This is a genomic window from Rhizobium sp. BK196 (assembly GCF_014193255.1).
In the GTDB taxonomy this organism is placed as follows: Bacteria; Pseudomonadota; Alphaproteobacteria; order Rhizobiales; family Rhizobiaceae; genus Rhizobium.
In genome coordinates, this window is record NZ_JACHZB010000007.1 from 172,535 (window position 1) to 230,205 (window position 57,671).

At 59.9% G+C, this 57,671-nt stretch carries 49 protein-coding genes and 1 tRNA gene (2 of these 50 running past the window's edge); 18 read left to right on the top strand and 32 right to left on the bottom strand.

Annotated elements, in window-relative coordinates; genetic code table 11:
* The 9 genes from FHT78_RS22030 to FHT78_RS22070 all read right to left on the bottom strand — a co-directional run.
* A protein-coding gene (locus FHT78_RS22030; protein ID WP_183748631.1) for a glycogen/starch/alpha-glucan phosphorylase crosses the window boundary here: on the bottom strand, positions 1–1,571 show its 5' portion. 892 nt of this gene lie to the left of the window's left edge; 1,571 of the gene's 2,463 nt are visible here — the first part of the coding sequence; the start codon lies at positions 1,569–1,571; the stop codon falls past the left edge of the window.
* Between the two features lie 278 nt (positions 1,572–1,849).
* A complete protein-coding gene (locus tag FHT78_RS22035; RefSeq protein WP_183748862.1) occupies positions 1,850–3,034 on the bottom strand; it encodes a TadE/TadG family type IV pilus assembly protein in 1,185 nt (394 codons plus the stop codon).
* 113 nt (positions 3,035–3,147) lie between these two features.
* Entirely contained in the window at positions 3,148–4,035 is an 888-nt protein-coding gene (locus FHT78_RS22040) for a transglutaminase family protein (RefSeq protein WP_183748633.1), read from the bottom strand.
* A complete protein-coding gene (locus FHT78_RS22045; RefSeq protein WP_183748635.1) occupies positions 4,032–6,449 on the bottom strand; it encodes a circularly permuted type 2 ATP-grasp protein in 2,418 nt (805 codons plus the stop codon). Before FHT78_RS22045 ends, FHT78_RS22040 begins: the two co-directional genes overlap by 4 nt.
* 14 nt (positions 6,450–6,463) lie before the next feature.
* The gene (locus tag FHT78_RS22050; RefSeq protein WP_183748637.1) at positions 6,464–9,784 is read right to left on the bottom strand and encodes a transglutaminase family protein; all 3,321 of its coding nucleotides are present in this window, start codon (positions 9,782–9,784) and stop codon (positions 6,464–6,466) included.
* A 107-nt stretch (positions 9,785–9,891) separates the two neighbouring features.
* Positions 9,892–11,274, bottom strand: coding sequence for a sensor histidine kinase (locus FHT78_RS22055; RefSeq protein ID WP_183748639.1), 1,383 nt, complete (start codon positions 11,272–11,274; stop codon positions 9,892–9,894).
* Complete coding sequence (locus FHT78_RS22060; RefSeq protein WP_183748641.1) at positions 11,271–11,948, bottom strand: response regulator transcription factor; 678 nt, start codon at positions 11,946–11,948, stop codon at positions 11,271–11,273. Before FHT78_RS22060 ends, FHT78_RS22055 begins: the two co-directional genes overlap by 4 nt.
* A gap of 157 nt (positions 11,949–12,105) precedes the next feature.
* A complete protein-coding gene (locus FHT78_RS22065; RefSeq protein WP_183748643.1) occupies positions 12,106–12,576 on the bottom strand; it encodes a cupin domain-containing protein in 471 nt (156 codons plus the stop codon).
* Positions 12,573–13,157, bottom strand: coding sequence for a TetR/AcrR family transcriptional regulator (locus tag FHT78_RS22070; protein ID WP_183748645.1), 585 nt, complete (start codon positions 13,155–13,157; stop codon positions 12,573–12,575). Before FHT78_RS22070 ends, FHT78_RS22065 begins: the two co-directional genes overlap by 4 nt.
* 173 nt (positions 13,158–13,330) lie before the next feature.
* On the opposite strand from FHT78_RS22070, the gene FHT78_RS22075 reads away from it, so the two are divergent.
* The 6 genes from FHT78_RS22075 to FHT78_RS22100 all read left to right on the top strand — a co-directional run bounded on the left by FHT78_RS22075 (position 13,331) and on the right by FHT78_RS22100 (position 18,900).
* Positions 13,331–13,843, top strand: coding sequence for a GNAT family N-acetyltransferase (locus FHT78_RS22075; protein WP_183748647.1), 513 nt, complete (start codon positions 13,331–13,333; stop codon positions 13,841–13,843).
* 43 nt (positions 13,844–13,886) lie between these two features.
* Positions 13,887–14,951 (top strand): ABC transporter substrate-binding protein, encoded by a 1,065-nt coding sequence (locus FHT78_RS22080; protein ID WP_246715397.1) that lies wholly within the window; start codon positions 13,887–13,889, stop codon positions 14,949–14,951.
* A gap of 454 nt (positions 14,952–15,405) precedes the next feature.
* Positions 15,406–16,350: a tripartite tricarboxylate transporter substrate binding protein gene (locus FHT78_RS22085; RefSeq protein WP_183748649.1), complete on the top strand. Its 945-nt coding sequence runs from the start codon at positions 15,406–15,408 to the stop codon at positions 16,348–16,350.
* Complete coding sequence (locus tag FHT78_RS22090; RefSeq protein WP_183748651.1) at positions 16,347–16,838, top strand: tripartite tricarboxylate transporter TctB family protein; 492 nt, start codon at positions 16,347–16,349, stop codon at positions 16,836–16,838. The genes FHT78_RS22085 and FHT78_RS22090 overlap by 4 nt, the downstream gene beginning before the upstream one ends.
* 92 nt (positions 16,839–16,930) lie before the next feature.
* Positions 16,931–18,448 carry a tripartite tricarboxylate transporter permease gene (locus tag FHT78_RS22095; RefSeq protein ID WP_183748653.1) on the top strand — a complete coding sequence of 506 codons (1,518 nt, stop codon included), beginning with the start codon at positions 16,931–16,933 and terminating at the stop codon, positions 18,446–18,448.
* Between the two features lie 281 nt (positions 18,449–18,729).
* On the top strand, positions 18,730–18,900 hold the full coding sequence (locus FHT78_RS22100) for a hypothetical protein (protein WP_183748654.1): 171 nt from the start codon (positions 18,730–18,732) through the stop codon (positions 18,898–18,900).
* A gap of 107 nt (positions 18,901–19,007) precedes the next feature.
* Here the strand turns inward: FHT78_RS22100 and FHT78_RS22105 are convergent, their stop codons facing one another.
* On the bottom strand, positions 19,008–20,102 hold the full coding sequence (locus FHT78_RS22105) for a DUF475 domain-containing protein (RefSeq protein WP_183748656.1): 1,095 nt from the start codon (positions 20,100–20,102) through the stop codon (positions 19,008–19,010).
* A gap of 367 nt (positions 20,103–20,469) precedes the next feature.
* Here FHT78_RS22105 and FHT78_RS22110 point away from each other — a divergent pair, with 367 nt between their 5' ends.
* The 3 genes from FHT78_RS22110 (at position 20,470) to FHT78_RS22120 (ending at position 21,795) form a co-directional block, all read left to right on the top strand.
* Positions 20,470–20,709 (top strand): hypothetical protein, encoded by a 240-nt coding sequence (locus tag FHT78_RS22110; RefSeq protein ID WP_183748658.1) that lies wholly within the window; start codon positions 20,470–20,472, stop codon positions 20,707–20,709.
* 38 nt (positions 20,710–20,747) lie between these two features.
* Positions 20,748–20,924 carry a hypothetical protein gene (locus FHT78_RS22115; RefSeq protein WP_183748660.1) on the top strand — a complete coding sequence of 59 codons (177 nt, stop codon included), beginning with the start codon at positions 20,748–20,750 and terminating at the stop codon, positions 20,922–20,924.
* Positions 20,925–21,078: 154 nt separating this feature from the next.
* Positions 21,079–21,795, top strand: a complete 717-nt coding sequence (locus FHT78_RS22120; protein WP_183748662.1) for a hypothetical protein — start codon at positions 21,079–21,081, stop codon at positions 21,793–21,795.
* A gap of 21 nt (positions 21,796–21,816) precedes the next feature.
* Here the strand turns inward: FHT78_RS22120 and FHT78_RS22125 are convergent, their stop codons facing one another.
* From FHT78_RS22125 to cpdR1, 4 genes are all read right to left on the bottom strand, one after another.
* A complete protein-coding gene (locus FHT78_RS22125) occupies positions 21,817–22,305 on the bottom strand; it encodes a hypothetical protein (RefSeq protein WP_183748664.1) in 489 nt (162 codons plus the stop codon).
* A gap of 108 nt (positions 22,306–22,413) precedes the next feature.
* A complete protein-coding gene (locus FHT78_RS22130; protein ID WP_183748665.1) occupies positions 22,414–22,830 on the bottom strand; it encodes a hypothetical protein in 417 nt (138 codons plus the stop codon).
* Positions 22,831–22,944: 114 nt separating this feature from the next.
* Positions 22,945–23,019, bottom strand: a tRNA-Val gene (locus FHT78_RS22135).
* An 84-nt stretch (positions 23,020–23,103) separates the two neighbouring features.
* Positions 23,104–23,466, bottom strand: a complete 363-nt coding sequence (cpdR1, locus tag FHT78_RS22140) for a response regulator CpdR1 (protein WP_003542883.1) — start codon at positions 23,464–23,466, stop codon at positions 23,104–23,106.
* Between the two features lie 191 nt (positions 23,467–23,657).
* Between cpdR1 and FHT78_RS22145 the strand changes: the two genes are divergently transcribed.
* Both FHT78_RS22145 and hisN read left to right on the top strand, forming a co-directional pair.
* Complete coding sequence (locus FHT78_RS22145) at positions 23,658–24,539, top strand: N-formylglutamate amidohydrolase (protein WP_183748667.1); 882 nt, start codon at positions 23,658–23,660, stop codon at positions 24,537–24,539.
* Between the two features lie 247 nt (positions 24,540–24,786).
* Positions 24,787–25,560 (top strand): histidinol-phosphatase, encoded by a 774-nt coding sequence (hisN, locus tag FHT78_RS22150; RefSeq protein WP_183748669.1) that lies wholly within the window; start codon positions 24,787–24,789, stop codon positions 25,558–25,560.
* Between the two features lie 96 nt (positions 25,561–25,656).
* Here hisN and FHT78_RS22155 read toward each other — a convergent pair whose 3' ends face one another.
* Positions 25,657–26,628: an alpha/beta hydrolase gene (locus tag FHT78_RS22155; RefSeq protein ID WP_183748671.1), complete on the bottom strand. Its 972-nt coding sequence runs from the start codon at positions 26,626–26,628 to the stop codon at positions 25,657–25,659.
* Positions 26,629–27,243: 615 nt separating this feature from the next.
* On the opposite strand from FHT78_RS22155, the gene FHT78_RS22160 reads away from it, so the two are divergent.
* Entirely contained in the window at positions 27,244–27,714 is a 471-nt protein-coding gene (locus tag FHT78_RS22160) for an Hsp20 family protein (RefSeq protein ID WP_183748673.1), read from the top strand.
* Between the two features lie 75 nt (positions 27,715–27,789).
* Here the strand turns inward: FHT78_RS22160 and FHT78_RS22165 are convergent, their stop codons facing one another.
* A complete protein-coding gene (locus FHT78_RS22165) occupies positions 27,790–28,794 on the bottom strand; it encodes a bile acid:sodium symporter family protein (RefSeq protein WP_183748675.1) in 1,005 nt (334 codons plus the stop codon).
* A gap of 94 nt (positions 28,795–28,888) precedes the next feature.
* Here FHT78_RS22165 and FHT78_RS22170 point away from each other — a divergent pair, with 94 nt between their 5' ends.
* On the top strand, positions 28,889–29,743 hold the full coding sequence (locus tag FHT78_RS22170) for a LysR family transcriptional regulator (protein ID WP_183748677.1): 855 nt from the start codon (positions 28,889–28,891) through the stop codon (positions 29,741–29,743).
* A gap of 61 nt (positions 29,744–29,804) precedes the next feature.
* Here the strand turns inward: FHT78_RS22170 and FHT78_RS22175 are convergent, their stop codons facing one another.
* Positions 29,805–30,233, bottom strand: a complete 429-nt coding sequence (locus FHT78_RS22175) for a BA14K family protein (RefSeq protein WP_183748679.1) — start codon at positions 30,231–30,233, stop codon at positions 29,805–29,807.
* Between the two features lie 134 nt (positions 30,234–30,367).
* Positions 30,368–31,420, bottom strand: coding sequence for a low specificity L-threonine aldolase (locus FHT78_RS22180; RefSeq protein ID WP_183748681.1), 1,053 nt, complete (start codon positions 31,418–31,420; stop codon positions 30,368–30,370).
* 544 nt (positions 31,421–31,964) lie between these two features.
* Here FHT78_RS22180 and gltB point away from each other — a divergent pair.
* The gene (gene gltB / locus FHT78_RS22185) at positions 31,965–36,689 is read left to right on the top strand and encodes a glutamate synthase large subunit (protein ID WP_183748682.1); all 4,725 of its coding nucleotides are present in this window, start codon (positions 31,965–31,967) and stop codon (positions 36,687–36,689) included.
* Positions 36,690–36,911: 222 nt separating this feature from the next.
* The gene (locus FHT78_RS22190) at positions 36,912–38,366 is read left to right on the top strand and encodes a glutamate synthase subunit beta (RefSeq protein WP_183748864.1); all 1,455 of its coding nucleotides are present in this window, start codon (positions 36,912–36,914) and stop codon (positions 38,364–38,366) included.
* Positions 38,367–38,686: 320 nt separating this feature from the next.
* Here the strand turns inward: FHT78_RS22190 and FHT78_RS22195 are convergent, their stop codons facing one another.
* Positions 38,687–39,895, bottom strand: coding sequence for a DUF459 domain-containing protein (locus FHT78_RS22195; RefSeq protein WP_183748684.1), 1,209 nt, complete (start codon positions 39,893–39,895; stop codon positions 38,687–38,689).
* Between the two features lie 189 nt (positions 39,896–40,084).
* Entirely contained in the window at positions 40,085–41,308 is a 1,224-nt protein-coding gene (locus tag FHT78_RS22200) for a lytic murein transglycosylase (RefSeq protein WP_183748686.1), read from the bottom strand.
* A 204-nt stretch (positions 41,309–41,512) separates the two neighbouring features.
* On the opposite strand from FHT78_RS22200, the gene galU reads away from it, so the two are divergent.
* The gene (gene galU / locus FHT78_RS22205) at positions 41,513–42,400 is read left to right on the top strand and encodes a UTP--glucose-1-phosphate uridylyltransferase GalU (RefSeq protein ID WP_183748688.1); all 888 of its coding nucleotides are present in this window, start codon (positions 41,513–41,515) and stop codon (positions 42,398–42,400) included.
* A gap of 6 nt (positions 42,401–42,406) precedes the next feature.
* Here the strand turns inward: galU and FHT78_RS22210 are convergent, their stop codons facing one another.
* Positions 42,407–43,948, bottom strand: a complete 1,542-nt coding sequence (locus tag FHT78_RS22210) for an outer membrane beta-barrel protein (protein WP_183748690.1) — start codon at positions 43,946–43,948, stop codon at positions 42,407–42,409.
* 143 nt (positions 43,949–44,091) lie between these two features.
* On the opposite strand from FHT78_RS22210, the gene FHT78_RS22215 reads away from it, so the two are divergent.
* Positions 44,092–45,087, top strand: a complete 996-nt coding sequence (locus FHT78_RS22215; RefSeq protein WP_183748692.1) for a KpsF/GutQ family sugar-phosphate isomerase — start codon at positions 44,092–44,094, stop codon at positions 45,085–45,087.
* Here FHT78_RS22215 and FHT78_RS22220 read toward each other — a convergent pair whose 3' ends face one another.
* The 11 genes from FHT78_RS22220 to FHT78_RS22270 form a co-directional block, all read right to left on the bottom strand.
* The gene (locus FHT78_RS22220; protein ID WP_183748694.1) at positions 45,088–45,543 is read right to left on the bottom strand and encodes an NfeD family protein; all 456 of its coding nucleotides are present in this window, start codon (positions 45,541–45,543) and stop codon (positions 45,088–45,090) included. It abuts the gene before it with no gap.
* A gap of 3 nt (positions 45,544–45,546) precedes the next feature.
* Positions 45,547–46,569 carry an SPFH domain-containing protein gene (locus FHT78_RS22225; protein ID WP_183748695.1) on the bottom strand — a complete coding sequence of 341 codons (1,023 nt, stop codon included), beginning with the start codon at positions 46,567–46,569 and terminating at the stop codon, positions 45,547–45,549.
* An 83-nt stretch (positions 46,570–46,652) separates the two neighbouring features.
* Positions 46,653–46,916 carry a hypothetical protein gene (locus FHT78_RS22230; RefSeq protein WP_183748697.1) on the bottom strand — a complete coding sequence of 88 codons (264 nt, stop codon included), beginning with the start codon at positions 46,914–46,916 and terminating at the stop codon, positions 46,653–46,655.
* Positions 46,917–47,076: 160 nt separating this feature from the next.
* Entirely contained in the window at positions 47,077–48,108 is a 1,032-nt protein-coding gene (hemH, locus tag FHT78_RS22235; RefSeq protein ID WP_183748699.1) for a ferrochelatase, read from the bottom strand.
* A gap of 126 nt (positions 48,109–48,234) precedes the next feature.
* Positions 48,235–50,154: a bifunctional metallophosphatase/5'-nucleotidase gene (locus tag FHT78_RS22240; RefSeq protein WP_183748701.1), complete on the bottom strand. Its 1,920-nt coding sequence runs from the start codon at positions 50,152–50,154 to the stop codon at positions 48,235–48,237.
* 264 nt (positions 50,155–50,418) lie between these two features.
* Entirely contained in the window at positions 50,419–50,787 is a 369-nt protein-coding gene (omp10, locus tag FHT78_RS22245; protein WP_183748703.1) for an outer membrane lipoprotein Omp10, read from the bottom strand.
* 173 nt (positions 50,788–50,960) lie between these two features.
* A complete protein-coding gene (locus FHT78_RS22250) occupies positions 50,961–52,406 on the bottom strand; it encodes a homospermidine synthase (RefSeq protein WP_183748705.1) in 1,446 nt (481 codons plus the stop codon).
* 201 nt (positions 52,407–52,607) lie between these two features.
* A complete protein-coding gene (locus FHT78_RS22255) occupies positions 52,608–52,892 on the bottom strand; it encodes a YciI family protein (protein WP_183748707.1) in 285 nt (94 codons plus the stop codon).
* Positions 52,893–52,894: 2 nt separating this feature from the next.
* The gene (locus FHT78_RS22260; RefSeq protein ID WP_183748721.1) at positions 52,895–53,524 is read right to left on the bottom strand and encodes an aminotransferase class IV family protein; all 630 of its coding nucleotides are present in this window, start codon (positions 53,522–53,524) and stop codon (positions 52,895–52,897) included.
* Entirely contained in the window at positions 53,521–54,681 is a 1,161-nt protein-coding gene (locus FHT78_RS22265) for an aminodeoxychorismate synthase component I (RefSeq protein ID WP_183748723.1), read from the bottom strand. Before FHT78_RS22265 ends, FHT78_RS22260 begins: the two co-directional genes overlap by 4 nt.
* Positions 54,682–54,714: 33 nt before the next feature.
* Positions 54,715–56,568: a M3 family oligoendopeptidase gene (locus FHT78_RS22270; RefSeq protein WP_183748725.1), complete on the bottom strand. Its 1,854-nt coding sequence runs from the start codon at positions 56,566–56,568 to the stop codon at positions 54,715–54,717.
* 208 nt (positions 56,569–56,776) lie between these two features.
* Between FHT78_RS22270 and FHT78_RS22275 the strand changes: the two genes are divergently transcribed.
* Positions 56,777–57,671: the 5' portion of a sigma-54 dependent transcriptional regulator gene (locus FHT78_RS22275; protein ID WP_183748727.1), read on the top strand. 650 nt of this gene lie beyond the right edge of the window; the window shows 895 of its 1,545 coding nt (coding positions 1–895); its start codon is at positions 56,777–56,779; its stop codon lies beyond the right edge, outside the window.

A 57,671-nucleotide genomic window follows, 5' to 3' on the forward strand; every position in this document is an offset into this window, starting at 1 on the left:
TGCTGGAAGCTCGGGTCGGTGGCGAATTTGTCGAGCGCCCGCAGCTTTTCGGCGTCGTCGAGGAATTCATCGCCAATCGCTTCGCGCACCAGGCCGGTCAGGCCGGGGTTGCATTGCTGCAGCCAGCGACGCGGCGTAATGCCGTTGGTCTTGTTGTTGATGCGATCAGGATAGAGCTTGTGCAGGTCCGCAAAGACTGTGACCTTCATCAGGTCGGTGTGTAAAGCCGAGACGCCGTTGATCGAATGCGAGCCGACGAAGGCGAGGTTGCCCATGCGAACGCGACGGTCACCGCTTTCATCGATCAGCGAGATCGAACGGATTTCCGTGTCGGAGAAATTCCGCGTCTTGCGCGCCTCGATCAGGATCTTGGCGTTGATCGCATAGATGATCTGCATATGGCGCGGCAGCAGACGCTCGAAGAGCGGAACCGGCCAGCTTTCCAGCGCTTCGGGAAGAAGCGTGTGGTTGGTGTAGGAGAAGGTGCGGCGGGTGATATCCCAGGCCGTATCGAAATCCAGGCCATGCACGTCGCAGAGCAGACGCGTAAGTTCGGCAACGGAAACGGCTGGGTGGGTATCGTTGAGCTGGATCGCCACCTTGTCCGGCAGGGATGTGAAGTCGTCATATTGTTGCAGGTGACGGCGCAGGATGTCCTGCAGCGAGGCGGACGAGAAGAAATATTCCTGGCGCAGGCGCAGTTCCTGGCCGGCAGGCGTTGCGTCGGCCGGGTAGAGAACGCGGGTCAGGCTTTCGGCCCTGTTGCTTTCGCGCAGCGCGCCGATATGGTCGCCGGCATTGAAGGCGTCGAGCAGGATCGGGTCGATCGGCTGGGCCGACCAGAGGCGCAGCGTATTGACGCGCTTGCCGCGCCAGCCGACGACAGGAGTATCGAAAGCCGCGGCAATGACTCGCTCGGCCGGTTTCCAGACGTAACGCGGTTGCTCGTCATGGCCACCGATGACCTCGATCGAGCCGCCGAAACCGATTTCGTAGGCGCTTTCGCGGCGTTCGAATTCCCAGGGGTTGCCGTGCGCAAGCCAGTTTTCCGGCAGTTCGACCTGCCAGCCATCCGCCATCTGCTGGCGGAAGAGGCCGTGGACGTAGCGAATGCCGTAGCCGTACGCCGGGACATCCACAGTTGCCATCGACTCCATGAAACAGGCGGCGAGACGACCGAGACCGCCGTTGCCGAGGGCAGCATCCGGTTCGAGGCCGGCGATGACGTTGATATCGACGCCGAGCGAAGCAAGTGCGTCCCTTACCTCTTCCATCAGGCCGAGGTTGGAGACGGCATCGCGCATCAGGCGGCCGATCAGGAATTCGAGCGACATATAGTAGACGCGCTTGGCACCGGTTTCATAGACCTTGCGGGTGGATTCCATCCACTTGTCGATGATGCGGTCACGCACTACGAGAATGGTTGCCGTCAGCCAGTCGTGCGGCTTGGCGACCTTGGCATCCTTGCCGATGCGGTAGGTCAGACGCTCGATGATTTCCTCCGCGAGGATTTCTGGTCGGGAACTGCGCGGAGCTGGTGAGAGAATGATCGGCTTCGAAACAGTATTCATGGTCAGGTCTCACCAATTTTGATTTGGTTACAGTATCTTACGCCTGCTTCAATCGATTTGTCGCTCAAGCTGACAGGGCAGTTTATGCACCGTTATCACGCACTTGCAACAAGGGAATTGGACAAACGAAAAATTTGCGGAACCTTCACATTCGAGCGGCTTAAGGGACTTGATTTCAATCGGTTTTCCCGATCTGATGAGCGGAGTAACGTTCAAACGAAAAGCCGCCCTGGTTTGTTCCGAGAGCGGCTTTTTGATTGTGAGAACGGGGGCTTTGATTACTGCGTCAGCAGGGTTTTGTCGGCCGCCGCGTTCTGCCCAATGGCCTGGAAGGCGGCAATAAGGTCGTTCATACTTTCTGCCTGGAAGTAGTAGGTAGGGCCACTGGCGCACGTGCTCAGGAGGTTTTTTCCCGCTTCGGGGGCCATGAATGCGATCGAATAGATTTTGATCCCATCCTTTTTGGCATTGGCGCAGGTGGCCAGCGTCTTTGTGTCGGACGCAGAATTGTTGTTTTCACCGTCCGTCATGAAGACGATATATTTCGTTAGCTTGTTGTTGCCGGCATCAGCCTGAATTTTCGACTCCGAGCCTCCGCCTGTCGAATTCAGGCCATTATAGGCTTTCTCCATCGGCACTGACGATTCCGTGTTGCCGCCTGCCGACATCGTATTGATGACTTCGGTCCTCGTCTTGGAAGTGCCCCAGTTGAAGCTATTAGAGTCCTGGATGCTGCCGCTCCAGGCGATTGCGTTGGTGCGAACGTATTTGGATTGCGGGTCGGCCTTGTCCAACTGATCGAGAAGGAGGTTGGCAGCCGTCTTCAATGCCTCAATTTTCTTAATATAGCACGGGCTCTTCGTACCGATCGACTGACCGCTGGTATTGTATTGCTTGCAACTCGTTGTCGGCACAATCTTGGTGCCGGTATTTGCGAGCATCGAGCCGGATTCGTCGAGAACGAGCGTCATGGAAACCGCGCTACGCTCCTGGCTGATCCCGCCGGTTGAGGTGCCTGCCGCCGCTATATTGGACGTTTTGAATCCTAGCACGTTCATGAATGGTGTCAGGCTCAGCGGATAGGACGCATTGACCGAGATCTTGTAGCTTTTGCCGCCTGACGAGGTTGTCGTGTTGATGCTCACGGCCGTCGATGTTTCCAAAGCACTGATAGTTGCCGCATCGACATGGTTTGCCATCTGGCCGATCACGAAATCCTTGGCGAGGGTCTTTGCCTGATCGTCGGTGGTGACTTTGCCGGCAGAAAGTGCGGACGCTGCTGCAAGAGCTCCGGCGTCGGCTGCTTCTTGAAGCTGGCGCTGCGAAGCCATGATGTTCATGGTATCAATCGCGAAGCCTGCGGCACCGATGAGCACCGGCAGCAATATTGCCGTCATCATACCGAAATTGCCGCCACGGTCGCGCCGCAGCCGATCAAGAAGCGAATGCAAGGTGTTCATCATGTCCACCGGTTCAAAGGAGCCCTATTTGGCTCTTGATGGACCAGATGACTCTAATGGGTGCTAAAGCCAGTATTTAAAATTGTAGGCAGTGGCTGTTTTTTCCCATTTCGGGATTATTTGAGTGGAATTACGTCCACTGCCTGCACGGAACGCTGGCTGCCGTAGCTCTTGAGCACACCGATAACGGGTGCGACATCGGCGTAGTCGCGGCCGTATGCGACGACGATATGGTCGGTTCCAGCAGGGATATTGTTGGTCGGATCGAGTTCGATCCAGCCGACCGTCTCGCCGCACCAGATGCGGACCCAGGCATGCATGGCATCAGCCCCTTCCAGCCGCTCCTTGCCCGGCGGCGGGATGGTGCGCAGGAAGCCGGAGACGTAGCCGGCGGGAATGCCGAGGCTGCGCAGCGCGAGGATCATCACATGGGTGAAGTCCTGGCAGACGCCGCGTTTCAGCTTGAAGGCTTCGAACGGCGTCGTATCGACGGTCGTGGCTTCCGGATCGTAGGTGAAATCCTTGTTGATGCGGGCGCAAAGCGCATAGGCGATCTGCATGACTGTCAGCGAGGGTTGGACACAGGTCTTTGCATATTCGCTGATCGCCTTGGTTTCCGTCAGGCGCGGACTGTCGCCAAGGAAATGGTGGGGCGATCCAGAATCGAGCGACCAGATTCCGGCAACTTCCTCCGGCAGGTCGGCCAGCAACGGCGAGAAGTCCGCCGACACGACCTGGCTTTCGACCTGCACGCGGGCCTGCATGCGGATGTCGAGCGTTTCATGCGGCGAGCGCAGCAGGAAGGATGTTGCCGGATGCTGGAAGAAATCGACAAAATGCGACTGTTCGTCCGGCTGCGGCGAAATGCTGATCGAGCCTGCGACAAGCCGCTGGCGGTTTGCCAGCGAGAGCGGCATGAGGCGCATGATATGGCGCGCACCTGACGCCGGCGTGTCGTAGGCATAGCCCATATGCAAAGTGAGATCGTAGAGCACGGCCGTCATCCGAGATAGGTCTGCGCCAGAAGGTCGGAGAGCTGTTCCAGTTCACGCTCCAGCCGGTGATAGACCTCACCGCTCATCGTCTCCGGAGTCATGACGGCGAGGCCCGAATGCAGGCGCATCGCCTCGCGGTAGAAGGGCGACATCTGGCCGTTCATGAAGGCGTTCGGAAGCTGCTCGACCTCCCGATGGATCTCGTTCATCTGGAAGAGGATCGAGCGCGGATTGAGAGGATCGAGCGCCAGGAGATCGGTGACGGTCAGCCGCGCGGTGTTGACGTTGTAGCGGCGGCGGTGGGTCATGACGCTGTCGCCGATCTCGAGCAGCATGTCGAGCGCGCCGTCGGGCGCTTCCGGGCCGGACATATGGCCGAGAAGCCGCGTCATGTGCAGACCGCGCTCGATGTATCGGCCAAGCGAGAGAAAGCGCCAGCCTGTGAAGCGGTACATGTTTTCATGCACGAGACCGGCAAAGCCCGCGAGCTTGCGCAACAGGATGGTCATCGCATGGCTGGCATCGTCACCGGCGGTGATAGTCGAGTGGAAGCGGCGGGCGGTCTTGGCAAGATCGTTCAGCGCCAGCCATCCGTCCGGCGAGAAGCGATCTCGGATATTGCTCGCCGAATAGACGGCGCTGTCAATATTGCGCAGCAGCGATTCCGGCACCGGCTCGGCGGTGTCGATATCGACGGCGGCAAGATAATTGGTGACGTCGGCAAGCAGCGGCTGGTTCGGGTCGGCTGCCTCGGCGTAGCGTGCGTGCCAGGCGCGCAGGATGCGCAGCGCTCCTTCGGCGCGTTCGATATAGCGGCCCAGCCAGAAGAGGTTGTCGGCTGCGCGGCTCGGCAGGCTGCCCGGCATGTTGCGGGTGAAGCTGCCTTCGGCCGGCAGAAGAGTGTGGCGCTCGACCGGCTTGTCGCTGACGATCCAGACATCGGCCGCTGCGCCACCGGATTGCATAGCGATGGCGGCGACATCGTCTCCGGAACCGATGCGGGCAAAGCCGCCGGGCATGATCTGCCAGCCGTTGGCGGTACGGGCGGCGAATACGCGCAACGACATCGGCCGCGGCGTCAGCTTGCCGTTGACCCAGGCGGGTGTAGTCGAGAGCGTGACGACTTCCTGACCGACGAGCTTTGCACCGTCGCTTGTCAGCCAGTCTGCAATCGAATTCTTTGCGGTGGCGCGTAGCGACGAGCCGAGGACGGATTCGCCGCTGTCATCGAAGAAGGGCGCGCGGGAATAGGCCGGGCCGATCACCATCTTCTCGATATTGGCAGCCACGTGGTCACGCTCGTCCTTCTGGCCGCACCACCACGTGGCAATGGACGGCAGGCGCAGATCTTCGCCCAGCAGCTGGCGACAGACGGCGGGCATGAAGGCGAGCAGGGCGCGCGTTTCCAAAACGCCGGTGCCGAGCGCGTTCACGATGGTGACGGTTTCGGCGCGCAACGACTCTACAAGGCCGGGCGTGCCGATATGCGAGTTCTGATTTAATTCCAGCGGATCGGCATAGGCAGAATCGAGACGTCGCCACAGCACGCCAATCGGCTTCAGACCGGCGACGGTGCGCACCATGACGCGGCCGTTGACGACAGTCAGATCTTCGCCTTCCAGCAGCATGAAGCCGAGGTAGCGGGCAATATAGGCGTGTTCATAATAGGTTTCGTTGGCCGGGCCGGGGGTCAGAACCGCGATGCGGTCGTCGCCCGAATGTTTCATCGTCTGCAGCGCGTCTCGGAAGGCGCCGAAGAAGGAAGCGAGGCGGTGAACCGGCGTTTCGGCGTAAATATCGGAAAAGGCGCGGGTGGTCGCCACGCGATTTTCCAGTGCGAAGCCGGCGCCCGAAGGCGCCTGCGTGCGGTCGGCAAGTACCCACCAATTACCGTCAGGGCCACGGCCGATCTCAAAGGCGCAGAAATGCAGATAGTGCCCGGTTGCCGGTTTTACGCCGACCAGAGGTCGCTGGAATTCCGGATTGGCAGCAATGAGGGCGGGCGGAACGATGCCCTCCTCGACGAGCCTGTTGTCGCCGTAGATATCGGCAACCATCGCTTCGAGGAGATTGGCACGCTGCACGAGACCTGCGGAAAGAGCTTGCCATTCACGCTCGTCGATCAGCACCGGAATGTGGGAGAGCGGCCAGGCACGCTCGCCACTGCCCTTGGCGCCGTAAGCCCTATAAAAAACGCCGGCGTCGCGCAGGTAGCGGTCGGCGCGGGCGAACCGCTCGGCCAGATCTTTTTCCGGCATGATGTTCAGATGGGCGAGGAAGCGCTGCCAGACCGGGCGGATGGTGCCGTTATTGTCCACCATCTCGTCGGCGATGCCGGGCAAGGGCTCATAGTCGAAGACCGCATCCCCGCCGGCCGGTTCTTCGATTTCGTCCCTCAGTTCCAGTGCAGGCTTCTTGCCCATCAGACCCAGTTTCTTCAAATTCCGGCGGGCCGCCTCAGATCCAGCGTGAGCGGGAATTCAGGCGAGACCGCCTCGGCGCGCGGAATATAACCGCCCGCCGTGTGTCCCCACGGTTCGAAGCGGGCGAGTCGGCGCGCTTCCGCCTCGTTGCCATTGACCGGGAAGGTGTCATAGTTCCGCCCGCCCGGATGGGCAACGTGATAGATGCAGCCGCCAATAGAACGTTTCGACCATGTATCATAAATGTCAAAAGTCAAAGGCGTATTCACCGGCAGTACCGGATGTAAACCGGAAGCTGGCTGCCAGGCTTTGAAACGCACGCCGGCGATGGAAACGCCTGATGTGCCTGTCGGCGTCAAAGGCACGATCCGACCGTTGCAAGTGACGGTATAGCGCGAGGCATTGCCGGTTTCGAGGCGGACCTGCAGGCGCTCGACCGACGAATCGACATAACGCACCGTGCCGCCGATCGCGCCTTGCTCACCCATGACATGCCAGGGTTCCAGCGCTTGCCGCAGTTCCAGTTTTGAGCCTTCGTATTCGACTTCGCCGCAGAAGGGGAAGCGGAATTCGAGCTGTGCCTTGAACCATTCGGGGCTCAGGTCGAAGCCGTTTTCGCTGAGGTCCGCGAGTACATCGAGGAAATCCTGCCAGACATAATGCGGGAGCATGAAACGGTCATGCAGCGAGGTGCCCCAGCGGACGAACTTGCCATCGGCCGGCCTCATCCAGAAGCGGGCAATCAGCGCACGCACCAGCAATTGCTGGGCGAGCGACATGCGGGCATTCGGCGGCATTTCGAAGCCACGGAACTCGACGAGGCCGAGGCGACCGGTTGGCCCATCTGGAGAGAAGAGCTTGTCGATGCAGATTTCGGCCCGGTGCGTATTGCCGGTCACGTCGATCAAGAGGTTGCGGAACAGGCGGTCGACCAGCCAGGGCAGGGGCTGCAGGCCGCGACCGGGCGCCGGAATCTGCGCGAGCGCGATTTCCAATTCGTAGAGGCTGTCGTGGCGTGCTTCGTCGATACGCGGCGCCTGGCTGGTCGGGCCGATGAAAAGGCCGGAGAAGAGATAGGAGAGGGATGGATGGCGCTGCCAGTGCAGCACCAGGCTCTTCAGGAGATCGGGACGGCGCAGGAAAGGGCTGTTGTTCGGATTGCTGCCGCCAACGACGACATGGTTGCCGCCGCCGGTGCCGGTGTGTCGGCCGTCGATCATGAATTTGTCGGCGCCGAGGCGGCTCTCCCGCGCTTCCTCGTAGATGGCGGTGGTGATGTCGACCGTTTCCTTCCATGTCGAGGAAGGATGAATATTGACCTCGATGACGCCAGGGTCGGGTGCCACGCGGATGACGTTGATGCGCTCATCCTGCGGCGGTGCATAGCCTTCGATATGGACGGCAAGGCCGAGAGCGGCGGCGGCGCGTTCGGTCGAGGCGATGAGATCGAGATAATCTTCGAGCGTCTCTGTTGGCGGCATGAACACGCAGAGGCGACCGTCGCGGGGCTCGACGGAAATTGCGGTGCGGACGTAACCGCCGATCTCGTTGGCGGACTGAGGCATGGTCGGCTGCTGACCGGTGAAGGGCTGGAAGTGCGCAGCCTGCAGCGGACGCCCGCTGTCCTGACCAAAATCCGGCAGTTCGGGCCGCTGCACGAAGGGATCCAGCGGGTTGATGTAGGGATATTGCGAGGGTGGGATATAGGCGAGCGAATTGAGCGGCAGGCGGTAGCCGACCGGGCTATCGCCTGGGACGAGGAAAATGCGGCCGCGCCGCGTCGACCATTTCTCACTCATCCAGTTGCGGCCGTTGGCGCGCGCATTCCAAGCCTGAACGGGCAGAACATAGCCGGTGGGGCGGGTCAAGCCGCGATCGAAGACGCGGGCGATGCGTGTACGTTCCTCGGCATCCTTCAACTTTGAATTCGATGGGTCTACGTTTTCCGGAAGGTTTGCTTCCTTGACCAGCCATTCGGCCGGATCTTCGAAGGCGGGGGCGACATAATCAGATGAAATGTCCAGTTCGCCTGCGATCGCAGTCAGCAGCCGGCCGGCATCGTCCTCGGTGACCTGATAGTTGCGGCCTTCAGTGGCAACGAGATTGTCATTCGACCAGATCGGCAGGCCATCCTTGCGCCAGTAGAGCGAGAAGGTCCAGCGCGGCAGGCTTTCGCCCGGATACCACTTGCCTTGGCCATAGTGCAGGAAGCCATTTGGAGCAAAACGGGCGCGCAGCCGGCGGATCAAGGCGTCCGCCTTTTCGCGCTTCGTCGGGCCGACGGCTTCGGTGTTCCATTCATCAGACTGGAAATCGTCGATGGAGACAAAGGTCGGTTCGCCACCCATAGTGAGGCGCACGTCTTCGGCTTCGAGGATGCGGTCGACCTTTTCGCCAAGTTCGTTGAGTTGGTCCCAGGCGTCGTCGGAAAAGGGTTTGGTGATGCGCGGATGTTCGGCGACGCGGGCAACCTTCATGTCGAAGGCGAATTCAGTCTCGGCTTCGCCGAAATAGCCGCCTGATATCGGCGCGGCGTTGCGGTAATGCGGCGTAGCCGCAAGCGGGATATGGCTTTCACCTGTCAAAAGGCCTGAGGTCGGGTCGAGGCCGATCCAGCCGGCACCGGGAAGATAGACTTCCGCCCAGGCATGGAGGTCGGTGAAATCATATTCCGTACCAGAGGGCCCATCGAGCGCCTTGAGGTCCGGGGTAAGCTGGATGAGATAACCGGAGACGAAGCGCGCGGCGAGGCCGAGGTGCCGCAATATCTGGACGAGCAGCCAGCTCGTGTCGCGGCAAGAGCCCTTGGCAGTTTCGAGCGTCTCCTCCGGTGTCTGGACGCCGGCCTCCATGCGGATCACATAGCCGATCTGCTGCTGTAAGCGCATGTTAAGGCCGACGACCATATCGACGGTCTTCTGCACTGAGCGGTCGAGCGTTTCGAGGAAGGCCTTCAGACGCGGGCCGGGCTCATCCGGCTTCATGTATATCGACAGGTCTTCACGGATCGTTTCTGGATAGTCGAAAGGCCACATCGTCGATTCCTCTTCGACGAAGAAGTCGAAGGGATTGTAAACTGTCATGTCGGCGACGAGATCGACCTCGATCTTGAATTCGGTCACCGGGTCGGGGAAGACGAAGCGGGCGAGGTAGTTGCCGTATGGATCCTGCTGCAGGTTTACGAAATGGTTCGACGGCGTAACCTTCAGCGAATGGCTCAGCACCCGCGTCTTCGAATGCGAGGCAGGCTTCAGGCGGATAATCTGTGGGCCGAGGCGGACCGGTTTGTCATATTGATAATGGGTCAGATGATAGATGCTGGCTTTGATCGACATATTGCTCTTTTGTCCGCGCGCCGTTGATCGGCTTAGCTGTTCCCAAAGCCAGTGTGTGCAATGCAGCGAAAGAATGCAAGGCAGAAAGGTTAACGCGGGGATGACGTTCAGGCGGCTCTGTTGAAGGTCACCGACGCCTTCAAGCCCCTGCCGCCGCGGCCGGGGATGAGTGTCAGTCTAGCGTTGAAAAGATGGGCGATTTCCTCAACGATCGGCAGGCCGAGACCAGCGCCGGGCGCACCGGATTCACTGCCGCGCGAGAAACGCTTTCTGACCGCTTCGAGCTTTTCGGGTGGAATGCCCGGGCCGTTGTCCTCGACCTCCAGCCGCACCGTCTCGGCATCTTCAAGGATCCGCACGGTCACTTCTGCGCCCTGGCCGGCATAGGCAATGGCGTTGCCGGCAAGATTGCGCAGCATTTCGCCGATCAGCAGCGGTTCGGCGCGGATCATGGCAGGGCCTTCACCCTCGAAGCCGAGATCGATGCCGGCTTCGGCAGCACGCGGGATCTGCTCGCCGGTTATCTCCTGGGCGATGGCGGCAAGATCGATGGCCGAGGCCGTCAGTGCTTCCTTGGCGGTGGCGGCATCGATCTTGGCCATGAGCAGAAGCTGCGCAAGGATGCGCTCGGCATGGGCAACGGCTTGATCGCCCTTGAGGGCAGCGTGCTGTGCCTCATCCAGGGAGCCGGCGCGGGCGGATAGGGCAAGCTGCGTGCGGATGATGGTAAGCGGGGTGCGCAGCTGATGGCTGGCATTGCCGGTGAAATTGCGCAGCGCATCGAGAGCCGATTGCAGGCGCACCATGAAGGAGTTGACAGTATCGACGAGCGGCTGCACCTCGCTCGGCACGGATTGCTCGATCGGGTGCAGGTCGTCGGGGCTGCGTTCGCCGATGGCATCGCCGAGCTTGTAGAGCGGCCGCAGCGCCACTGTAACGGAAATCCAGACGATGACGGCCGCGCCGGCAATCATTAGCGCAAGACGCAGCGCTGAGCGGACGAGAATTGCCCGCGCCAGGTGACGGCGGGCAATGGTGGTTTCGGCGACGGTGACGACAAAGGGCACGGAGCGGATGCCGGTCGAGGCGGAGCGCCTCAATGTCGCGACACGGATCGGCTCGCCGCGGAAGATGTCGTCAGCAAAGGCAGCCGTATCGCCCTGCGTTTCCTTCAGTACGGGAAGCGCCTGGTAACCGGTGATGAAATCTCCGGGTGGGCCGTCAACCCGGTAAAAGACACGATCCTGTGCCGCCGAAGTCAGCATTTCCAGCGCGACATAGGGAATATCGACCTCAAGTGTGCCATCTTCGGCAACGACGACACGTTCGGCAATGGCGAGCGCGGAACCTGCGAGCACGCGGTCGGAAACGATATTCGAGGTCTGCACGGCCTCGCGCCAGGTATCGGCGAGTGCCAGCGTGCCGATAACGGCAGTCGAGACGAGCAGCCAGAAAAGCAACCGGCGCCGGAGCGAATAGGCTGCCGTCATGGGGCCTCGGGCAGTTTATCGAGATAATAGCCGATGCCGCGGGCAGTCTTGACTGTCAGGCCATGCGGCGAAAGCCTCTTTCTCAGGCGGCTGACATATTGCTCGATGGCATTGGCCGATATGTCGTCATCGAAAGCGGTCAGCGACTGCATGATTGCCTCCTTGGCGACGACCTTGCCGGCACGCATGAAGAGGATTTCGAGCAGGCCGAGTTCGCGGGCGGGAATATCGAGCGGCGTGGCGCCTGCAGAAAAGGCGCGGGAATTGAGATCGAGCGAGATCGATCCGAAACTGATGGTCGAGGAATGCAATCCCGCCTGGCGGCGCAGCAGCACGCGGACGCGCGCCTCGAATTCGGCAATGTCGAAAGGTTTGATGAGATAGTCGTCGGCGCCGAGATCCAGCCCTTTCACACGTTCTTCCGGCGAGCCGCGGGCCGTCAGGATGAGGACGGCAGCCCGGCTGCCGCGGGCGCGCATGGCGCGCAGCACATCGAGCCCATCCATCTCGGGCAAGTTCAGATCGAGGATGATCAGATCGAAATTTTCCGCTGCGATCACCGCATTGGCCGAAGCTCCGTCATGGACGACATCGACGGCATGACCCGTGCCGCGCAAGATCGCCGACAGGCCATCGGCCAGCGCGATATTGTCTTCGGTAAGCAGGATGCGCAACGGATCTTTTCCTCGATTTTTCGGGGAGTTTATCAGGGATGGCAACCGGCTGTCACAGCGATTCTGGGACTTGGTGAACGGAAGATCCCAAGGCGTATCCACTCCCCTCGACTCGTCTGGCGAGGAGAGTGGCGCTCCGTTCACACAAGAAGGTTGATCAGGCTGCCTGAAGAATGTTGATGCCGTGGCTGGCGGTCAGGCTCATGATGCGGCCGATCGCTTCCGGCGTCGGTTGCCCTTTCGGAGCTTCGTTCGATGCGGCGGCTTCGAAGAAGGCGATCATCTCGTCATCGACGATTGACATCATGACGGCCTGGACCGGGCTGGCATTCTGGTAGGCATGCGGTGCGTGGGCTGGAATGGTCACGACATCGCCGGCGACAGCATCGGTTTCGACTGGCTTTCCGTCAACCATGCTCCAGATGCGCACCGTGCCTTCCAGGATGCGGAAGATTTCCGGCGAGGCATGGGTGTGCGGCGGCGTACCGCTGCCGGGGGGAATGATGACATCGACGACATTGAAGGCCGTGCCTTCGAGCTTGCCGCGCTTGCGGACCTGGTCGCCCATGACCCAGAAGGTATTGGCGGCGGCCAGCGGATGGACTTTTGCTGAGCTGTTGGTATTCATTTCGGTTCTTTCGTCCTGTTTAGCCCGTCTCTCCTTGCCGCATCGAGCAGGGCTTCTATTGCCCATGCGGCGGCCTTGCCGGCTTCCTCGCCGGAGAAGCCCCAATAATCTTTCATCGTTTGCCAGGCGGTGGCACTGAACAGCAGTTGCACGGCGGCCTCCAGCTGCCTTGCGCGTTCCGGCACTAAGTCTTTCGAAACTTCTGCCAGGCTCTTGCGGAAGGCGGCCTGCCGTTCCTCATTGGCCTGGAGGCGCATCTGCCGGCCGGCACCGCTCGCATGCGATGCGCGCACGATGCCTTCGATACCGTCGAGCGACGCGAAAAGCGCCGGCGGCAGCTCAGTCAGATCTTTTTCGCTTTGCGGCCAGAAACGGACGCCGAGCGAGGCATTCGCGTCGTTCCAGAAAGCCTCCAGCAGCGCCTCCTTGGTGGGGAAGTGCCGAAAGATCGTCCGGCGGTTGACGCCGGAGACGGTAGCGAGTTCGTCAAAGCTCAGAGCATTATCAGGATCCTGTTCGAACATGGTGCGCACACCCGCCAGGATACGTTCCCGGGTGGCCTGTGCCTGCTCAGCCCTCAATGGACTTTCATATTTTGTCACTAGTTGTGTATTCATGTCACTAATAATGACATCAGACTTTGATTTGTCAATGGCTCTCTTCGACCTGGACCACTTTCAACGCTCCGCGATGCCAATGGCGAGATGCAGGTCGTTATGGTAAGGTCGAGAGGCTGCGTGGGGAGACTTTGCAGATGGGGGACCTGTCAGTCGAGCTTGCCGAAACTCCGGAAGAGATTGATGCTGTGCGGCATCTCAGTCGCGCCTTCAGGCAGTGGCTCTACGACAATTATCCAGCCGAACGGCGACAGATCGAACTTTACTATAACCCCGAAAAGTTCGAGGCATTGCTCGCGGAACTGCCCCGCATTCATGCAAGGCCGAAAGGCTCGATGTTCCTGGCGCGTCTCGATGGAGAAAGCGTCGGCTGCGTGATGCAGCATGAGATTGCGCCCGGCATTTCGGAGATGAAGCGTCTCTTCGTTTCCGAGAAGGCGCGTGGCAGCGGCGCGGCGCTTGCGCTCTGCGAAGCTTCGCTGGCCCGAGCGAAAGAAGACGGCTACGGCGTGATGCGGCTCGACACCGGCTATCGGCAGATCGCGGCGCAGAAACTCTACCGTCGGCTGGGTTTCCGCGAGCGGGATGCCTATTATGCGGTCCCTGAGGATCTCAAGCCAATTTTGGTTTTCTTCGAGCGCGAGCTTTGATGCTTTGCTTGTTTCACTCTGTCTGCTCAGGCATTCTCTCTTCATGAGGAGCCTTTTCATTCTGTTTTTGTGTCTGGCGCCCTGTCTTGCAGCCGCGGAGCCGATCTTCTATCCGGCGCAATCGGGCAATGCCGATGCGCCGGTGCTGACCGTCTATTCCTCGCTCGACGAACCGCTCGCGCAGCCGATGATCCGTGGCTTTCAGGAGGCCAATCCGGATGTGGCGGTGAAATATGAGGATATGCTGACCGGCGATATCTACGATCGGATCGTCCGCGAGACGGATGCCGGCCATAAGACGGCGGACTTTGCCTTCTCTTCCGCCATGGACCTGCAGGTGAAGCTTTCTAACGACGGCTATGCGCAAGTCAGCAATCTGCCGATGAGCGCTCAGTGGCCGAAATGGGCAAACTGGCGCAACACGGCCTATGCGCTAACCTTCGAACCCGCGGTCTTCGTCTATCACAAGCCGAGTTTTGTCCATGAAACGGTGCCGAGTTCGCGTGCGGAATTCGTCGATTATCTGAAGCGCAAGGGCAACGAAGTCTATGGACGGATCGGCACCTATGACATCGAGCGTTCCGGCGTCGGCTTTCTTTTCATGGCGCGAGACCAGGAACAGTTCGGCGACATCTGGTCGGTGATCGGCGCGATGGGGGCTGCAGGCGTCAAACTCTATTCCACGAGTTCGGCAATCCTTGAGCGCGTGGCTGATGGGCGCTTCGTGCTCGGTTACAATATCCTTGGCTCATACGCAGCCGATTGGGCCTCGCGTCACCCCGATGTCGGCATCGTGCTGCCGAAGGATTATACCGTCGTGATGTCTCGCATCGGCCTTGTGCCGCAGGCTGCGGCCGAGCCGGAACTCGGAAGGCGTTACCTCGCCTTCTTCATGTCGAAGGAAGGCCAGACGATCATGGCTCGCGAGCTGCAGATCCCGGCCGTCAGCCCGGAAGTGGCTGGTGAAAACACCGCCAATACGTTGCAGGAACTGCTCGGCGCACAGTTGCGCCCCGTGCCAGTCAGCCCCGGCTTGATGGTCTATCTCGATCAGGTGAAGAGGGCTCGGCTGATTGCCCACTGGAATGAAGTGCTGCGCACGCAGTAAAAGCTCACATCCAGCAATTGCGAGGCCTGCATAGGATGCATAGGCATTTTCCTACGCTCTCCAGAAAATGTCAAATTCATTAGCTGTCATATATGTGGCTGACATCTCTCACGTAGGGGAGGGAACAACCCATGCATCTTAGGCATCCTATGCGGTCCCGGTAAGTGGTTCCGGACTGTGTTCGGTACGGACAATGCAGCAACCGGCGGACTGGTTCGACCGGATTGCGGCAAAAAAGTGTCTTGCCACACTGGATATCCCGCCGATGTCAGCTAAATGACAGCTTCATATGATGGCTTGGGCTACTTCTTCTCCGTGGAGGCGGAGAGTTGAAGAATTCCGGGAGGACTTCCGCTCGCTATCAGGACAATTGCGTCCACCGATCGGTGATCTCTCCTCATTTTCAAATAAAGAGCACTGGCGGTTCGCTCAGCCGCAGCACGGAGGACACATCGTGAAGCATACTTTCATCGCAACCCTTTTGGCAGCAGCCATCGCACTTCCGGCCTACGCGGCCGATTACACCATCATCGCTCCGGCAGCGCCGGGTGGCGGCTGGGACCAGACAGCCCGCTCGCTGCAGACGGTGCTGCAGCAGGAAGGCATTTCCAAGAGCGTTCAGGTTCAGAACGTACCGGGCGCCGGCGGCTCTATCGGTCTCGCACAGTTCAGCAGCCAGAGCGCCGGCAATCCGAACGCCTTGATCGTCGGCGGCTATGTCATGGTCGGCGCTCTCTTAACAAACAAGTCGGCCGTTACGCTCAAGGACGTCACCCCGATCGCTCGTCTGACCGGAGAATATGAAGCCATCGTCGTTCCGGCTTCGTCCGACATCAAGACGCTTGCCGATCTGGTTACCAAGCTGAAGGCCGATCCCGGCGCCGTTTCCTGGGGCGGTGGTTCTGCCGGCGGCACGGACCATATTACCGCCGGCTTGATTGCCAAGGCGTCCGGCGTCGATCCGACGAAGATCAACTACGTTGCCTTCTCGGGTGGTGGCGAAGCGCTCGCTGCTATCCTTGGTGGCCAGGTTACGGCCGGTATTTCGAGCTACAGCGAGTTCGAATCGCAGGTCAAGGCCGGTACGCTTCGCCTGCTTGCCGTTTCCAGCGATGCGCGCATCCCCGGCGTCGATGCACCGACCCTCAAGGAAGCAGGCACTGATGTTTCCATCCAGAACTGGCGCATGGTCGCTGCTGCTCCAGGACTGACCGACGAAGAGGTCGCCTCGATCGCCGCCGACTTCGACAAGGTGCACAAGTCTGCGGCATGGCAGGAAATCCTGAAGACCAAAGGCTGGGCCGACACCTACCTCGCAGGCGACGCCTTCAAGGCGCAGCTCGAAAAGGATATCTCTGCCACCGAAGGCATTCTCAAAGAGATCGGTCTCGTCCAATGAGCGAAGCCGATCACGCATCGGTAACGAAGCGCCGCCCCGATTGGGCGGCGCTGATCATTGCCGTTTTCCTCATTGCCTTGGCCGGCGTCGTATTCTGGGATGCCACGCATCTGAAGACGATCGCGCAATATGACCGCATCGGTCCGTCTACCGTTCCGAAGGCCATCGCCCTCGGCCTCTTCTGTCTTGGCATCTGGACGGTATTCGAAAGCTGGCGCGGAGAATTTCCGGAACGTGAGCATCAGGAAGTGGCGCCCGTCATCTGGATCGTCGCAGGCCTTGCCGGGCAGATGCTGCTCTTGCGCACCGCCGGCTTCTCGATTGCGACCGGTGTGCTCTTTGCGCTGACCGCACGCGGTTTCGGCAAGCGCCAGATCTGGATCTCGCTGCCCGTAGGCATCGTGCTGAGCTTCATCGTCTGGGCGATCTTCTCGCAGCTCCTGCAGCTCATGCTGCCGGCCGGGCCGCTCGAACATCTGTTCTTCTGACAGCGCTCGCCTCGCATCGGGCGCTCTCGGTTTTTTGCTTTTTTCGCGGACGGTCCTAGTGCCCCTCAGGAGCCGCCGCTTGGGACAAAGACATGAGCACATTCGAATTCCTCTGGCAGGGCATTCTGGTTGCCGCGCAACCGATCAACCTGCTCTACGCCCTCATCGGCGTGACCCTTGGTACCGCCGTCGGCGTGCTGCCAGGCATCGGCCCGGCGCTCACCGTAGCGCTCCTCCTGCCTGCCACCTACAAGCTCGATCCAGGCGGCTCGCTCATCATGTTCGCCGGCATCTATTACGGTGGCATGTATGGCGGCTCGACCACGTCGATCCTCCTGAACACGCCGGGTGAAAGCTCCTCGATCGTCACCGCGCTCGAGGGCAACAAGATGGCCCGTGCGGGCCGTGGTGGACCAGCACTGGCGACAGCGGCCATCGGTTCCTTCGTCGCCGGCCTCATCGCGACGCTCGGCCTTGCCTTCGTCGCGCCCTACATCGTGAAGCTCGCCCTTATCTTCGGCCCACGCGAATATTTCGCGCTGATGGTGCTTGCCTTCGTCACCGTCTCCTCGGCCTTCGGGGATTCGGCGCTGCGTGGTCTTACCTCGCTCTTTATCGGCTTTGCCCTCGCTATGGTCGGCATCGACCAGCAGACGGGCCAGGCGCGCCTTTCCTTCGGCATCCCCGACCTGCTTGATGGTATCGAGGTGACGACGCTTGCAGTGGCCATGTTCGCGATCGGAGAGACGCTTTATATCGCCGCTCAGGGCAACCGCGGCGAGGACAAGGTGGAAGCGGTGCGTGGCTCGCTCTGGATGAATGCGCAGGACTGGGCGCGCTCGTGGAAGCCATGGCTGCGGGGCACGATCATCGGTTTCCCGATCGGTGCGATGCCGGCTGGTGGCGCGGAAATCGGCACGTTCCTCTCCTACGCAACGGAAAAGCGCCTGTCGAAGAACCCCGAGGAATTCGGGCAAGGCGCTATCGAAGGCGTTGCCGGCCCTGAAGCCGCCAACAATGCCTCGGCCGCCGGCACGCTGGTGCCACTGCTGACGCTCGGCCTGCCGACGTCTGCGACGGCGGCGATCATGCTCGCCGGCTTCCAGCAATATGGCCTGCAGCCGGGGCCGCTGCTGTTTGCAACCAATCCGCAGCTCGTTTGGGGTCTCATCGCCAGCCTGCTTATCGCCAATGCGATGCTTCTGGTGCTGAACCTGCCGATGATCGGCCTCTGGGTTCGCCTGCTGACGGTGCCAAAGCCGTGGCTCTATGCCGGCATCCTTCTGTTTGCCACGCTCGGTACGATCGGCGCCAACCCGTCGGTCTTCGAGCTAGGCATGCTGCTCGCTTTCGGCCTGCTCGGTTACATGATGCGGATCTTCGGTTATCCGATCGCGCCTGCCGTCGTCGGCCTCATTCTCGGGCCACTGGCCGAGCAGCAGCTTCGTCGTGCTCTGTCGATCAGCCAGGGCGATGTGACGACGCTCGTCATGTCGCCGATCGCCTGCGGCCTGCTGATCGTTGCTGCCGCTGCCTTCCTCATTCCGCTGATCCTGAGATTGCGTGGCCGTGGCCAGGTTCTCTCTCAGCTGGCGGCAAATGAAGACTAAAAGAAAAAGACCAACCTGACCCCTAATTCAGGCCGGCCGTGGCGACATGGCCGGCCGTTTCTTTGGCATTTGTCATTTTTGTATTCGAGACTGAACGGCGGTTTTTTCAAGCTGTTGAATTCAAATGTTAAAATTTGACATCCTGCGGTTTCCCTCAAGCATTTTTCTTCGCCGGCAAAAGAAATATGCGCTTCTTGCATAGCAGCGGTGATTTCCTGCGCATTGTAGGTGCATGCAGATTTTCCCACCTAGGAAGGGTCAATCAAAGAGAGGAAAAGAAGATGTCCGCTATCAGAAAGTCGATCCAAAATGGTTTCCTGGCACGCGCCTTTGCAGCGCTCGGTGCCGCAAACGCAGTCAGCGCCTCTGTTGAAGGCGGTCGCAAGCCGCGCGCCCGTGACCTGCAGGAACTGGGTATCGATCCGGTAAGCTTCGGCCGTGTCATCCGTTAAGAAGCATCCGACCCATATTTTGAATGAATGAGCCCGCAACCGTTGGTCGCGGGCCTTGTTTTTTGTGTATGCGAGCCGCAGCCCCAGACCGCGCGGCTTTTTGACTATCAGGCGTGCAGGCGCTCCCGCTCGGGAACATGCGCTTCCTTCTGCCGCTCCTGCCTGTTGTAGCGGATCGAGGACCAGAGCGAGATACCGATCAGGGCAGCACCACCAAGGCCGGTGATGACCTCGGGAATGTGCGTCAAGGTCTGCACATACATAATCACCGAGAGGATCAGGATCGCGTAGAAGGCGCCATGTTCCAGATAGCGGTATTCGGCGAGCGTTCCTTTTTCCACCAGCATGATCGTCATGGAGCGCACATACATGGCGCCGATGCCAAGGCCGATGGCGATGATGAAGAGATTCTGAGTCAGCGCGAAGGCGCCGATGACGCCGTCGAAGGAGAAGCTGGCATCCAACACTTCCAGATAGATGAAGGCACCGAGGCCACCCTTTGCCGCCTCGCTCATCGCGCGCTGCGACGCATCGAGGATGCCACCGATGACTTCCACCACCAGGAAGGTCAACAGACCGTAGATGGCGCAGTAGACGAAGGTCGTCGCGTCCTCTCCTTCCAGGAGATAGGAGAAGAGCAGGATCAGCAGGAGCACGAAGGCGATCTCGATGCCCTTGATCGTTGCCGAGCGAGCCATCAATCGCTCCAGCGAACCGATCCAGTGAACTTCCTTTTCGTGGTTGAAGAAGTAGGTGAGGCCGACCATCATCAGGAACGTGCCGCCGAAAGCTGCGATCGGCAGATGCGCATCATTCATGATGCGGGCATATTCGGCCGGTTCACGTGCCGCAAGCACGAGCGCCTCCCATGGACCGATCTTTGCCGCGATGGCGACGATTGCCAGCGGGAAGACGATGCGCATGCCGAAGACGGCAATGACGATGCCCCAGGTCAGGAAGCGATGCTGCCAGACGGGGGTCATTTCTTTCAGCTTGTTGGCATTCACGATGGCGTTGTCGAAGGAAAGCGAGATCTCCAGCACGGCGAGCACCGTGCAGATGAAGAAGACGGTGGCCATGCCACCCAGCGTGCCGGTCGACTGCCAGCCGAGAACGGCGCCGAGCGCGAGGCCGAGCGCCGTGACGATGAAGGCCCAGCGGAAGTAGCCGAGCGAGGATTTGTGGGACTGAGGCTGGTTCATGGCTGCACCCCACAGCCGCAAACCGGTTCGAAGGACAGGGTAAGAGCAGAAAAACGCATACCACAATGGGCATGCGCGATTGGCATGATGAGCTTTTTCATCGATGAAAAATCCGCCGGCTAATTTGCAGGCGGTACCGACATCACGAGAGCGCCGTAAAAACTCTCGCCAGAGGGGCCCGGCACCAGGTTCCCCCGCAGCCGATGTCTGGAGGCCGCGGGTGTCTCACTAGGTAGTGAAGTTGCTGCGCCAGTCAAGAAGCGCCGTCAGGCAAGGTTGCCGATTTCTTTGGAACCATACTGGCGCTCACCCGTTCAGTCCTAGCTGAGCCGATGAAACACTCAGATACTTCTGAAGGAGGGCGACGATGCATAATTCGACCCATGTTCCCGATAGGCGCACGGAAGCGTCAGACCGTATGAAGCGGGCCAAACCAAACCGTATGCAGAGGGCGCAGGTTCTGCCCCCGCATCAGGTGGACCTGACGCTGACCCCGGGCGCGATCCACGACATTCATGTGCCGGCACATATGACCGGCGGCGATCTTTCCAAGGGCGGGCTCGATATCAAGAGCGACGATGCAAACGTCGCAAAGCCCGTGCGCTGAAAACCAGTTCCGCAACCGACGAGACAGGTGAAATACGAATGAGGATCAATCTTGTGCCGCGCGATATCTTCATCCAGCACGAATATGAGTGGCAGGCCGTGCGCGAGGCGGCCGAACGCCGGATCGATATAGGCAAGCGCGAGACGCCGTCCATCCAGCCAGGCGGGCAAACCGCAAAGCCGGCTGCGGCACCTTCGCCCGCGCAAGGCTGCTGAACACAGGGAACAGTTGAATGAGACGCCTGGCCATGCGCCGGGCGTTTCGTTCCGACCAGTTCTGGTTCGGGAAAGCGATCCACGGCCATGTCTTGCCAACCTTTCCGAAAGGATTGGGCAGCGATAATCCGGCCCGTTCAAGGGAATCGGATCGATGGCCAAGACAGCAACACGCGGACGCCGCAAGGCACCGGCAAAAAGGAAGGGCAGCGCGTCCTCCGGCGGCGCGATGCCCTGGATGGTGATCGGCATCGCTGCGGTGGGCGCCATTGCCGCCTATGACAACTGGAAGAGCATCAGCCCGATGCTTGGCAAGGCACCTGCCGCAGTCATCCGCGCGGCGGCTGAAGCCAAGCCTCAAGCGCCCAAGGAAGCGCCGAAACAGGTTGCCGTCGCAGCACCAGCCGCCAAGCCGCGGCAGACAAACGACCCGGTGCCACCTGCGGCGATCCCCTCGGCGCCGGTGCCGACGGCAAAGATCGTGCCGGCCTCTATCTCCCCCGTTGCCCCGCCCTCTCCGGAAACGGCTAAAGCGGCCTTTGGATATTGCGGGCAGGGCGAGCATATCAATTGCGTCGGCGATGCCGGCACCTTCTGGTACAAGGGTGAGAAGATCGTCATCGCTGATATGGTGAGCCCGGATGTCGACCGCGCGCGCTGTGAAGACGAACGGAAGATCGCCTTTGCCGCCAAATCCCGGCTGCTCGCGCTGCTGAATGCCGGTCCGTTCAACATGAATGCCGCCGGCAAGCCGGATGACCGTGGTGCGCCGCGAGTCATTTCGCGTGACGGGCGCTCTTTCGGTACGCGTCTTATCGACGAGGGCCTGGCGAGGAAGCCGGGCTCTGCCTCAGGCTCCTGGTGCGCCTGACGCCGTCAGTCCAACGATCTCTTATTTTCCACCGTTTTTCCGTGCCGGCGCCTTGCCGCTAGTGCGGAAGCTGCCTGTGAAGGCCGAATCCTTGCTTTCCGCCGTGCATTCGATGGCAGTCGGCTTGCCGGCATAGGGATTGCCGAAGGTGCAGAAGCCTGCAACCTTCACCTCGCCCGTCATCTTGTTGCCGACACCTGTGGTGACGAGGCTGAGCGGCAAGCGGGCATTGCCATTGGATGCGGGCTTGATGCCCTTCCCATCGCCCTGGAAGCCCAGCAGCTTGCCATCAGACGTGAAGATGAAGGTGACGGTGCCGTTGATCAGCGTCACACTTGCCAGCTCTCCCTTGCAGCCCTTCGTTGCGTCGAACTTGGCGACGACCAGCTTCTGGCACTTGCCGCCAAGCGCGATGACGCCGGGCGCACCCGGAAAATTGTCATCCGCCTGTGCTGCAGCACCAAAAGTGAGGGTGGAGAAGGCGGCGATGGCAAGCGCAGATAATTTCATTTCGATTTGAACCCCATGTCCTGGCGAGGCGAATCAACACCTCAGGCTCCATTATCGCGCATGGCATGGCTCTGTGTCCGAATTTGGTTTCGGCGATCGCTTATCCTGTTAGCAGGGATACATGTGCTTGAGCGATGTGAGTAGGACATAGGGATACACCTGGAACGTTTCCTCGCCGATATCTGGGTGCAGTTCCAGATATTTCTTCACAACGGCAACATATTCGGTGTTTGAAATCGCGCGGTTTTGCGGTGGGCAGTATAGCGGCGGTTGGCCTGCATCTTTGAGTTCGTCGTTCACAAACAAAAGTGTCAGTCCGGCTGCGCCGATCAGCATTTCGACGACGCTTGTCTGCTTGCTTTCCATCAGCGTGCGGAACTTCATATCTTCCTTTGCGGAAGCCGGGCTCCAGCTCAGCACCAATAGCAATATCAGTCCAGAAGTGATTTTCATGTGCACCCCCAATGAGGGAAAGCGAAACAACATTGCAACCTGTTGGTCAAGCCTGACTTCGGTGAAGTCCACATGACTTCGGGTAGGTACGTCACGTAACTCTGAGGGGGGTATACGAGGCATATCGCCAAAACTAAAAAGGCCTTTCGATTTCTCGAAAGGCCTTTGCTTTACAGCGAATTAGGATGGTGGGCGTGACAAGGATCGAACTTGTGACCCCTACGATGTCAACGTAGTGCTCTCCCGCTGAGCTACACGCCCATCCGATGTCGGCGCATAGATCACAAAACCTCCGGAGCCGTCAATAGGCTTTTTTGAAGTTTTGTGACGAGCCGCCAAGACGCCTTACGCGGCAAGCATCTTGTTGACCTCGTCGACGAGATCGCGCAGGTGGAACGGCTTGGAAAGGACCTTCGCATCCTTCGGAGCCTTCGAATCAGGGTTCAGAGCAACGGCTGCGAAGCCGGTGATGAACATCACCTTCAGGTCAGGATCGAGCTCAGTCGCGCGCCGCGCCAGTTCGATGCCATCCATTTCCGGCATGACGATATCGGTCAAGAGCAGGGAGAACGGCTCCTCACGCAGGCGGTCATAAGCGCTAGCGCCGTTGTCGTAGGAAAGGACCTTGTATCCGGCCTTTTCGAGCGCCTTCACGAGGAAGCGGCGCATGTCGTTGTCGTCTTCGGCGAGAAGTATCTTCTGAGTCATTAATCCGGACCGCTGATCACTAGTGTTTTTTATGGGATACCAGCCGTCTACACTACACTTCGCCCGGTAAACAACCGGTGAAATCGCCCTGGCCGCGACCGCCATCCCTTCTATGTAGTATGGACTTAAGGGCAGGCAACTGGCAACATGGCCGTCACAGCCAGTTGGTGACATGGTAAAGAGGGCAGAAAGTGCCGGAAATACGCGAATACGAGCTTTTTGAAGTGCATGAGCCCGTGTCGCAGACCATTCCCTTCGTCTACAACTCCCCTCATAGCGGCCGCATTTATCCACCGGAATTCATCGCGCAGTCGCGGCTGGAAGGGATCTCGATACGCCGGTCCGAAGACCATTATGTCGATGAGCTGTTCGGCGCAGCCGTGGATATTGGTGCGCCACTCCTTCTTGCGAATTTTCCGCGCGCCTATTTGGACGTCAATCGCGAGCCCTATGAGCTCGATCCACGCATGTTCGACGGGCTGTTGCCGCCCTATGCGAATATCAACTCGCTGAGGGTTGCCGGCGGACTTGGCACCATTCCGCGCATCGTGGCTGAGAATATGGAAATCTATGCGCGCCGGCTGCCCGTTCAGGAGGGGCTGGAACGTGTGGAAAGCGTCTACAAGCCCTATCACTCGACGTTGCGGCGGCTGATTGCGCGCACGCATGTGCAGTTTGGCTTCGGCGTCCTGATCGACTGCCATTCCATGCCGGGCAACGTTCGGGTTGCCGGCAGCAACGCGCGGCCCGATTTCATCATCGGCGACCGTTACGGCACCAGCGCTTCGGCAGAGCTTTCGCGGACGGCAATCGGCATCATCGAGGAAATGGGTTTTGCGGCGATCCGCAACAAGCCCTATGCTGGCGGATTCATCACCGAACATTACGGCCGCCCGTCGCGCGGGCTGCATGCGCTGCAGATCGAGGTCAACCGCTCGATCTATGTCGACGAAATAACGCTGGAGAAGCGGCCCGATTTCGGCATCGTTGCGACGGCCATCACATCATTCATGCGGCAGATGGCCGACTATGTCGATAAATTCTTCGGCGATCAGGCGCTCGCGGCCGAGTAATCCTTCGCCTCAGGTCAAAAAAAACCGCGCTTTGTGAGCGCGGCTAAGTCTAGGGAGGAAACACCCAAGGAGGGTATTTACAGTCAGAAGACTGTAGCAGGAAACTACTGCTGCGCTGCACAAATGTCAAGCATTATATTGCGCTGCGAAATATTTAGGCAGCGAGCCGGAAATTGCCTGCTGTATTTGCATTTCACCGCTTTTTCGCTATGAAAAACGCCATTTCCCGCCAGTCACGGATTTCTCCATGCTTCCTGACCGTTCGTTCTTCAACCGTCTCGCCGAAGCTGCCAAGGCGGAAACACTGCCGCGTTTTCGTTCGGGCATTTCTGTCACCAATAAGCTGTCTTCCGGCTTCGATCCGGTCACCGAAGGCGACAGGGCGGCGGAGACAGCCATCCGCGCGCTGATCGAAGCGCATTTTCCCGAGCACGGTATTCTGGGCGAGGAGCATGGCGATATCGGCCTCGATCGCGAGCATGTATGGGTGATCGACCCGATCGATGGGACGCGGGCCTTCATCTCCGGCGTTCCGGTCTGGGGCACGCTTATCGGCCTGCAGAAGAACGGCCGGGCGGTCGCCGGCATGATCGAGCAGCCTTTTACCGGCGAGCGTTATTTCGGCGACGAAAATGGTTCGACCTATAGCGGGCCTGAGGGCGAGCGCCGGCTGCAGGTGCGTGACTGCGACGCCTTGTCCAACGCGATCCTCTTCACCACCTCGCCACATTTGTTCGTCGGCGAGGAGATGGAGAAATATCGCCAGATCGAGAGCCAGGTGCGACTCTTCCGTTATGGCTGTGACTGTTATGCCTATGCGCTACTGGCGGCAGGCCATGTCGATCTCGTCATCGAGAACAGCCTCAAACCTTACGACGTCGGCGGCATCATCCCCGTTATCGAGGGCGCCGGCGGTATTATGACCACCTGGGACGGCGGGCGGCCGGAAAATGGCGGCTCCATTATCGCTGCCGGCAGCAGGGCGGTCTACGAAGAGGCGATCGCCATCCTGCAGCGCTGAGCATGTCGCGTAACATTGTGCCGCGCGATAACGGCAGACGCGAAACAAGGACTTGAAGCCTCAGTAAATCCTGAAGATCACGAGGGTTTTAAAGGCTCAGGCGCCGATCGCTGTCACCTCTTCGGTGGCCTCGGCGTCGCTGCCGGGAATGAAGGCATGGAAGGCCGCGAGCGCGGCGGTGCGATACATATCCCTTTCCTGGAATATCTCGTGGCGGGCACCGTTGATCGGCACGAGCTGACCGGCGCGGAAGTAGCGAGAAAGCCGCTCCTGTGCCGTATAGGGCACCAGCCCGTCCCGCGTCGGCGCGATGACGACAGAAGGAATAGTGATCGAGAAGAGGTGGTAGGGCTGGGTCACCCGGTCGATCGCCTTCATGCATTCATGCATCCAGCGGGCAGTTGGCGCTCCCAGTGCGAGTTCCGGGCGGGCCTTTGCGATCGCCGCGTTGCGCTCGAAACGCGTCTCATCCGATGTCAGTGGATTATCAAGGAATTGCAGTTCTTTCATCTTGCCGAGCGGCACGCCACCAAGACCGACAGCGCTGAGTGTGGCCGACACCGCGCGAATGATACCCTCGGACGCAGCCTGGCCAATAAGGCCAAGGAAAGGGGCTGACAGCACCATGCGCTCGATGCGGGTCGACAGATAAGGTGCGGCGGAGAGCGCAATCAGCGCGCCCGTGGAATGGGCGAGCATATAGAAGGGCAATCGAGTATCCGGCAGCACGACCTTTTCGAGGAAAGTGTCGAGGTCGCGCTCGTAATCGGAAAAGCGGCGGATGTGGCCGTGATTGCGCTTTTTGAGCAGTCGCGGCGAACCTCCCTGGCCGCGAAGGTCGTAGGTGGCAACCCAGAGGCCCTTGGCGGTGAGATCGCGGATGGTTTCGAAGTATTTCTCGATATATTCGCTGCGTCCGTGCAGGAGCACCACCGTTCCATGGGCGGTTGGTGTTTGCGACCGGAAGACGGCATAACGCAACCTATGGCCGTCGTAAGTCTCGAAAAACCCCTCGGTGCGGTTCTCCGGCGCCGGATTGTCTGGAGTGGAGTAAAGAACCTGTTCCATGAGCAGAGTGTTTCTTCGCGTGAGAGATATACTAGGGGATAGCGCAGGGACAGGGAAAATCAATGTCGAAATGGTGCGCAACATAAGAGAATTGTAATATATTGATGTTCCATACAGCAGGCTTCGAAGAGAGATACGCCAAGTTTAGTGCCCAACGAACCGCGCCGCCTTCGCACGACAATGAGAGCGACAGCCATCTTCGATATTTTCCAGCAGCGATTCAGTCGCGCTGCCCGCATCGTCGGCGCTCTCGTGCTCAGCCATCACGAACTTCCAGGTCTTACGCCTGAAGAAAAAAGGCCGGCGGAGCTGAGGGGCTCGCTGCCGGCCGAATTGAGGCTGAAGAAGAAGGGACGATACACTTCAGCCTTCGGGCCAGTGTCACCCGATGCACCTATTTCTAGCGAGCATCGCCTGAACCTTCGCCGAACCTGCCGTTCATACAGGGTTCACGCAGCAAAGGCAGTGCCTTAGAGAGGGGCTTGAAGTCTCGGAAACCTATCCCCATCTGAACTTTGCGGGCGCCGGAAGGGTCCGCACAGCCGTCCCGAAACCGCCAAGAACGGGGTTTCTGGGGCATCCTATCGCAACACGTCGCTTCCCTAGGAGGACATCATGCGTCACGTAGACTTCTCTCCCCTTTATCGTTCCACCGTTGGCTTCGACCGTCTCTTCACGATGCTCGACAGCCTCGCTCAGCCGGATCAGGTTCCGACCTATCCGCCGTACAATATCGAACGAACCGGTGAGAACACCTATCGCATCACCATGGCCGTTGCCGGCTTCGACGAAACCGAACTCGCCATCGAATCACATGCTCACGCTCTTACCGTGAAGGGTGAAAAGCGTGAGGAAAATGCCGATAGCAGCGAGTATCTGTATCGCGGCATTGCAAAGCGCGCCTTCGAGCGCCGCTTTCAGCTTGCCGATCATGTCGAGGTGACTGCCGCCTCGCTGAAGAACGGCCTCCTGCACATCGACCTTCTGCGCAGCATCCCAGAGGCTCTGAAGCCCCGCAGGATTTCTATTGCCGCTGAGCCGGTCGAAGCTCCCAAGGCAATTGAAGCGCAGGTCGTCAATAGCTAATCCGCTTTCTTACGAATCATACGGGAAACGGCGCCAACGATGGCGCCGTTTTTGTTCTGCGCCTGTTGCGCTCGTTCAGGCCGGGCTTGCGGCTTCTTCCAGTTCTTCTTCCGAGGCGCGGCGGGCTGCTGCTGCCGCATATTTCTGGGCGATGACCGCGCAGACCATCAACTGGATCTGGTGGAACAGCATCAGCGGCAGGACGATCGCGCCGATCGACTGGCCGGCGAAGATGACGTTCGCCATTGGAACGCCGCTTGCGAGGCTCTTCTTCGAACCGCAGAAGGTGATGGTGATTTCATCGGCCTTGTTGAAACCCAGCCAGCGGCTGCCATACATGGTGAGGACGAGAACGAGCGCCAGCAGCACCATGTCGGCGACGATGACGGCGGCGATATCGGCGATCGAGAAGGTGTGCCACAGCCCTTCGACAACGGCGGTCGAGAAGGCCAGGTAGACGACCATCAGAATGGAGCCGCGATCGACCGGCATCAGGATCTTCTTCTTAGAGCGGATCCATTCGCCGATCCAGGGCTGCAGGATCTGGCCGACGACGAACGGAGCCAGCAACTGCAGCAGGATCTGTTCCAGCGCATCGAAGGAAAAGCCGCCATGACCGCCGACCGAGAAGAGCAGGCCGACGAGCAGCGGTGTCAGGAACATGCCGAAAATATTGGAAGCCGATGCCGAGCAGATCGCTGCCGGCACATTACCGCCTGCCATCGAGGTGAAGGCGATCGACGACTGCACCGTTGACGGCAGCACGCAGAGGAAGAGGATGCCGAGATAAAGCGGCTGCGGCAGGATCGAATCCGGGATGAAGCCTACCGCCAGGCCGAGGATCGGAAAGATGCCGAAGGTCGTTAGCAGAATGACGAGATGCAGCCGCCAGTGCAGCAAGCCGGCGATGACGACATCGCGCGAGAGGCGCGCGCCGTGCAGGAAGAACAAAAGCGCGATGGCGATATCGGTCGCCACACCGAACCAGCTTGCAAAAGTGCCGCTCGCCGGAAAGATTGAGGCGAGGACGACTGTGCAGACGAGCAGGGTCGTGAATGTATCGGGCAGAAAGCGGCGCATAACAGTCTCGCTGGAATAAATCAGTCGTTATTCTGTCGCTCATTATGATACAGGATGCAACGAATAACAGTTATCACGAGTCAGGATTGCGCATATGCTGGACCTATCGCAGCTTCGCAGTTTCGTCACCGTCGAACAGATGGGCAGCTTCACGCTGGCAGCCGAGAGACTGGGTCTTGGGCAGTCGACGGTCAGCCAGCACATCCAAAGACTGGAGACCTCGCTGGGGCGCCGGCTGCTGGAACGCGATACGCATAAGGTGGTGCTGACCAGCGATGGCGAGGCGCTGCTGTCGCATGCGCGGTCCATGTTGTCGATTGAAGGGCAGGTGCGATCACTGTTCAAGGGCGGCAGCCTGCGCGGACGCCTGCGTCTCGGCGTTTCCGAAGATTTCGTAACGAGCCAACTGCCGGCGGTGCTGGAAGACTTCGTGCGCTCGCATCCCTCCGTCGATCTGGAACTGACGGTGGCGCTTTCAGGTGTTCTCTACGAAATGCAGGATGCGGAAGCGATCGACCTTGTGCTTGCCAAGCGACGGCTCGGTGATGAGCACGGAAAGCTCGTGTACCGGGAGCCGCTGGTGTGGCTGGCGCGGGATCCGGAGCATGTGCTCGCATCCCACCCACTGCCTTTGATCGCTTTCCCGCCGCCGAGTGTGACGCGCGCTATTGCGTTGGAAGCGCTCGGCCGGCACGGTGTCGCCTGGCGCATCGTCTGCACCTGCGGCAGTCTGAGCGGGCTGACGGCCGCCGCGCGTGCCGGCATGGGCGTACTCGTGCAGCCGCGCAGCATGGCGCCTTCCGGGCTGAAGGAAATCGCGCCGGCCAGGCTACCGGTGCTTGAGGATGTCGAATTCGTGCTGGTGCCGCGAAAGGGTGCCGATCAGGCGCTTGTGGCGGCCCTTTCGGATGACATTCTGAAGAAGGTCAGGGGCCTGCGATCGGCCTAAACACCTTCACATCAAAAATCCCGCCGGCAAAGGCGGGACTTTGGTTTTCGAAATCAGGACTTTACGGCGAAACGCATTGGCGGCGCGGACCGTAATAGGGCTGATAGGTGTTGTCGTAGGCGCGATAAGAGCGGTAGCGCGAATAGCACCAGCGGATGTGGTAGCTGCCGCTGGAGTAATAATAACGCGGCTGGCGCTGCGAGCTTATGATGCCGCCGATGATGGCACCTGCGGCAAGGCCGCCGATGATCGCGCCAGCGTTGTTGTGCCTGTGGTGCCGGCGATAGCGCCACCTGTCGTCATCATAACGATAGCGCCACCTATCGTCGTCGTAACGATAGCGATCCCAGTGCCGGCGATAATACTGAACCTGCGCGACATTCGAAACTTGGGGCACATCAGGCTTTGCGATTGTCGGAAAGGCCTGCGCCGGTGCGACGCTGGTAAAAGCCGTCGCCACGGTCAGGACAATGATTGCCAACTTCTTCATTTCTTCACCTCTTCATAGGAAACGGGTGACACGGACCGCCTATGAATTGAGAAAGGAATGCCAAAGAAATGCACTTTGTTCCGTAGTGGCTGGATACGGGCTCTTTTGAGCGGGCGTTCCGGGCGTTTGCGAAATCAGGCTGCCAGGCACTTCAGAAAGCCGTCGACATCCGCTTCGGTCGTTGCAAAGCAGGTGACGAGGCGGACGAGCATTTCGCCCTCCGAAACGAGGTCCGGCATGCCGGCCGGGAGCGGCCACTCGTAGAATTTTGCGCCCTTGCCCTCAGCCGTCTTTGCGGCTGATTTCTGAATGACCGCGAAAACTTCGTTTGACGCGGTCGGCCAGGCGAGCCGGGCCGAATTGCTGGCGCCGATGCCGGCACGCAGACGTTCGGCCATGCCATTGGAGTGTCGGGCGAGATCGAGCCAGAGACCGTTTTCGAAATAGGCGTCGAACTGGGCGGAGATGAAGCGAGACTTGGAGAAGTGCTGGGCCGCGCGCTTGCGGATGAAGTGCATTTCCTTCGCCTGCTTCGGATTGAAGAAGACGATCGCTTCCGCGCACCAGCAGCCATTCTTGGTGCCGCCAAAGGAGAGGATGTCGACGCCGCGCTTCCAGGTCATTTCGGCAGGTGTTGCATTCAATGCAACGAGCGCATTGGCAAAGCGCGCGCCGTCCATGTGCAGGGGTAGTCCTCGCTTCTTGGCGATCGCGGAAATCTCGCCGATTTCCGGCAGCGAATAGACGGTGCCGATTTCGGTCGATTGGGTGATGGTCACAGCGGTGGCGCGGCCATGACGGAGGGCATCCTCGGGAAAGTGCGCGATCTTTGCCGAGAGTTTGGTCGGATCAATCTTGCCGGCTTCGCCGTCGACGGCGATGAGACGGGCTGAGCCGGAGAAGAATTCCGGCGCGCCGCATTCGTCCTCGATCACATGGGCTTCCTGATGGCAGAAGGTGATCCCGCCAGGGCGCTGGACGCTCGCCAGCGCCAGGGAGTTGGCAGCGGTGCCAGTCGCAACGAAGAAGACGGAAACCTCGCGCTCGAAGATTTCCGAAAAGCGGGCTTCCACCCGTCTGTCGAGATCGCTGTTGCCGTAAGCGGCGGCAAAACCGGTGGATTCGGCGAGCAGGCGTTCGGCAATGGATTTATGGGCGCCAGCCCAGTTGTCGGAAGCAAAAATCATTGAGAAAACCATTGAAAATGATGGGGCGGGAGTTTCGGGATTGGACACTACGCCAAAGCTTCACAGGATCAAGGGCGGAAACCTGGATGCATCACAAAAATTGAACTGCGCAATCAATATACGAAATGATAAGGTGAGAGGTAATTTTATGTCGCCATTTTGGTTGATTTGGCAATCTTCCGTCGCAAACTGACTTTTTTTTAAGATGCCGCTCTTGCGAAGAGGAATTGTTTCTGGCATTGAACGGGTGAACTAGGACAGGGTTGCTGTCCTATTTTGGTCTTCATGGCCGAAGAGGCGCCGAAAGCCCTGGAACAGAGCGGCTTTCACGCTATAGTTCTTTCGAGCGTCAAGCCTTCACATGGCGGCGCGCGGAAGCGAATGGCAGCGCGGAACGCGACGGTTTGCTTTCCTTAAAAGCAGATGTCTGCGCCCGGATCTTCATAACGCAACAGCGCCGTCACGCGCCGGACCTATCTTTAAAGGTGCGGTGCGCGACGAAAAGCCGCCCGCAGCCCCGCGGGCTTCGACAGGAGGAAAGACGATGACGAAGAAGACGCCATCCACGCAGATTGACCGGTTCGCAGCAGCAGACGTGCGCGCAACGGCCAATACGCGTAAATCTGCCTCCGGTCTTCCGAAGAAACAGGGGCTCTACGATCCGCGCAATGAGCATGACGCCTGCGGCGTCGGCTTTGTCGCGCATATGAAGGGGCAGAAGTCGCATCAGATCGTCAAGGACGGTCTCTTCATTCTCGAGAACCTGACGCATCGCGGTGCCGTTGGCGCCGATCCGCTGATGGGCGATGGTGCCGGCATTCTCGTGCAGATTCCCGACCGCTTCTTCCGCGAGGAAATGGCCAAGCAGGGCATTACACTTCCGAAGGCCGGCGAATATGGCGTCGGCCATATCTTCATGCCGCGCGATGAAAAGCAGATCGAACACTTCAAGAAGGTGATCAAGGACGTAATCACCGAAGAAGGTCAGATCTTCCTCGGCTTCCGCGACGTGCCGGTCGATAATTCCTCGCTTTCCAAAGCTCCGGCGATTGCCGCGACCGAGCCGCATCACGTGCAGGTTTTCATCGGCGCAGGCAAGGATGCTGCGACGAACGACGAATTCGAGCGCCGGCTCTTCACGCTTCGCAAGGTCATCTCCAACCGGATCTATGATGAGTTCGACGGTGAGGAGAGCCACTTCTATCCGGTTTCGCTGTCCAGCACGACCGTCGTCTACAAAGGCATGTTCCTGGCTTACCAGGTTGGCGCCTACTATAAGGACTTGTCAGACCCGCGTTTCGAAAGCGCGGTCGCCCTCGTGCATCAGCGCTTCTCGACCAACACCTTCCCGTCCTGGAAGCTCGCGCACCCCTATCGCATGGTCGCCCATAACGGCGAAATCAACACGCTGCGTGGCAACGTCAACTGGATGGCAGCACGTCAGGCTTCGGTTTCCTCCCCGCTCTTCGGTGAGGACATTTCCAAGCTTTGGCCGATTTCCTACGAGGGCCAGTCGGACACGGCCTGTTTCGATAACGCGCTCGAATTCCTCCTGCGCGGCGGCTATTCGCTGTCGCATGCAGTCATGATGCTGATCCCCGAGGCCTGGGCCGGCAACCAGTCCATGTCGCCGGAGCGCAAGGCGTTCTACGAATATCATGCCGCGCTGATGGAGCCGTGGGATGGACCGGCCGCCGTCGCCTTCACCGATGGCAAGCAGATCGGTGCGACGCTCGACCGCAACGGCCTGCGTCCGGCACGCTATCTCGTCACCGATGACGACCGCGTCATCCTGGCTTCCGAAGCCGGCACGCTGCCGGTTGCCGAAGAGAGCATCATCCAGAAGTGGCGCCTGCAGCCCGGCAAGATGCTGCTGATCGACATGGAAGAGGGCCGGATCATCTCCGACGACGAGGTGAAGGCGCAGCTTGCGAACGCGCATCCCTATCGCAGCTGGCTCAACCGCACGCAGCTCATTCTCGAAGATCTGAAGCCGGTCGAGCCGCGCGCGCTTCGCCGCGACGTCTCGCTGCTCGATCGCCAGCAGGCCTTCGGCTACACGACCGAGGACACCAAGATCCTGATGTCGCCGATGGCGACGACGGGTCAGGAAGCGATCGGCTCGATGGGCACGGATACGCCGATCTCGGCCATGTCCGAAAAGTCGAAGCTGCTCTACACCTATTTCAAGCAGAATTTCGCGCAGGTGACGAACCCGCCGATCGATCCGATCCGTGAAGAGCTCGTCATGAGCCTCGTCTCCTTCATCGGCCCGCGTCCGAACATTCTCGACCACGAAGGCATGGCGAACGCCAAGCGCCTCGAAGTACGCCAGCCGATCCTGACCAATGGCGATCTCGAAAAGATCCGCTCCATCGGTCACACGGAAGACCGTTTCGACACCAAGACGCTGGACTTCACCTATGATGTCGAGCGCGGCGCCGAAGGCATGCCGGAAATGCTCGACCGTCTGTGCGAGCGTGCGGAAGCGGCAGTCAAGGGCGGCTACAACATCATCGTGCTCTCCGACCGCCAGATCGGTCCGGATCGCATCGCGATCCCGGCGCTGCTCGCGACCGCGGCCGTGCACCATCACCTGATCCGCAAGGGGCTGCGCACGTCGGTCGGCCTCGTCGTCGAGACCGGCGAACCGCGCGAAGTGCATCATTTCTGCCTGCTGGCCGGTTACGGTGCGGAAGCGATCAACCCCTATCTCGCTTTCGACACGCTGCTCGACATGCATGCCAAGGGTGAATTCCCGAAGGAAGTCGACGCCAACGAAGTTGTCTATCGCTACATCAAGGCTGTCGGTAAGGGCATCCTGAAGGTCATGTCGAAGATGGGTATCTCGACCTATCAGTCCTATTGCGGTGCGCAGATCTTCGATGCGATCGGCCTGCAGTCGGAATTCGTCGACAAGTATTTCTTTGGCACCGCAACGACCATCGAAGGCGTCGGTCTCGAAGAGATCGCCAACGAGACGGTTGCCCGTCATAAGTCAGCCTTCGGCCGCGATCCGATCCTCGCAAGCAACCTCGATATCGGCGGCGAATATGCCTACCGCATGCGCGGCGAAAGCCATGCCTGGACGCCGGATGCCGTGGCTGCCCTGCAGCATGCGGTGCGCGGCAATGCCGAGGATCGCTACCGCGAATTCGCCGAGATGGTGAACACGTCGGCGCTCCGCATGAACACGATCCGCGGCCTCTTCAAGATCAAAAGTGCCGAGGCACTCGGCCGCAAGCCGGTGCCGGTCGACAGCGTCGAGCCGGCTGTCGATATCGTCAAGCGCTTCTCCACGGGCGCCATGTCCTTCGGCTCGATCAGCCGTGAGGCGCATACGACGCTGGCGATCGCCATGAACCGGATCGGCGGCAAGTCGAACACCGGTGAGGGTGGCGAAGAGAGCGACCGCTACATGCCGCTGCCGAATGGTTCGTCAAACCCCGAGCGCTCTGCGATCAAGCAGATCGCATCCGGCCGCTTCGGCGTGACGACGGAATATCTCGTCAATGCCGATGTGCTGCAGATCAAGGTTGCGCAGGGTGCCAAGCCCGGCGAAGGGGGCCAGCTGCCCGGCCATAAGGTCGATGCCGTCGTTGCCAAGACCCGTCATTCGACGCCGGGCGTCGGCCTGATTTCGCCGCCGCCGCACCATGACATCTACTCGATCGAAGATCTGGCGCAGCTGATCTACGACCTGAAGAACGTCAACCCGACCTCGGATGTCTCGGTCAAGCTCGTCTCGGAAGTCGGTGTCGGCACGGTTGCCGCCGGCGTTGCCAAGGCACGCGCCGACCATATCACGGTTGCCGGTTTCGATGGTGGTACCGGCGCATCGCCGCTCACCTCGCTGAAGCATGCCGGTTCACCCTGGGAAATCGGCCTTGCCGAAACCCAGCAGACGCTGGTGCTGAATGGGCTGCGCTCGCGCGTTGCCCTCCAGGTCGATGGTGGTCTGAAGACTGGTCGCGACGTCGTCATCGGCGCGCTGCTCGGCGCCGACGAATTCGGCTTTGCAACGGCTCCGCTGATTGCGGCCGGCTGCATCATGATGCGCAAGTGCCACCTGAACACCTGTCCGGTCGGCGTGGCGACGCAGGATCCCGTTCTGCGCAAGCGCTTCAAGGGCACGCCCGAGCACGTCATCAACTACTTCTTCTTCGTCGCCAACGAAGTGCGCGAAATTCTGGCCTCCCTCGGCTTTACCAAGCTCGATGACATCATCGGCGCTTCTGAGCTGCTCGAGAAGGATGAGATGCTGGCGCACTGGAAGGCCAAGGGACTCGACTTCGCGAAGATCTTCCACAAGGTTGATGCACCGAAGGAAGAGACCTACTGGACGACCCGTCAGAAGCACCCGATCGACGACATTCTCGACCGCAAGATGATTGCGGCCGCCGAGCCGGCACTGGCATCGAAGACGCCTGTCGCCTTCGAAGTCGATATCAAGAACGTCGACCGTTCGGCGGGTGCGATGCTGTCGGGCGAAGTGGCCAAGCGTTATAACCATCGCGGCCTGAAGGAAGACACGATAAACGTCACCCTGAAGGGCACGGCCGGCCAGAGCTTCGGCGCATTCCTGGCACGCGGCGTGACCTTCAACCTGATTGGCGACGGCAATGACTATGTCGGCAAGGGCCTTTCGGGCGGCAAGATCATCATTCGCCCGCCGGAAAATTCGAGGATTGTCGCGGAGAATTCGATCATCGTCGGCAACACCGTTCTTTACGGCGCGACCGAGGGCGAATGCTACTTCCGCGGTGTCGCGGGCGAGCGTTTCGCGGTGCGCAACTCCGGTGCCATCGCTGTCGTCGAAGGGGTGGGCGACCACGGCTGCGAATATATGACGGGCGGCGTGGTCGTCGTGCTCGGCGCAACGGGCCGCAACTTCGCGGCCGGCATGTCCGGCGGCGTAGCCTATGTTCTCGACGAGGCCGGCGATTTCGCCAGCCGCTGCAACATGGCCATGGTCGAGCTGGAGCCGGTTCCGGAAGAGGACGACATGCTGGAGAAGTTGCACCATCACGGCGGCGACCTCATGCACAAGGGACGGGTCGACGTCTCCGGTGACATGACGCGCCACGACGAGGAGCGCCTCTACCAACTGATCTCCAACCATCTGCACTACACGGGCTCCACCCGCGCCAAGGAAATCCTTGAGCACTGGGCCGACTATCGTCCGAAATTCCGCAAGGTCATGCCCGTCGAGTATCGGCGCGCGCTTGAGGAAATGGAACGCAGCCGGATGGGCATTGCTGCCGAATAATTGCACCGAACAATCCGCCACGCCGGAAGCGCGTGGCGGATGACCGAAATATCTCAATGACTCAACGACGATCAGCCGCGAGCCTGAAGCTTGCGCAACAGCGTGGATGGCGACAGGAGATATGTTCTGATGACGGTCAAGACAAACAACCTGCCTCCGCGACCGAGGCTGAACAGACAACTGGCCGCGGGCGAGGCGGTCATGAGGGTAAGGGACGAAAATATGGGTAAGGTTACAGGTTTTCTGGAAATCGACCGGCAGGTAGCGAAGTATCAGCCGGCGTCGGATCGCATCCGTCATTTCCGCGAATTCACGATCCCGATGTCGGACCCGGAAGTGCAGAAACAGGCAGCCCGCTGCATGGACTGTGGCATCCCCTATTGCCACGGCCCGACCGGCTGCCCGGTTCATAACCAGATTCCGGACTGGAACGACCTCGTCTACAACAACAACTGGGAAGCGGCGATCCAGAACCTGCATTCGACCAACAACTTCCCGGAATTCACCGGCCGCGTCTGCCCTGCTCCCTGTGAAGAAGCCTGCACGCTGAACCTCGAGGATGCACCTGTTGCCATCAAGACGGTCGAGCAGGCAATTGCCGACAAGGCTTACGAGCTCGGCTTCATCCGTCCGCAACCGGCAACGATCCATACCGGCAAGAAGGTCGCGATCATCGGTTCCGGCCCCGCCGGCATGGCTGCTGCCCAGCAGCTCGGCCGCGCCGGCCATGACGTGCACGTCTATGAGCGCGAGACGAAGCCGGGCGGCCTGCTGCGCTACGGCATTCCGGACTTCAAGATGGAGAAGAACTTCATCGATCGCCGGGTAGAGCAGATGAAGGGCGAGGGCGTGACGTTCCATTGCGGCGTCAATGTCGGCGTTGACGTGAAGGTCGAACAGTTGCTCGCCGATTATGATGCCGTGCTTTACTGCGGCGGCTCCGAAACGCCACGCGCTGCCGGTATTCCAGGCACCGATCTCTCCGGTGTTCACGATGCGATGCCGTATCTGGTTCAGCAGAACAAGCGTGTCGGCCGCGAAAATATCGACAGCACCGGCTGGCCGTCCGATCCGATCCTGGCCGGCGCCAAGCATGTCGTCGTTGTCGGCGGTGGTGACACGGCGTCGGACTGCGTCGGCACGGCCTTCCGTCAGGGTGCGGTCAAGGTGACCCAGCTCGACATTCGTCCGCAGCCTCCGGAGAAGGAAGACAAACTGGCCGTCTGGCCATTCTGGGCCACGAAGATGCGTACCTCCTCTTCGCAGGCCGAAGGCGCGATCCGCGAATTCCAGGTCGCGACGCTCGAATTCGTCGGCGAAGATGGTGTGCTGACTGGCGTGAAGTGCTGCGAAGTCGACGAGCGCCGCCGCCCGGTTCCGGGTACCGATTTTGTCATCAAGGCGGATCTGGCCTTTATTGCGATCGGCTTCAGCGGTCCGTTCAATGACAGCGTTTTGAAGGAACTCGACGGCAAACTGACGCTCAATATCGACAAGCGCGGATCAACCAACGTCGTTGCCAACGATCGCGACTACAAGACCTCGGTCGACAAGCTCTGGACGGCAGGCGACGTGCGCCGCGGCCAGTCGTTGGTGGTCTGGGCGATCCGCGAAGGCCGCCAGGCGGCGCGCGCGATCGACGAGGCGCTGATGGGCTCCACCGTCCTGCCGCGCTGATCCGCCTCAAACAATTCGTCGAACAAGAAACTCCGCCGCATTCCGGCGGAGTTTCTCGTGGTAAGACCGGTGACGCGCTGCGGCTTCCGGCAAGCTTCCTGTAATTGTCGAGCTGCAGTTTTCCTGCGTAGGCAGGTCCGAACCGGCCTGCAGCGACTGACCGGAGGCCGAGGCAGGCCACTCACTCTGTGGATAAGCTCGACGGCAGCGATGCCTATTTCGGCCAGATCGGCTCCGACTTCTACTACTACCTGACCAGGCCGCAGGTGACGGCCAGGTAAGTCCGGAAGATCGATGAGAGCCGCTCAAGCGGCCCTTTCTCACTTCACCGAAACTTCTGCCGTCGTCTTTGGCGTCGGCATACGGTAGTCGTCTATGCGGCCTGTCGGCGCCGGAGCCATCTCTCCCTGTTCGACCAGAAGATCGCGTGGCGATTTCGTCAGCGTGACCGGCGTCCTGCTGGCGCCGAGCAATTCAGCTCCACCATCAAGATTCGGGTCGGACAAGCTGATCGGTTGCGTATGTTCCACTGGATTGGCTGGCAGCGTCAGCGCTGGCAGGTTGCCGGGATCGAGGCGCACGAGATCGGGGCTTGCCTGAGTGCCGAGAAGGCGGCGCGCTGGCTTTTCCACGTAGAAGGCGAGCTTGCGGCGGCCGGCCTGGGTCAGGTTGATGCCGTCAGCGGTCCGCAGGCGCACCTGCTGGCCGTTGACATCGGAGCCGGTGACGATGAACTTGCCGTTCTCGTCCACGAAGCCGTCCCAGATGTCGACGAATTCGCCGCCGATGCTTTCCACCTGATTGCGGTAGAGCTGGTTCATCTGCACGGCATCGGCCGTCATCGAATCGGATTCGAAGGCAGGAAGTCCGACCCAGAGCAGCGGGATCTTTCGGCTCGTGACCTCCTTGCCGAAGGCCAGCACGCGGCGTTGATATTCGGTAAACCAGCCGTCGGTGCGGAATTTCTCCTTGCCGGCATCCGTTACCATCTGCTGCCGATCATTGGTGCCGATCATGACGACCACCATTGCCGGCTTCAGTTCGTTGATCATCTTCGGCAATTCGCCCGGCCAGTTGTAGTAGTCGTCGCGCACGAGGCCGGACGAGACATTGCTGCGGGCTTCGACCACGACACCGGGTGAGGTTTCGAACGCGGCGGCGAGGCCATCCCCCAGGCCACCGGCGAGAAAGTCACCAACGACAAGGATTTTCTGGGCGTTGTCCTGCTTTTGAACCACGGGTTCAGCGGGCGCGACGGGCGCCGTGCGCATTGGTGTCACGGCCTTCTGCGTGGGTGGGCGCCTGCGTGGCTGCTGTTGCCGCCGCGGTTGGTCCCGCATTTCGGGCTGTGGATTCTCGTCGATGTAACGCCGGCCGAGAAAGAAATCGAGGATGGAGCGGCGCTGGTATCGGAGCTCCTGCGCCTCAGCATAGTCCGCCGGCAGCATCGAACCCAGGCAAAAAGACAACGTGGCCGCGGCAAGCGCAAGCCGACGAATCCATCGCGTCCGGTCAATTTGTATCGTCATCGGGCAGTTCCGCATCTGCCGGGCATTTTGCATAGGCAGCAGCTTTCCGTCCACTCTACCCGTATGATTTAGGTCAGGCTTTCCGCGCTTCTACGGCATCGGCTCGAAAATCATAATCGATTTCCGGGCGGCACGATGCGTAAATTCAAGGAGTTATGGCGTCCTTCATGTGTCTGGATGTGTCGCGCTTTAACGGCGCAGCGCGTGGAGAAGCGAAAGTGAGGGTTCGCCATCCGGCTGCATGCCGATGCGCTCCTGAACGGCGGCGATGGCTGCCTTGGAGCCGGATCCGAAATTGCCGTCGACATCGCCGCTATAATAGCCAAGCGTCTTCAGGCGCGTTTGCAATTCGAACTTCTCGGTTATGTCCAGCGACCCTTCGGGACGCGGCCATCGCTGCTGCATGCCGCCAAAGCCGGCGATCTGGTCTGCAAGAAGGCCGACGGCAAGAGCGTAGCTATCCGAGGCATTGTAGTTCTTGATGGTGAAGAAGTTCGCGGTCATCAGGAAGCCCGGGCCATCGCTACCGGCCGGCATCTTCAGCATCGCGCGGGTTTCGCCATCCTTGAAAGGCTTGCCATTCGGACGCTTCAGGCCGAGGGCCGCCCACTGGGCGAGCGTGCGCGTCTTGCCGACCTGCTGGGCGGCGGATGCCGGCACCGCGACCTCGTAGCCCCAGGTCCTGCCGGTGTCCCAGCCGTTCTTCATCAGGAGGTTGGCCGAAGTCGCCAGCGCATCGGGCACCGAATTCCAGATGTCGCGATGACCGTTGCCATCGGCATCGACAGCGTAAAGAAGATAACTTGTCGGGATGAACTGGGTGTGGCCCATGGCGCCGGCCCAGGACCCGGTCATTTCCTTGGCGGGCACGTCGCCGTTCTGCAGGATCTTCAGCGCTGCAATCAACTGTTTCTTGGCATATTTGGCACGCTTCGGGTCGGCATAGGCAAGCGTTGCCAATGCGCGCGGCACATAGTGAAGGCGCTCATCCTTAGCGAGAACTGCGCCGTAATTCGATTCCATCGACCAGATAGCGAGTAGAATCGATTTGTCGACACCGGATTGGCGCTGGATCGCATCCAGCGTCTTGGCATATTTGGCGGCCATCTTGCGGCCGATTTCCACAGTGTAGGGATTGACGCGGGAATCGATGTAATCCCAGATTTTCGATTTGAATTCAGGCTGATAGGTCGCCTTTTCCAGTACCGTCGGGTCTGGGTCGCTTACCCCAGAAAAGGCTTTCTGATAGGTTGCCTTACTGATGCCACTCTGCGCGGCAGTTTGGTAGAAGTCCGCGATCCACTTCTGGAACCGGGCATCCGCTTTTGCGTTATGAGGGGCCAGTCCGGTCGCGGTGGCGACAACGAGGGCGAGAGCAAGACCACGAAGGGAGTGTGCGTATTTCTGGGTCATCGGCAGTCGTATCCGTCATCTTCAGTTTTAGCCGGGGCGGTACGTCATGTCCGTCCTACGCCGAAATTACAGGAACGGAGTCAACAAATTCTTTACCATGGGCGGCCGGTCCAGTCACCATTTGCAAAACGGTAGCAATTCTATACTAGTTCAAATCGATATAGCGTTGAATTAAAAGCGGTATAGTCAAAACAGGAGGTCGGTGTGGCTCTGAATAAGAAAGTTCGCAAGGCAGTATTTCCAGTCGCAGGTCTGGGAACGCGGTTCCTTCCAGCCACTAAAGCGGTTCCAAAGGAAATGCTTACGGTCGTCGATAAACCAATCATTCAGTATGTTGTCGACGAAGCACTTGAAGCTGGCATTGAACATCTGGTTTTTGTTACTGGTCGTAACAAGCATGTCATCGAAGATTACTTCGATATTCATTTCGAACTTGAACAGACGCTCAAGGAGCGCGCCAAGAAAGCGGAAATCACCCTGCTGCAGCAGCAGCTTCCCAAGGCAGGCACGGTGAGCTTTACCCGTCAGCAGGAGCCGCTCGGCCTCGGCCACGCCGTCTGGTGCGCCCGCGAGATCGTCGGCGACGAGCCTTTTGCTCTGTTGCTGCCCGATATGATCATGAAGGATCAAAAGGGCTGCATGAAGGGCATGATCGAGCTCTACGAGCATAGCGGCGGCAACGTTATCGCCGTCGAGGAATGCGCTCCCGACCAGGCACACAAATACGGTATCGTTGGTGTCGGCGAATCCGTCGGCGAAGGTTTCCGCATCACCGGCATGGTCGAGAAGCCGGCCAAGGGTATGGCTCCGTCCAACTTCTTCATCAACGGTCGTTACATCCTGCAGCCGGAAATCTTCAAGATCCTGGAAACCCAGGAACGCGGCGCCGGCAACGAAATCCAGCTTACCGACGGCATGCTGAAGCTGCTCAAGGAACAGGATTTTGCAGGCTACCACTTCAAGGGTGAGACTTACGATTGCGGTGCCAAGGATGGTTTCATCCTCGCCAACGTCGCCTTCGCTCTCGAGCGCGCGGACATCCGTCCGACCGTCGAAGACGGCTTCAAGAACCTGCTTGCTCGCGTGAAGTAAAGTTGTTCAGCGCTTCACCTTGAGACCGACGCCGGCTCGCCATTGCTGCGAGTCGTCGCCTTCCTTGCGTGTCGTCAGCTCGTAGCCAAGCGTGCTGGTGAAGTCGAGATAGCGGTTGATATTCCAGACAAGACCAGTCGAGGCGGTGTAAACCGTCTCGTCGCTTATTGTGCTGCCGCTCGGATAATCGCGCAGCGTCACGCCACCGATGACCGTCGCCACCAGATTGTCGCGCAGCTGATGATCGACCGTGGATCTCAGTTGATGTGAGACATAACCACTTTCGCCGGCTGCCGTGGAAGGCTGGATGCTGGTCTGGAGGTCGAGATTGACATTCGTCCCGCGGATCGGCGACCAGAGCAGGCTGGCATCGAGTGTCGCTGTATCGATCGATTTCAGTCTGTCGTCATCGAAATCCGCCGTCGCATAACCAACCGCGACCTCGCCCTTCAGCTTTTCACCCATATCGACCTGGACGCCGCCCTTGGCGCCGTAGCTATCTCCGGAACGCTGGTAACCCGAGGAATCGGTGCGTTCATCATAATTGGTCTTGCCGATCGACGCTTCGATGAAGGGAATGAGTGCCGGCGAGAGTTCGTAGCCGATACGGCCGCGCACGGTTCCTGTAGTCTGGTTGCGATCGCTCAGAGAGACTGTCGTGCCGTTCGAGAGCACGGCGTCGGAATAAATCGAGCGCGAGAGTGCGACGGCGGCGGTTCCGCGCAAGATGCCGAAGTCATGCTCAATGGAAGCGCCGCCGGTAAATTCCTGCACATCAGATTGCTGATCGGCATTGGTGATCGCATCCGGATCATCCGTATCCTCGCGGTAGAAATTATAGCCGCCGGTGATATGGCCAACGGTGTCGCGCGTCAGGTCCAACCGCAGATCGCCATTGATCTTGAAGGATGGCTGTTCTTCACCCTCGCCGCTGATGTTCTTCTGCCAAGCGCCCTCGGAGGTGACGGTCAGTTGATGCCGACTCCAGTCGGAGGTCAACGTTGCGCCCATATCGGTTTCGAGGAAGCCGCGGCTCTTTTTTGTGCCGCCGTCCTTCGTGGTCTCGGTGTTGATCGTTTGCGTGACGCTCGGGCGCAGCACGAAACTGCCGACGGGGATGCCTGGCGTCTGCTCGGTCGAGACGCTCTCAGGCACCCTGCGTACCGGGGTCTCATCGAGGCGCGGTTCGCGGGTGTTCAGCCTGCGCATATCCTCGTCGAGGATCGAGCCGGTCGTCTGGTCGTCGGGCTGTGTCGTCAGAGTGGGTGCAATTGCGCTTTCCGTATCCTGGGCCTGCGCAGAAGGGTTGGCGGGGGCCGTCGTATCATCGCCTGCGCCATCGGCGTCCGGCGCCGCGTTGTTTGCGCCGGTGCGTTGCGTGGCGGAGGTGGCCATGGTGCGAGAATTCGTCGTGCCCGCCGATTGTTGTTGCGTGATCTGCTGTGCGAAAGCTGAGGGCGCGACCAGCAGACTGATAGCCGTGATGGAGACGGCACGGCTCATGGCGCGGAGCGGCGTCACACTGCTCGTCTGTTTTCCCTGGCCCATTCAATCCGCGCCTGAAATGCTTCGAAGTCTTACTCAAGCGTAAAGCCTTGTGGTTAACCATTCGTTGCTGCGCGGGTCGCGCGTTCACACATGGGAAACATTGTCGGGTGGACAGGTAAAGTGAAAAGGTCTAACGCATTGCCATGATCAGGAGAGCGGTAAAACTCGTCGAAAACAGCGTGCTGGAGTCGGGCAAGCGCACCGTCAGTATCGAAAGACGCGCCCTCGAGGCGTTGGAACGTGCTTTCGATGACGGGCTTGCCGGTCCCTTTACACGTGCGATCGAGATGATCGGAGAGAATACCGGCCGGGTGATCGTGACCGGCGTCGGCAAGAGCGGCCATATCGGAACCAAGATCGCCGCCACCTTCGCTTCAACGGGAACGCCCGCTTTTTTCGTGCATGCGGCGGAAGCCAATCACGGCGACCTCGGCATGATCGCCGGCGACGATGTAGTCCTTGCGATCTCCAAGGGCGGCGAGAGCGCGGAACTGAAGAGTATCATTTCCTACACGCGGCGTTTTTCCATTCCGCTGATCGCCATGACCTGCAGCCCGCAGTCCTCACTGGCGACGGCTGCGGATATTGCGCTGCTGATCCCCAATGAGGAAGAGGCCTGTCCCAATGGCCTGGCGCCAACCACGTCGACGATGATGCAGCTTGCGCTCGGCGATGCCCTGGCGATCGCGCTTCTGGACGCGCGCGGCTTCACGGCGACGGATTTCCATGTTTTCCATCCCGGCGGCAAGCTGGGGGCGAGCCTGATGCATGTTGCTGACATCATGCACACCGGTGACCGCCTGCCGCTGGTCGTAACGGGCACATCCGTGCCTGAGGCGATCAAGGTACTGTCGCACAAGCATTTCGGCTGTGTCGGCGTGCTGGATGCGGAGGGCCGGCTTTGCGGCATCGTCACGGATGGGGACATGTCCCGCAACCTCAACCGCAATCTCGCGGAGCTGACGGTCGACGACATCATGACGCGCGCGCCGAAGACGGTTAGGCCGACGATACTGGCGACGGCGGCCCTGGCGCTGCTCGAGCAATACAAGATCGGTGCGCTTATCGTCGTGGACGACGAGCAGCGGCCGATCGGGCTGGTTCACTTCCACGATCTCTTGCGGATCGGCGTCGCCTGATCAGGTTGGCTCAACCGTTAGGTCGCGGCCGTTGCTCGAAACCACTTTGACCTGCGTTCCGGCCGGAAGATCCGGCCCCATGACCTGCCACGTCGTATCGTCGAGACGAATACGGCCGCGGCCTTCGCGGATTGGCTCGTGCAGCGTCGCGGTACGGCCGACGAGGCTCGCGCCGCGCTGATTGAGGAACGGCTCGTCCGTCGTGGCGTTGCGCAGTGTCAGCCGCCGGCCGATGAGCGTGGCGGCGACCGCGAGGATGGCGAAGAGGATTGCCTGAAGCTCCCAAACCCAGAAGGCGGTATCCCAGAAGAGCAGTGACAGAATACCGACGGCAAGGGCGGCAAGCCCGATCCAGACCAGGAAGAAGCCCGGCACGATCATCTCGGCTGCCAGCAGCACGAGGCCTGCCACCCACCAGCTCCACGGCCCAAGTTCGCCGACGATTTTCGCCAGCATGGCTTATCGCTCCGAGTTGGGACTGAAGGGATTGGGCGGAGGCGGAGCGACCGGCGGTGTGGAGCGCACCGGACCTGGACTCGGACGCGGCGGGGGCGGATTGTTGCTTTCGCCGAAGACTTCTCGGGCAATCGCGCCGATGCCGCCAAGCGAACCGAGAATGGAAGAAGCCTCCATCGGCATCATGACGATCTTGGAATTCGGTGCCGAGCCGATCGAAGCGAGCGCCTCGGTGTATTTCTGGGCAACGAAATAGTTGATTGCCTGGACGTCGCCGGCGGCGATCGCTTCCGAGACCATCTTCGTCGCCTTGGCTTCGGCTTCGGCCAAGCGTTCGCGGGCTTCGGCATTGCGGAAGGCCGCTTCGCGCTGGCCTTCGGCCTGAAGGATGGCGGACTGCTTGGCGCCTTCGGCTCTCAGGATCTGCGCGTTGCGCGCGCCTTCGGCCTCCAGCACCTGGGCGCGCTTCTCGCGCTCGGCTTTCATCTGCCGGGCCATCGCGTCGACGAGGTCGCGCGGCGGCTGGATATCCTTGATCTCGACGCGGGTGACCTTGATGCCCCAAGGCTGCACGGCTTCGTCCACGACACGCAGCAGCCGGTCGTTGATCGCATCGCGATTGGAGAGCAGCTCATCGAGATCCATAGAGCCCATGACGGATCGAATATTGGTCATGGTGAGATTCAGGATGGCATTTTCCAGGTTGGAAACCTGATAGGCCGCCTGAGCGGCATTCAGCACCTGGAAGAAGGACACGGCATCGGCCGAGACCGAGGCATTGTCCTTGGTAATCACCTCCTGGGTCGGCACGTTCAGCACCTGCTCCATCACGTTCATCCTGGCGCCGACCCGTTCGATGAAAGGGGTAATCAGGTTCAGGCCGGGCTCCAGCGTCCGCGTATAGCGGCCGAAACGCTCGATCGTGTAACGGTAGCCCTGCGGGACCGTCTTGATGCCTGCAAAGAGCACCAGGATGACAAAAACCACCAATACAATCACGACGATATCGAAGCCGCCGAGCAGCATGCATTCCTCCCTAGGCCCACCTACCTGACGTGGTGAGTTAGCACGTTCTTTGCAAGGAAGGAATGACAGCCTCGCCTGTCAAATCAGGGTGATAGGCCGGCATCGTCCAGGTCGCTCTTTGTGATGTAGCCGCCCATCAGGCAATTGGTGAGAAAGGGCTGGTCGTCCAGCTTCGGACTGCTGGTTTTGACATCGTGGAGGCGAAGCTGACATGCGACCTGACCGACAATGCCTTTGGGAGGGGCGTTGGCATAGACCCGCTGATAGTGCTCCCACGCGAGATAACCGCCACCTGCCATGATGAGCAGGCAGGCGATGACAATCAATTTTCTGAAACCCAAAATCATAAAGTACGTCCAGATCGACAAAGCAGCAGGCCACGAATCCACGGGCCGCAATCGCGCCTCTGACGCGATTGCGATCGGCTATCGGCCATTCCTTAGATCTGGTGCGAGGGACGTTTTTATCTATTGCAGGCCGCCAGAAAATCTGGCGCCGCGTCTGTCATCATGCCCAGCCCAGCAGCTCACGGCGCACGACTTTTTCCAGCACCTGCATGCCGTCCTCGCTGTCATTCAAGCAGGGAATATGCGTGAACTGCTCGCCGCCATTGTGCTTGAAAGAATGGGCGGCCTGTTCGGCAATCTCTTCCAGCGTCTCCAGACAGTCGGAAACGAAGCCAGGATTCATGACGGCGATATGCTTGACGCCGTCCTGTGCCAGCTTCTCGACGGTCTTGTCGGTATAGGGCTGCAGCCATTCCTCCGGTCCGAAGCGGGACTGGAAGGTGACCATGAAATTTTCCTTCGTCAGGCCGAGGCGCTCGCGCAGCAGGCGGCCGGTCTTCTGACACTGGCAGTAATAGGGATCGCCCTGCTGGAAATAGGAGAGCGGAATGCCATGGAAGGAGGCGAGCAGCATCTCCGGTTTCCAGTCGAGGGTAGCAAGATGCTGCTCGACGGATTTTGCCAAGGCTTCGATATAGGTCTCGTCGTCATGGTAGTCAGGAACCGTGCGCAATGCCGGCTGCCAGCGCATGGTGAGCAGCTTCCGGAAGGCCTTGTCATTGACGGTTGCGGTGGTGGCGGCCGCATATTGCGGATAGAGCGGGAAGAGCAGGATGCGGTCGCAGCCTTCATCTTTCAGCGCATCGATGCGCGAGGGGATCGAAGGGGTGCCGTAGCGCATCGCCCAATCGACCTTAACGTTTGGCAGGTCCTTCAGGCGTTCGGCCATGAAATCCGACTGATTGCGGGTGTAGGTGCGCAGCCAGCTCTCATTAAATTCCCTGTTCCAGATCGTCTCATAGGCTTTGCCCACCTTCTGCGGGCGCGTATTGAGCACGATGCCGAACAGGATCGGGTACCACTTCCAGGGCGACCATTCGATGACGCGCTTGTCGGTCAGGAATTCGCGCAGGTAGCGGCGCATGGACGTGTAATCGGTGCCATCAGGCGTGCCGAGATTGACCAGCAGGACGCCGACCTTGCCGAATTTGACGGCGGGATGATCCGCCGGGCGGAGTGAAGTATCTGTCATTCTGGCCCCAACGCGCTTTCGTGCCTCGCCGGCTCATACGCAGCCGGCCGGTCACGGTTCACCCTATAGGAAGAAAAGCCGGCCCGGGGAACCCCGGACCGGCTCTGATGATCGGGACAAATCGTCTTACTTGGCCGGAACCTGGATTTTCTCGCCGATCCGCAGATGGCGCGGGTTCGGGTTGCCATTGGCTTCCGACAATTTGCGCCATTCGGCGCCGTCGCCGTAGAAGGTCTTGGCGAGATCCCAGAACGTATCGCCGGCAGCGATGACGTGGGTCGAGGGCGTGGCCGATGCGGAGGCTGCCGGGGCAGGTTCAACTGCTGGAGCGGGAGCCGCCGGGGCTGGTGCTGCAGGAGCTGGGGTCGGTTCGGCAGATGGAGCCGGTGCCGCGGGTGCAGGGGCTGCAGGAGCCTGCTCTGCGGAGGGAGCAGGTGCCGCCTGCGCAATTTCGGTGATACGGCCGTCCGTATAAGGCTTATAGGGCGAATGCGCCGCGATATATTGGGCTGTCACGTCGGCCAGATCCGGACCGAAGTCATAGGCATTCTGGCCGTCTTTGAAGGCAACATAGCCATCGCCGCCGGCTCGCATGAAGTTGTTGGTGGCGACGCCATAGGTCTTGGCATTGTCGATCGGCACGAAATTGTCCCCGTCCTTGACGAGGACGTCACTGACGCGGCTGCCAACCGGCTTCGATTGGTCGAAGGTGAATTTCAGACCGGCGACCTGCGGGAAACGGCCGGCGCCCTGGTCGATCTGGCTGACGCCGTTTTCGAGCGCTTTGACGACATCGGCGCCGGTTAGCTGGAAGGTTGCGAGCGTGTTCTGGAAGGGCAGCACGGTGATGACTTCGCCCTGGGTGACGTCGCCGCCATCAATGGAGGCGCGCAGGCCACCGCCGTTCTGGATGGCAATGGTCACGCCCTGGTTCTTGGCGCGGTCAAGGATGGCATCAGCCACCAGATTGCCCATCGAGCATTCCTTGACGCGGCAGACCTTGCGGTCGCCCTCGATCGGGCCTTCCGAGGAGCCGATTACCTTCTTGCGCAGCTCTTCGATCGGCTTTGCCAGTTCGACGATGCGCGCGGCGACAGCCTGGTCCGGCGTGAAGGTGGAATCGATTAGGATCGGATCGCCCTTGGCTTCCTTGACGACGCCGTTGTCGTCGAAATTGACGACGAGATCGCCGAGGTACTTGCTATATGAAGCTGCCTGCACCACCGGCACCTTATAGCCGCCGGGATTGTCGACCATTGTCGGGTAGGGACCTTCGGCCTTCGGATCAGTGTTCGACAGCAGGCTGTGCGAATGGCCACCGACGACGACGTCGACATCGGGGATCTTGGCGATCAAGGCAAGGTCGCGCGGATAGCCGACATGGGTCAGCGCAATGATCTTGTTGACGCCTTCGCCCTTCAGCTTCTGGACTTCTGCGGTAATGCTCTGGACGTCATCGGCAATAGTCACGTTCGGGCCGGGCGAGGAAAGCTCAGGGGTATCGTTGGTGACGGCACCGACGATACCGATCTTCTGACCGGCGACATCGAGCAAGAGAGACGGCTTGACGCGGTCGCCGAGCTTGGAGGCAGTTGTCGCCTTGACGTTCGCGGTCACGACGGGAAACTGCACCTTGTCGAGGAAGGTCGCGAGCCCATCCTCGCTGTCATCGAATTCATGATTGCCGACCGTCATGGCATCGAACTTCATGAGATTCAGCATTTCAGCTTCAGCCGCGCCCTTGTAGGTCGTGTAGAACAGCGAGCCTTGGAAATTGTCGCCGGCGTTGAGCAGCAGCACGTTCTTACCAGTCAGAGCCTGACGACGCTGATCAATGGCGGTCTTCAGGCGGGCGGCGCCGCCGAAGCATTCGTTCTTGCCTTCTTCCTCGGCCGAGCAGGTGGAGTCGAACTTGTTGATTGATTCAATGCGTGAATGGAAATCGTTGATATGAAGAATATTGAGTTCGTAATCCGCGAAAGCAGCGCCTGTGCTCAGCGCCAGCATGGACGCGGTCAAAAGACCGAAGCTGAAAGACTTCGTCATCCCTGTTCTCCTGATTAAAAGGGCGAAGATCCCCCTGATCCTCGCCAGTCCCTTCCATAGTCAGCCGGGGGTTCCCGGCATGCGGATGTTCCATCGGACGATGCACCGCCGCAAGGGAAAGCTGGGCCAGGAGAACCGCTTTCCAAGGGGAGCCGGGCAAAAAAGCCGGATTGCTATTGCCGCGGCAAGCGGCATTGCGAGCAGCAGGACGGGGTAACCGGCGAAAGCCGCATGGGTGCTTAGCCTTTACCCCATCTGTTCTTTTCAGCTGCGGCGAGTCAGGACGAACTGTGCGCCGGCGTCCGAGGTGCAGTTCAGCTGGCTCGTCGTGACGAGCGCGCAATTGACCTTCGACTGCTTGTTACGAACCAGCGAGGTCATGTTGATTTCCACCAGCGTGGGCGAGGTATTGGTATAGGTGCCGGAGGCCAGAAGCTGGTTGCTGTCGGTCGTTCGCGTCGTAAAGGTGCCAGCCTGGAAGGTGGAGACGATGCCATTCGGATCGGCCCAGTTTCCTTCGACACCGGCAGGAGCGGGCGCCGATGCGGTTGGGAGCGGGCGCGGACCGGAGGAAACGCAGGCGGCAAGCGCTGCGGATGCAACCGCAAGAACGAGACCAGTTTTTACTTTCATAAGACTTCTCCGGCGAATCTAGGCGGAAGCTTTCCGCGACAGTCCGCCAAAAACATGGCGCGGGCCTTCCGCGAAGGCAAGCCTTCGACGGAGGTCTGCCGGCATTTAGACAGCAGGCGTTACAAAAATGCCCGCCTGACAGCGGGCATCTTCGAAAGCATTTAGGGCAAGGATCAGCGAACCAGGATGTTCTTGAACTGCCACGGATCCTTGGTGTCGATGTCTTCCGGGAAAAGACCCGGACGGCCATCGAGCGGGGTCCAGTCGGTGTAGTGGCCTTCGACTGGGCCGAGATAGGGCAGCTGCACTTCGAGGCAGCGCTTGTAATCCATCTCGTCGGCTTCGACGATGCCGGCTTTCGGGTTTTCAAGCGCCCAAACCATGCCGGCGAGAACGGCAGAAGTTACCTGCAGACCAGTCGCGTTCTGGTAGGGGGCGATGCGGCGGGTCTCTTCCAGCGACAGGCGCGAACCGTACCAGTAGGCGTTCTTGTCATGGCCGTAGAGCAATACGCCAAGCTCGTCGATACCGTCGACCAGTTCATTCTCATCGAGAACGTGCAGGACCGGCTGCGGCTTGCCGCCGTTGCCGAACATCTCATGCAGCGAGAGAACTGCGTCATTCGCCGGGTGATAGGCGTAGTGGCAGGTCGGACGATAGGTGACGTCGCCGTCCTTGTCTCTGACCGTGAAGAAGTCGGCGATCGAGATCGATTCGTTGTGGGTGACCAGGAAGCCATATTGCGGGCCAGGCGTCGGGCACCAGGTGCGAACGCGGGTGTTGGCGCCAGGCTGCTCCAGGAAGATGGCGGCCTTGGAGCCTTTCTTGTGCTTCTTGGCGTTTTTCGGCATCCAGTTTTCGTGGGTGCCCCAGCCGAGTTCTGCCGGCTGCAGGCCTTCGGAGATGAAGCCTTCGACCGACCAGGTGTTCCAGAAAACGTTGAGCGGCTTCGGGTGGATGGTGCGCTGGGTATCACGTTCGGCAATGTGGATGCCCTTGACGCCGACCTTCTTCATGAGCTTTGCCCATTCTTCGCGGTCGTCCTGGCCCGGCTCATCGAACTTCAGCCCGATATCACGGGCAAGGTTCAAAAGCCCCTGCTTGACGAACCAGGAAACCATGCCCGGGTTTGCGCCGCAGGTAGAAACGGCGGTGGTGCCGCCGGGATTCTTGGCCTTTTCCTTGCGAACGGTTTCGCGCAGCGCGTAGTTGGTGCGTTCCTCGTTCTTCATGTCCTTGTCGAAATAGAAGCCGAGCCACGGCTCGACGACGGTGTCGATGTAGAGCACGTCAAGCTTGCGGCAGAGCTTGATGATGTCGAGCGACGAGGTGTCGACCGAGAGATTGACGCAGAAGCCCTGGCCTTCGCCTTCGGTCAGCAGCGGCTTCAGTAGCTCCTTGTAGTTGTCCTTCGTCACATACGCCTGGATGTGCTTGACGCCGTGCTTTTCCAGAATGTGGGCATCATCCGTGCGCGGGTCGATGACGACCATCCGGCTCTTGTCGAATTTGAAGTGGCGCTCGATCAGGGGCAGCGTGCCTCGGCCGATGGAGCCAAAGCCGATCATGACGATCGGACCGGTAATTTCGCCATATACCGGATAGTTCTGTTCCGTCATTCTTTTCTCCTATTGGAAGGGAACGAAGGCTTTCAGCCTAAAGAATTCATGTGAAGATGCCGCGAAGCTCGCGAAGTGACCGGCTCTAATCACAAAACGGCGTCACAATAAAGAGCGATCCCCCTGCAAAGGTTAAATATCGGCGCTGCAAACTGCGCGCAATCTCCGCACGAGTTCCCTTCGCCGCACGTGGTTGGTGGCTCAGCGCTTCAGGGTCTCCAGCCCTTCCGTCACCGTCGTCAACCCGACTTCTATGATCTCGTATTCGGCAACACCGTGGATGGTGAAGGGATCGGCTGCGACATAGGCTTCAATCTCGGCGCGCTCGCCGACGGCGAGAATGACTCCGCCGGTGCGCGGGACCTTGCGGCCGGAAGCGAGGAACCAGCCTTTTGCATATCCTTCCTTCACCCAGGCCATATGAGGCTCCATGTGCTTGTCGGCCTCTTCGTTCGGCTTCACATAATTCAGGGAGAGGATCAGCAAGGTCAGTCCTTTTGCAGCGTAGCGCGGATCAGGCCGCGCAGCGAATTTCCAACGTAAAGCATACCATTTTCCAGATCATCGAGCGTGATGCGACCGACGCGGGCCTTGCGCTGGCAGATGAGATCGGTGCGCAGCACGCCGGCGAGCAGGCCGCAGGAGATCGGCGGTGTTCTGAGAATGCCGGAACCGTCATCAAGGAAGACTGACGTGATGGTTCCCTCGCAGACATCCTGCCGTTCGTTGAGCAGGATGACTTCATCTGCTTGCTGCGGCGTGAACTCGGCGCGGGCCGCTTCATAGACAGCCCGGCATGTGGTCTTGATACGCAGCAGTTTGTCGGTGGAATCGAGACGCGTGCTGGCGATACGGAGTTTCCAGACTGTCACTTGCGGCAGCGGGGTGAAGGGCGCGGTGGCAATATCGATCCGGCCCTGGCCGTCGAAGGTCAGCCTGACACGGCGCGGCTCCTTGTCATCCCTTACCGCATCTTCCAGTTTCGCGACCACTTCCATTGGCTCGGGAAAACCGATGCGTCGGGCGGAGCGGGAGAGGCGGGCGAGATGAAGGGGCAGGCGAATGAACCCTTCGTCCGGTTGCCAGCGTAGCGTTTCGATCAGCGAAAAATCCGTCATCGGGCAATCCACTGGTCGCCGACGGCGAAGCGGGCCTTGAGCAGGCATTCCTCATATTCGGCTTCAGCAGTGGAATCGAAGACGATGCCGCCGCCGACATTGAAGACTGCTTTGCCGCCGCCGAAGAGCGTCATGGTGCGGATCGCAACGGAGAAGCGCATCGCGCCACTGGGCGCGATCATGCCGATTGCGCCGCAATAGGCATCACGCGGACCATCCTCGAGATCGTGGAGGATTTCCATGGCGCGGATCTTCGGCGCGCCTGTGATCGAGCCGCAGGGGAAAAGGGCGGCAAAGATGTCTCGGACGGAAAGGTTGGGCAGGAGTTTCGCCTGAACGTGGCTGACCATCTGGTGGACGGTCGGATAGGTCTCGATTTCGAAGAGTTTTGGAACGTCGAGCGTGCCAACCTCGGTGATGCGCGAGATATCGTTGCGTAAGAGGTCGACGATCATGCGGTTTTCCGCCTGTGTCTTGATGTCGGCCTTCATGGTTTCGACGATTTGGGCATCTTCGGCCGGTGTCGCACCACGCTTGGCCGTACCCTTCATCGGATGGGTCTCAATCCAGCCATCTTGGTCCGTGCGGAAAAACAGTTCCGGCGAGCGGGAAAGAATGATGGGGCCGCCGAGATTGGCAAACGCGCCGTATTTCACGGGCTGGCGGTCGATCAGCGACCAGAAGGCGGCAAGCGGATCACCGCTCCAGCGGGCTTCGATCGGCATCGTCAGGTTGGCCTGATAGATATCGCCGAGGCGCAGATGCCGATGGAGGCGTTCGAAACGCTCTTTATATATATCGAAATTCCAAGCTGCCTTCGGTGCGGTCAGGAATTCTTCATTTTCGCGCCGCTGACGCGGCGTTGCGAGGGGATGATTTTCCGGTTGCGGCGCATCGAAGACGCCGAACAGCAGCAAGGGCGTCTCCCGGTCCTCTTCGGCGAAGGCGGCAAGCTTTTCTTCGAAGAGATGGCCGGCCTCATAGGCCATGTAACCGGCAAGCCATTTGCCGGCTTTGCGCGCTTCTTCCATCCGCTCCAGCGCCGGCAGTAATTCGGCGCGCGTGCGGGCAACGATCACGTGTTGCGGGCCGGCGAAGAGCATGACTTCGCCGGTCGTGTCGTCCCGGAACAGGATGAAGGGTTCGGACGCTGCCATTGCCTTTCCAGCGAAGCTGCGGGTTTGGGCGGCTTATGCCTTGTCCAGCGCTTCGAGTTCGTCGATCAGGCCTTCGATCATCGACAGCCCCTTGCTCCAGAAGGACGGCTCGGTCGCATCCAGGCCAAAGGGCTTCAGCAGTTCGGAATGATGCTTGGTGCCGCCGGCCTTCAGCATCTCGAAATACTTGTCCTGAAAGCCCTTCTCGGCTTTTTGATAGACGGCATAGAGCGAGTTCACCAGGCAATCGCCGAAAGCATAGGCGTAAACATAGAAGGGCGAATGGATGAAGTGGGGGATATAGGCCCAGTAGGTCTCATAACCCTCGGAAATCTTGATCGCCGGGCCAAGGCTTTCCGACTGGACGGAAAGCCACAGCTCGCCGATGTCATCGGCGGTCAGTTCGCCGGCCTTGCGGGCGGTATGAACCTTGCGCTCGAACTCGTAGAAGGCGATCTGGCGCACGACCGTATTGATCATGTCCTCGACCTTCTGGGCAAGCATGGCCTTGCGCTCGCGCTTGTCGGTCGTCCGGTTGAGCAGCGCGCGGAAGGTCAGCATCTCGCCGAAGACGGAAGCAGTTTCGGCAAGCGTCAGCGGCGTCTGGCACATGAGGGCGCCTTGTGCGCCGGCAAGAACCTGATGAACGCCGTGGCCGAGTTCGTGGGCGAGGGTCATGACATCACGCGGCTTGCCCATGTAATTGACGAGCACGTAGGGATGGGCAGAAGGGACGGTCGGGTGAGCGAAAGCGCCAGGCGCCTTGCCGGGGCGAACGGGGGCGTCGATCCATTGTTCGTCAAAGAAGCGCTTGGCGATTTCAGCCATTTCCGGCGCGAAATTACCGTAGGCGGACAGCACCGTGTCCCTGGCTTCGGTCCAGGAGATGATGGCACTCGAGGTTTCCGGAAGCGGCGCATTGCGATCCCAGAAATTCATCTGCTCCATGCCAAGCCATTTGGCCTTCATCTTGTAATAGCGATGCGAGAGGCGCGGATAGGCCTCCTTGACGGCTGCGGCAAGGGCGTCGACCACTTCGCGCTCGACGCGGTTCGCCAGATGGCGGCTATCGGCAATGTCTTCGAAGCCGCGCCAGCGATCAGCGATCTCCTTGTCCTTGGCGAGCGTATTGGTGATCAGCGTGAAGATGCGGATATTGGTCTTGAAGGTTTCGGCGAGCGCCATTGCCGCTTTACGGCGCACTTCCGGGTCCTTTTCCTGCAGCATGTTCAGCGCCACTTCGAGCGGCAGCTTTTCCCCGTCGATCTCGAAGCGCAGCTCCGCCATCGTCTCATCGAAGAGACGGTTGAAGGCGGCGGCACTCGTCATCGACTTTTCGAGGAAGAGCTGTTCAAGTTGGTCTTCGAGCTGGTAGGGCTTGTCCTTGCGCAGGTCGACCAGCCAGGGGCGATAGTGCCCGGCAACCGGGTCATTTGCCATGCAGGCGTCGATCACCGCATCGTCGATGCGGTTGAGTTCGAGAGCGAAGAACAGCAGGCGGCCGGAATAATCGGTAAGCTTGGTCTGGACATCGCCATAGAGCTTGCCGTTTGTCGGGTTGGACGTATCCGAGAAGTAGGTAAGGCCTGCAAACGAGCCGAGGCGGCCCATGACATCGTCAAGCGCCTCATATTCCTTCAGTGCCTGGCCGATACCTTCCTCGCCCTTCCTGGTGGCGGCTGCGGCAAGTTTGCCCTTCCACTTGGTTTCAAAATCAGACGCTGCCTTGCCGGCCTTTTCCATGTCGGAAACGAAAGCCGTGGAAGTGGCCGAGGGGTAGAGATCCTGCAGCCGCCAGGAGGGAAGCTCGCCGAGAGCCGGGTCTACCGCTGCAGCGGGAGCCGCTGCCGAAAGATGAAGATCGGCGTGCGCAAGCATATGTCTCATCGGGAGGTTCCTCTTCCTCTTTTATAACAGGTCTGACTGTCTAAGCGTCGTAACGCCTGTCAGCAAGGGTTTTTCAGCGCAAAAAGGGCCCTGTTACGGCACGAAAACGGCCTGTCGTAATCGTTAAAATGCAATTGTTTCTCAAAACTGGATGTTCAAGCCTTTCTGGCAGAGTGCCCTCTATGGTTTCGCATGAAGTGAGGCGACAATGACCGGTTACAATGAGCTCAAAGGGGCAGGGCAGATCCTTGTGGTCGAGGATGATCCCGTGCAGCGCCGACTGCTCAAAAACGCGATCGAGCGTAGCGGCCATGTGGTGCACCAGGCCGAAAACGGCCGCATCGGGCTTGAGATGGTGAAGCGCGATCCCGGCCTTTTCAATGTCATCGTGCTCGATCTGATGATGCCGGAAATGACCGGCCTCGAGTTCCTCGAAGCGCTGCATGATTTCGGAACGCAGATTCCGGTCATTGTCCAGACAGGTCAGGGCGGCATCGAAACCGTCGTGCAGGCCATGCGCGCCGGTGCTTTCGACTTCGTCGTCAAGCCGGTTTCCCCGGAACGGATCAACACCTCTATTTCCAATGCCATGAAGCTCGACCAGCGCGAAGTGAAGGCCCGTGCCGGCCGCCGTTCGCGTTCGGGCTCCATCGGCTTTGACGACATCGTTTCGGCGAGCCCGGCGATGATCCGAGTCATCGATCTGGCGCAGCGTGCCTCCCAATCCAACATTCCGGTTGTGCTCGAAGGAGAATCGGGCGTCGGCAAGGAATTGGTGGCACGCGCCATCCAATCGGGGGGTGATCGCGCCAGCAAGCCGTTCGTGACGGTCAATTGCGGCGCCATTCCGCACAATCTAGTTGAAAGCATCCTCTTCGGCCATGAAAAGGGTGCGTTCACAGGTGCTACCGAAAAGCATATCGGCAAGTTCATGGAAGCCGATGGCGGCACCATCTTCCTCGACGAGATCGGCGATCTGCCGCTCGAGGTGCAGGTGAAGCTGCTGCGCGCCGTTCAGCAGGGCGAGATCGAGACCGTTGGCGCGCGCACTGCGCACAAGGTCAATGTCCGCCTCATCTCGGCGACCAACAAGGATCTGATCG

Excerpts from the sequence above, each read along its gene's own strand:
- FHT78_RS22035 (WP_183748862.1), bottom strand. The coding sequence starts at position 3,034 with ATGATGAACACCTTGCATTCGCTTCTTGATCGGCTGCGGCGCGACCGT.
- FHT78_RS22040 (WP_183748633.1), bottom strand. The coding sequence starts at position 4,035 with ATGACGGCCGTGCTCTACGATCTCACTTTGCATATGGGCTATGCCTAC.
- FHT78_RS22045 (WP_183748635.1), bottom strand. The coding sequence starts at position 6,449 with ATGGGCAAGAAGCCTGCACTGGAACTGAGGGACGAAATCGAAGAACCG.
- FHT78_RS22050 (WP_183748637.1), bottom strand. The coding sequence starts at position 9,784 with ATGTCGATCAAAGCCAGCATCTATCATCTGACCCATTATCAATATGAC.
- FHT78_RS22055 (WP_183748639.1), bottom strand. The coding sequence starts at position 11,274 with ATGACGGCAGCCTATTCGCTCCGGCGCCGGTTGCTTTTCTGGCTGCTC.
- FHT78_RS22065 (WP_183748643.1), bottom strand. The coding sequence starts at position 12,576 with ATGAATACCAACAGCTCAGCAAAAGTCCATCCGCTGGCCGCCGCCAAT.
- FHT78_RS22075 (WP_183748647.1), top strand. The coding sequence starts at position 13,331 with ATGGGGGACCTGTCAGTCGAGCTTGCCGAAACTCCGGAAGAGATTGAT.
- FHT78_RS22080 (WP_246715397.1), top strand. The coding sequence starts at position 13,887 with ATGAGGAGCCTTTTCATTCTGTTTTTGTGTCTGGCGCCCTGTCTTGCA.
- FHT78_RS22090 (WP_183748651.1), top strand. The coding sequence starts at position 16,347 with ATGAGCGAAGCCGATCACGCATCGGTAACGAAGCGCCGCCCCGATTGG.
- FHT78_RS22095 (WP_183748653.1), top strand. The coding sequence starts at position 16,931 with ATGAGCACATTCGAATTCCTCTGGCAGGGCATTCTGGTTGCCGCGCAA.
- FHT78_RS22100 (WP_183748654.1), top strand. The coding sequence starts at position 18,730 with ATGTCCGCTATCAGAAAGTCGATCCAAAATGGTTTCCTGGCACGCGCC.
- FHT78_RS22105 (WP_183748656.1), bottom strand. The coding sequence starts at position 20,102 with ATGAACCAGCCTCAGTCCCACAAATCCTCGCTCGGCTACTTCCGCTGG.
- FHT78_RS22110 (WP_183748658.1), top strand. The coding sequence starts at position 20,470 with ATGCATAATTCGACCCATGTTCCCGATAGGCGCACGGAAGCGTCAGAC.
- FHT78_RS22115 (WP_183748660.1), top strand. The coding sequence starts at position 20,748 with ATGAGGATCAATCTTGTGCCGCGCGATATCTTCATCCAGCACGAATAT.
- FHT78_RS22120 (WP_183748662.1), top strand. The coding sequence starts at position 21,079 with ATGGCCAAGACAGCAACACGCGGACGCCGCAAGGCACCGGCAAAAAGG.
- FHT78_RS22125 (WP_183748664.1), bottom strand. The coding sequence starts at position 22,305 with ATGAAATTATCTGCGCTTGCCATCGCCGCCTTCTCCACCCTCACTTTT.
- cpdR1 (WP_003542883.1), bottom strand. The coding sequence starts at position 23,466 with ATGACTCAGAAGATACTTCTCGCCGAAGACGACAACGACATGCGCCGC.
- hisN (WP_183748669.1), top strand. The coding sequence starts at position 24,787 with ATGCTTCCTGACCGTTCGTTCTTCAACCGTCTCGCCGAAGCTGCCAAG.
- FHT78_RS22155 (WP_183748671.1), bottom strand. The coding sequence starts at position 26,628 with ATGGAACAGGTTCTTTACTCCACTCCAGACAATCCGGCGCCGGAGAAC.
- FHT78_RS22160 (WP_183748673.1), top strand. The coding sequence starts at position 27,244 with ATGCGTCACGTAGACTTCTCTCCCCTTTATCGTTCCACCGTTGGCTTC.
- FHT78_RS22165 (WP_183748675.1), bottom strand. The coding sequence starts at position 28,794 with ATGCGCCGCTTTCTGCCCGATACATTCACGACCCTGCTCGTCTGCACA.
- FHT78_RS22170 (WP_183748677.1), top strand. The coding sequence starts at position 28,889 with ATGCTGGACCTATCGCAGCTTCGCAGTTTCGTCACCGTCGAACAGATG.
- FHT78_RS22175 (WP_183748679.1), bottom strand. The coding sequence starts at position 30,233 with ATGAAGAAGTTGGCAATCATTGTCCTGACCGTGGCGACGGCTTTTACC.
- FHT78_RS22180 (WP_183748681.1), bottom strand. The coding sequence starts at position 31,420 with ATGATTTTTGCTTCCGACAACTGGGCTGGCGCCCATAAATCCATTGCC.
- gltB (WP_183748682.1), top strand. The coding sequence starts at position 31,965 with ATGACGAAGAAGACGCCATCCACGCAGATTGACCGGTTCGCAGCAGCA.
- FHT78_RS22190 (WP_183748864.1), top strand. The coding sequence starts at position 36,912 with ATGGGTAAGGTTACAGGTTTTCTGGAAATCGACCGGCAGGTAGCGAAG.
- FHT78_RS22195 (WP_183748684.1), bottom strand. The coding sequence starts at position 39,895 with ATGACGATACAAATTGACCGGACGCGATGGATTCGTCGGCTTGCGCTT.
- FHT78_RS22200 (WP_183748686.1), bottom strand. The coding sequence starts at position 41,308 with ATGACCCAGAAATACGCACACTCCCTTCGTGGTCTTGCTCTCGCCCTC.
- FHT78_RS22210 (WP_183748690.1), bottom strand. The coding sequence starts at position 43,948 with ATGGGCCAGGGAAAACAGACGAGCAGTGTGACGCCGCTCCGCGCCATG.
- FHT78_RS22215 (WP_183748692.1), top strand. The coding sequence starts at position 44,092 with ATGATCAGGAGAGCGGTAAAACTCGTCGAAAACAGCGTGCTGGAGTCG.
- FHT78_RS22220 (WP_183748694.1), bottom strand. The coding sequence starts at position 45,543 with ATGCTGGCGAAAATCGTCGGCGAACTTGGGCCGTGGAGCTGGTGGGTG.
- FHT78_RS22225 (WP_183748695.1), bottom strand. The coding sequence starts at position 46,569 with ATGCTGCTCGGCGGCTTCGATATCGTCGTGATTGTATTGGTGGTTTTT.
- FHT78_RS22230 (WP_183748697.1), bottom strand. The coding sequence starts at position 46,916 with ATGATTTTGGGTTTCAGAAAATTGATTGTCATCGCCTGCCTGCTCATC.
- hemH (WP_183748699.1), bottom strand. The coding sequence starts at position 48,108 with ATGACAGATACTTCACTCCGCCCGGCGGATCATCCCGCCGTCAAATTC.
- FHT78_RS22240 (WP_183748701.1), bottom strand. The coding sequence starts at position 50,154 with ATGACGAAGTCTTTCAGCTTCGGTCTTTTGACCGCGTCCATGCTGGCG.
- omp10 (WP_183748703.1), bottom strand. The coding sequence starts at position 50,787 with ATGAAAGTAAAAACTGGTCTCGTTCTTGCGGTTGCATCCGCAGCGCTT.
- FHT78_RS22250 (WP_183748705.1), bottom strand. The coding sequence starts at position 52,406 with ATGACGGAACAGAACTATCCGGTATATGGCGAAATTACCGGTCCGATC.
- FHT78_RS22260 (WP_183748721.1), bottom strand. The coding sequence starts at position 53,524 with ATGACGGATTTTTCGCTGATCGAAACGCTACGCTGGCAACCGGACGAA.
- FHT78_RS22265 (WP_183748723.1), bottom strand. The coding sequence starts at position 54,681 with ATGGCAGCGTCCGAACCCTTCATCCTGTTCCGGGACGACACGACCGGC.
- FHT78_RS22270 (WP_183748725.1), bottom strand. The coding sequence starts at position 56,568 with ATGAGACATATGCTTGCGCACGCCGATCTTCATCTTTCGGCAGCGGCT.